Origin of the sequence: Saccharothrix sp. S26 (assembly GCF_021390395.1) — a bacterium.
Taxonomy (GTDB): Bacteria; Actinomycetota; Actinomycetes; order Mycobacteriales; family Pseudonocardiaceae; genus Actinosynnema.
Map to the genome: position 1 here is coordinate 169,920 of NZ_JAJUWT010000004.1, position 57,671 is coordinate 227,590.

Consider the following 57,671-nt stretch of genomic DNA (forward strand, 5'->3'; position numbering starts at 1 on the left):
ACGCGGTCTACCAGCGGATAGCGCGCGAGATCCGCGAATGGATCGAGTCGGGTCGACTGCAGCCCGGTGATCGGGTGCCGTCGACGCGCGAGATCACCGTGCGGTGGAACGTCGCGATGGCCACGGCGACCAAGGTGCTCGTCACCTTGCGCTCCGAGGGCTTCGTGCGCCCCGTGGCGGGGGTGGGCACGGTCGTGTCGTCGGAAGGTGGCGAAGCTGCGCGGCCGCGCGCGCAGGAGGCCGACCTGACCGGCGAGCGGCTGGTCCTCGCGGCCGTGCGCCTCGCGGACGCGGAAGGACTGGACGGCGTGTCGATGCGGCGGCTGGCGTCTCAACTGGGCGTGGCGACCATGTCGCTGTACCGACACGTGGAGAACAAGGACGAGCTGGTCCTCCGGATGATCGACCACGTGCTGAGGAAGGAGGAGTTGCCCGACCCGCCGCCTGAGACCTGGCGGGAGCGGCTGGAGGTGTGCGCGAGGTTGCAGTGGAAGTTGTTCCAGGAACACGCGTGGCTGGCGCCGGCCATGTCGATGACCAGGCCGCAACTGCTCCCCAGCGCGGTCGCGTACACCGAATGGGTCCTGAACGCGCTCGACGGGAAGGGGCTGAACCTGGAGGAGATGATGCACGCCGCGGTGACGGTGTTCGGCTTCGTGCGAGGTGTCGCGGTGAACATCGAGCCCGAGGCCGACCAGCGGCGGGACACCGGGATGACCGGGGACGAGTGGATGACCCAGCAGGCGCCGGCCCTGCTGGACATCGTCTCCACCGGGAACTTCCCGATGTTCAGCCGGGTGATCAACTCCGAGCTGGACTTGGAGCTGGACACGCTCTTCGAATTCGGTCTCGCTCGAATGCTCGACGGGATCGGGGAATGGATCAGTGGTCGCTCGACGTTGACGGAAACGAGGACTGGTATGTGAGCACTTGGGGAGGCACGCGGTGGCGCTGGACCCGGAGGATCTGTTCGAGGTCGACTCCGATGTCCCGGACCTGACCGGAGCGGTGCTGTTGCACCACTTCGACGGCTTCATGGACGCCGGTGCGGCGGGAACGGCGCTCGTCGCCCACCTGCTGGAAGTGCACGAACACCGGGTGGTCGCCCGGTTCGACATCGACGACCTGATCGACTACCGCGCCCGGCGGCCGACGATGACCTACGCGACCGACCGGTGGGAGTCCTACGACGCCCCGGAGCTGGTCGTCCACCTGATGCACGACGCGGTGGGCACGCCGTTCCTGCTGATGACCGGCCCCGAGCCGGACCGTCGGTGGGAGGCGGTGGTCGCGGCGGTGCGGTCGTTGATCGAGCGGTGGGGAGTCCGCCTCGCGGTCAGCTTCCACGGCATCCCGATGGGCGTGCCGCACACCCGGAAGCTGTCGGTGATCTCGCACGCGACCAGGCCCGAGCTGGTCGTGGAAGGCTCGCCGTTCAACCGGGTGCAGGTGCCGGGCAACCTGTCGGCGCTGCTGGAGCTGCGGCTCGGCGAAGCCGGCCACGACGCCATGGGCTTCGCGGCGTACGTCCCGCACTACCTCGCGCAGGGCACCTACCCGGCGGCCGCGTTGAGCCTGCTGCAGGCGCTGACGAAGTCGACGGGCCTGGTCATCCAGGCCGCCGCGCTGAACGAGGCGGCCCGGCGGACCGACGCCGAGATCACCCGCCAGGTGTCGGAGTCGGCGGAGGTCGCGCAGGTCGTCGAGGCGCTGGAGCGGCAGTACGACGCGTTCACCGAGGCGTCGGACAACCTGCTCATCAGCGACGACCAACCGCTGCCCAGCGCGGACGAGCTGGGCGCGGAGTTCGAGCGCTTCCTGGCCGAACAACAACGCGACCACTGACCGCTGCCACCGACCAGGTCGGCTGAACCCGTCACCGACCAGGTCGGCGACGGTCGGCGGCGTGGGCTCGTGGATGATGTTCGACGTGTCCACCACCCCGCCTCCGACGTCACTGGCCGAGGTACGCGAGCGCATCGACGCGATCGACTCGGACCTGGTGCGCCTCTTGGCGCAGCGGCAAAGCCTGGTCCGGGCCGCCGCGTCGTTCAAAGCCGACGACCAAGCCGTCCGCGCCCCGGACCGCGTCGCCCAAGTGATCGCCTCGGTCCGGGACCGAGCCGTGTCCAGCGGCCTCGACCCGGCCGTCGCGGAGGCGGTGTGGCGCGCCATGATCGCCGCGTTCATCGAGGTCGAGCTCGCCGAGCACAAGCACGCCAACCCCAAGGCCTGACGCGCTCCCAGTCCCGAACCACAGCGCACCGGCCGTCGACGGCCGGCGCCTAGGTCGTGTCCGATAAGCCGGTGACCAGGTCTTTTGGTAGTTCTTGGGCGTGGTGGGTCGTGGTGCGCTGACGGATCGGGCGTGGGCTGCGATCGAGCCGCTGTTACCGGAGTCGGAGCGTGGTCGGGGGGTGGCGGAACCCGCCCGATCGCTACGTTCCGTGGAAGACCGCGCACCAGCGGTTGAGGTTGTCGACTGCGGAGACGGCACCTGGCAGCGCATCCTCGATCGGCGAGCTGGAGTGGATCATCAGCGTCGACTCCGGTGTCGTGCGGGCCCGCCAGCACGCCGCCGGTGCCCGGAGAAGGGGGATGCGCAGCCAAGGCCAAGGCCGAGGCGCGCGTCGTTGACGGGGAACGGCTCGGGCGGTGTCTCGAGGCGGACTGAGCACCAAGATGCGCCTGGCGGTCGACGGACGCGGTCTGCCGATGTGCATCCTGATCACTTCTGGCCAGGCGGGGGACAACCCGCGACTGCTGCCTGCTGCTAACGGCAGCCGCGTCGCACGCCACGGCCCCGGCCACCCTCGCGCCATGTTCACCGGTCCCGAACGCAAGGACCACCGGCCTTCGACGAGCAGCGCTACTTGCGGCGCAGCGTGGTCGAGCGCTGCTTCGACCGGCTCGAGCAGTTCCGTGTCCTGGCCACCCGCTACGCCGAACGAGCCCATCGCCGCCGGCACCGGCCGGCGCCTGACCGACCACTGGCCCGCCGTCCAGCCGGTGATCGGTGGCCAACCCGTCGGTCGGCCTCGGGACAAGCGCTCAACGGGCCGGCTCTTCGTGGCTGGTGGGCCCGGCTTGGCCGTGGGCTGGGGGCCGTGGGCATGGGCTGACGGGTCTGCGGTGCAACGGGCGTGTGGGTTGAGGGTGCCGGGGTGGGCGAAGGTGGGCTGCCCGGGCCTGTTGGTGTTCGGGGCCACCGTTGGGTTGGCCGGGCGGAGGTGTTGGTCAGGGTGTCAGAGGTAGAGGTCGGCGAGTTGGCGGTAGGAGTCGAGCATCGCGGTGCGGTCGTAGGTGCTGGTGGTGACCAGGACTTCGTCGGCGGCGGTTCGGGTGAGGAGGTGGTCCAGGGCTTTGGTGACTTCTGACGGTGTGCCGAAGATGTGGCCTTGCAATGACTGCTCGAACAAGGTGCGTTCTCGGGGCGTCATCGGTTGGGCGAGGATGTCGTTCGGGGCGCTCAGGGGTGGGAACTCCCCGCGGGTGCGCGAGTAGGCCATGGACCAGGCTTCCGGTACGAGCAGTCGCCAGGCGTCCTCCGTGGTGTCCGCCACGGCGACGGTCGAGGAGAGCACCACGTACGGGTCCGCGGCCCAGGTCGAGGGGCGGAACTCGGCGCGGTAGGTGGTGATGGCGTCGATCATGGCGTCCTCTCCCCGGAACGCGCCGATGACCAGCGGTAGGCCGTGCGCGGCGGCGACGCGGGCTCCCGCGCCGGTGGCCAGGACGAACGGGGACACGCGCAGGCCGTCGGCCGGGTAGCCGCGCACCGCTTGGTCGCCGGTGAAGTAGCCCAGCAGCTCGGTCAACCTCGGGCTGAACTCGGCGGCGTCCTCCTTGTCGTGCCCCAACGCCTTGCGGACGGCCTCGATGAAGCCGACCGAGCGGCCCAGGCCCATGTCCATCCGGCCCGGGAACAACGACTCCAGCACGCCGAACTGCTCGGCCACGACCAACGGCTGGTGGTTGGGCAGCATCACGCCACCCGTGCCGACCCTGATCCGGGACGTCGCCGCGGCGACGGCGGCGGCCAGCACGGTCGGCGCGGAACCGGCGACGCCCGGCACGCCGTGGTGCTCGGAAACCCAGAAGCGGTGGTAGCCGAGCTGTTCCACCTGCCGCGCGAACGCGACCGTGTCACGCAGCGCCTCGGCGTGGCTGTGCCCCACCCGCACCCGCGACCGGTCCAGCACGGAAAGCCTCACACGTGGTGTCAACGGTCCCGGCCGGTCCCGCATTCCGCCGACCGGTCGCGGCCGCCGGGGAGAGGGGTCGGGCCGGTTGCGGCTGTCAGCCCCGAATCGGCTGGTCCGGCTGGTGATCGCGAGAACCGAGGGGAACCGGCCACGACCGCCCGGTGCAGGAGGGCTGGGCTGGTGGCAGCCGCTGCGGCGAAATCTGGGTGCGACTGCGAGGCGAGGGCTCGGGTCGGGGAGCGACTGCGAGGGTAAGGGCGAGCAGGCTGCTGCGGCGAGGCGGAGGCTGGGTCGCTGCTGCCGCGAGGGTTGGGTCGCTAGCTGCTGCGACATCAAGGGGCGAGCGGGCTGCTGCGGCGGTAGGAGGCGCGGGGTGCTGGTGCTGCGGTGGCAGGAGCGGGGGTGTTGGTGCAGGGGGATAGCAGGCGGGGCGCTGCTGCTGCGGCGAGGGCGGTGGGTCGGGGCTGGCCGGGTGCGGGGTTACGCGGGCTGAGGTCGGCAGGGGTGGGCCCGGTTGGGTGTGACCGGTGAGGCGATCCGGTCGCGGTTGGTTCGGCCGCGAGGGTGAGGGCTCGGCGGGCTGTTGGTGGGAAGGGGGCGAAATGGGCCGGCCACGACCGCTGGAGCGGCGGTCGTGGCCGGTGGGGGTCAGGGGTGGTTGGTCAGGTGACGGTCCACTTCTGGTTGGCGGAGCCGAAGCAGGTCCACAGTTGGAGCCTGGTGCCGTTGGCGGAGCTGTTGTTCTGGGCGTCCAGGCACTTGTTGGCCTGGATGTTGACGATGTCGTTCGCGCCGCTGACCGCCCACCGCTGCGCACCCGTGCCGTTGCAGTCCCACAACTGGACCAGCGTGCCGTCCGCCGTGCCGCCCGACGCGGCGTCCAGGCACTTGCCCAGGGCGCGGATCGTGCCGTCGCCCGGGCGGGACCACTGCTGGGCCGCGGTGCCGTTGCAGTCCCACAGTTGCACCGGCGTGCCGTTGGCGGGGTTCGCGCCGGCGACGTCCACGCACTTGCCGCCGATGCCGGTGATCCGGCCACCGGTCGGCTGGTTGCCGTCCAGCGTCGACACCCGCACGTAGTCGATCACGAACTGCTGCGGGAACGTGGTGGTGGCGTCCGGGTAGCCCGGCCACTCGCCGCCGACCGCCAGGTTCAGGATGATGAAGAACGGCTTGTTGAACACCCACTGGTTGCCGCCCACGTCAGCGGGCGTGCGGCGCTGGTAGACGTTGCCGTCCACGGACCAGGCGATGCCCGTCGGCGACCACTCGATGGCGAAGGTGTGGAAGCCGTCGGCGAAGTTCGGCCCGTTGAACGGCATGCCGATGCCGCCCGCGCCCGAGTAACCGGGACCGTGGATGGTGCCGTACACGGTGTCCAGGTCGTGGCCCAGGAACTCCATGATGTCGATCTCGCCGCTGCCCGGCCACGGGTTGCCCGAGTTGATGTCCTGCCCGAGCATCCAGAACGCGGGCCAGATGCCCTTGCCGCGCGGCATCTTCATCCGCGCCTCGACCTTGCCGTAGGTCGTGGTGAACTTGCCCGCGGTGTTGATCCGGGCCGAGGTGTACTGGCAGCGGCCGTACCAGCAGTTGTAGTTGCCCGGGTTCTCCTTGCGGGCGGTGATGACGAGGTTGCCCGCGCCGTCCATGGCGGCGTTGCTCGCCGACGTCGTGTAGTACTGGTGCTCGCGGTTGTTGCCGTTGTTGTCGCCGACCTCCGTGTTCCACTTGGAGGCGTCGGGCCGCGTGCCCGCCGGGCCGTTGAACTCCTCGGCGAACGTCACCGCCATGGTGCCCACGTCGGCGGCGGCGTCCACGGCCGGTGCGGCCTGCGCGGCCGGCACGGCGAACCCGCTCAGGGCGAGCACGACCGCGCTCACCACCACTCGTGTCCTCATCGACACTCCTCTCACTCTGGCGGCGGCAGGCCAGAACTTACTGCATCACCTTTAATCAAGTCCCGATGAAAGTAGTGAGGCTTTACTGTCGGGTCATGCCGGGACACCCACCGGCCCGACGAGGAGGTCGACACCCGATGGCCATGCTGCGCAGCTACGTGTCAGGTCGCTGGCACGTCCCGTCCGTCGAAGGAACGCCGCTGCACGACGCGGTGACCGGCGAGGAGATCGCCCGGATCTCGTCGCACGGCATCGACATGGCGGCGGCGCTGGACCACGGCAGGCGCGTCGGCGGGCCGGCGCTGCGGGAGCTGACGTTCCACCAGCGCGCGGCCCTGCTCAAGGCCCTCGCCTCGCACCTGCGGGAACACCGCGACGAGCTGTACGCCCTGTCCGCCCGCTCGGGCGCCACCAGGACCGACTCGCTGATCGACGTCGACGGCGGCATCGGCGTGCTGTTCGGCTACGCGAGCAAGGCCAAGCGGGAGCTGCCCAACGACAAGGTCCACCTCGACGGCCCCGTCGAGCCGCTGAGCAAGGGCGGCACGTTCGTCGGCCGGCACGTCGCGACCCCGTTGCGCGGGGTGGCGGTGCAGATCAACGCCTTCAACTTCCCGATGTGGGGACCGCTGGAGAAGTTCGCCCCCGCGTTCATCGCGGGCGTGCCGTCGCTGGTCAAGCCCGCCTCACAGACCGCCTACATCACCGAGAAGCTGGTCGAGCTGATGCTCGCCTCGGGCCTGTTGCCGGAGGGTTCGCTGCAACTGGTCACCGGCGGCGCGGGCGACCTGCTCGACCACCTCACCGCCCAGGACCTGGTCGGCTTCACCGGCTCCGCGTCCACCGCGCAGGTGCTGCGCACCCACCCGACCGTGGTGCGCAACAGCGTCCGCTTCAACGCCGAGGCCGACTCGCTGAACTGCTCGATCCTCGGCCCGGACGCGGTCGAGGGCACGCCCGAGTTCGACCTGTTCGTCAAGCAGCTCGTCAGCGAGATGACGGTCAAGGCGGGCCAGAAGTGCACCGCGATCCGGCGCGCCCTGGTACCCGCGTCCCTCCTGGACGCCGTCGCCGACGCCGCCACCGCGCGCCTGGCGAAGGTCGTGATCGGCAACCCGGCCAACGAGAGCGTGCGGATGGGCGCGCTGGCCGGGCTGGAGCAGCGCGAGGAGGTCCGCCGGTCGCTCAAGGCGCTGCTGGAGGTGGGCGACGTCGTCTACGGCTCGCCGGACCGCGTGGACGTGGTGGACGCCGACGCCGAGCGCGGCGCGTTCCTGTCGCCGGTGCTGCTCAAGGCCGACCCCGACCACGCCCAGCCGCACGAGGTGGAGGCGTTCGGGCCGGTGTCGACGCTCATGGCCTATCGCGACGCCGAGCACGCGGTCGAGCTGGCCGCGCGCGGCGCGGGCAGCCTGGTCGGCTCGGTCGTCACGCACGACGCCGACTTCGCCCGTGACGTCGTGCTGGGCGTGGCCCCGTGGCACGGCCGGATCCTCGTCCTGGACCGCGACGACGCCAAGGAGTCCACCGGCCACGGCTCGCCGCTGCCGATGCTGGTGCACGGCGGGCCGGGCCGCGCGGGCGGTGGCGAGGAGATGGGCGGCATCCGGGGTGTGCTGCACCACATGCAGCGGACCGCCGTGCAGGCGAGCCCGCGGGTGCTGACCGCCGTCACGGGCCAGTGGGTGCCGGGCGCGCCGCGCACCGAGGCGGACGTGCACCCGTTCCGCAAGTCGTTGCGGGAGCTGCGGATCGGCGACTCGGTCGTGGCGGGGCCGCGGGTGGTGACGTTGGCCGACATCGAGCACTTCGCCGAGTTCACCGGCGACACGTTCTACGCGCACATGGACGAGGAAGCCGCGGCGGCCAACCCGTTCTTCGGCGGCCGGGTCGCGCACGGCTACCTGGTGGTGTCGTTCGCGGCGGGCCTGTTCGTCTCGCCCGAGCCGGGGCCGGTGCTGGCCAACTACGGGCTGGAGAACCTGCGCTTCCTCACGCCCACGTTCCCCGGCGACGAGCTGACCGTGACGTTGACCGCGAAGCAGATCACACCGCGTGAGGACCAGGACTACGGCGAGGTCCGCTGGGACGCCGACGTGGTCAACCAGAAGGGCGAGTCGGTGGCCAAGTACGACGTGCTCACGCTGGTCGCCAAGCAGTAGCCGGTTCCACCAGGTGGACGCGCGCCGATCGGGTGACCCGGGCGGGAACAACCGGCGCGCTCCACCGGGTTGGCGGAGGGGAGGATCGTCAACGAGTTCGAGGAGCACCTGAGGTGTCTGAGACCTTTTCGCTGGGCGGGGACCTGACCGTCAACCGCCTGGGCTACGGCGCGATGCGGCTCACCGGTGAGGGCATCTGGGGGTACCCGGCCGACCGCGACAACGCGATCGCCGTGCTGCGGCGGGTGGTGGAGCTGGGTGTCAACTTCATCGACACCGCGGACTCCTACGGCCCGCACATCAACGAGGAGCTGATCCGGCAGGCGCTGCACCCCTACGCCGACGACCTGGTCATCGCGACCAAGGGCGGCCTGCTGCGCACCGGTCCCGACGAGTGGCCGGTCCTGGGCAAGCCCGCCTACCTGCGGCAGGCCGTGGAGACGAGCCTGCGCCGGCTCGGCGTCGAGCGCATCGACCTCTACCAGCTGCACCGCGTCGACCCGGACTACCCCCTGGAGGACCAGGTCGGCGAGCTGCACAAGCTGCAGGAGGAGGGCAAGATCCGGCACATCGGGCTGTCCGAGGTGGACGTGGACCAGGTCAAGGCCGCCCAGGCGGTCGCGCCGATCGTCAGCGTGCAGAACCTGTACAACCTGGCCAACCGCGGTCACGAGGCCGTGCTGGAGTACGCGACCGAGCAGGGCATCACGTTCATCCCGTGGTTCCCGGTGGCGACCGGCGAGCTGGCCCGCCCGGGCGGCGTGCTCGACGCGGCGGCCAAGGAGCACGGCGCCACGCCCGCGCAGTTGGCGCTGGCGTGGCTGCTGCGCAAGTCGCCGGTCGTGCTGCCCATCCCCGGCACGTCCTCCATCGCGCACCTGGAGGAGAACGTGGCGGCGGCGCGGATCGAGCTGACCGACGAGGAGTTCGAGAAGCTGTCCGCGCTGGCCTGAACTCCGGGCGGAGCCTGAACGCCGGTCCCTACGCCGGGTCGAACGCCTGCCGCCCGACCCGGCGTTCGACCCGGCGGCGCAGGTCGTCGGCCAGGTCGGCGCCGGCGGCCAGCAGGTCCGGCAGCAGGTCCGGCTCCAGCGTGAGGGCGCGGAACGCGAGCGCGATCGTCACGTCGTGGTCGGGCCGGTGCTCGATCGTGATCTCGTCACCCGCCGTGATCGAGCCGGGCTCCAGGACGCGGAAGTACGTGCCGGGAAGCCCGCGCTGGGTGAACGTCTTCACCCACGCGCGCTCCTCCATCACCCCGGCGAACGTCCGGCACGGCACGCGCGGGTTGGTCGCCTGGAGCAGCACGCCGCCGACGCGCCACCGCTCGCCGATGCGCGCGCCGCACACGTCCACGCCGACCGTGGTCAGGTTCTCGCCGAACAGGCCCGGCGGCAGGTCGCGGCCCAGCTCCGCCGACCACTCGTCCAGGTCTTCCCGCGCGTAGGCGTAAACGGCCTGGTCGTCGCCGCCGTGGTGGCGCGTGTCGGAGATGTGGTCGCCGACGAGGCCGCTGCCGCCCGTGCCACGGGGGCCGGGAGCGCGGACGTCCACGGGGCCGCGCACCGGGCGCTTGCCGATGCCGGTGTGGCCGATGTCGGCCTGGTCGAACTCGACGCGGGAGCCGACGTTGACGGAGAGCACGTGGGGCATGCCCCGACGGTAGCCGAGTCACTTTCGGGGTTCGCACTCCTTATCGGGCGCGGGTGGGGGAGGATGGCGTTGTTCACCGTCCGCGGGGGGAGTCATGCGCAGGTCCGTCGTCGCGTTGGTGCTGGCCGGGGTCGCGCTGGCGGGCTGCGCGCAGCGGTCACCCCTGCCCGAGCCGACCCTCGGCCCGGTGGTGGAGGACAGCGCCACGCTGATCACGGGTTTGGCCGCCCGCGCCGACGAGCAGCGCTCCGTGCGGTTCCAGGCCGAGACGAGCATGACCGGGCTGCGCGTGACGCTCGACGGCGGCCTGCTGCGCGCCCGCGAGGGCAGGCTGGTGTCCTTGCGGCAGGACGCGTCCACCGACGTCGTCGTGCTCGCCGACGCCGGCTACTCGCGCACCGGCGGCGGCACGTGGACCAGGCTCGACCTGGCCGATCGCGCGCCCGTGCGGGCCGACACCACGGTCGCCGGTCTGGCCGACGAGGTCGACCCCGCGTCGGTGGTGGAGTCGCTGGCGGGCAGCCTGCTGGTGGAGAAGGGCGACGAGCGGCTCGACGGCGTGCCGACGCGCCGCTACACGCTGCTGGTCGACCTGCGGGCGCAGGCCGAGCGGACGCCCGACAGCTCGCGCCGCGCCCAACTGCTGGCCGCCTACGAGTCCGGGTTCACCGCGTCCGCGACGGTGTGGGTGGGGCCGGGCGACCTGCCGGTGCGGGTGGAGCAGGTGCTGAAGACGTTGGAGGACAACGTGTTCCAGCGCACCCTGCACCGCTTCGCCGACTGGAACGCCGACATCCGGGTGACCGCGCCCACGTCTTAACCGGCGCGCTTGGCCCGCTCGATGTCCGTGGTCAGGGCCGGTCGGCCGTCGACCTCGCTGTCCGGGTTCGGCGCGATGCCGCCGGCCGCGACCCGGTCCAGGGTGGCGAGCCCGGCGGGCGTGACGCGGCCGAAGACGGTGTAGTTGGGCCGCAGCACGGAATCCGACGTGACCAGGAAGAACTGGCTGCCGTTGGTGTCGGGGCCCGCGTTGGCCATGGCGAGCGTGCCGCGCGGGTAGACGCGGCGCTGACCCGTGGGGTCGTTCGGCGCCGGAGCGAGGTCGGTCGGCAGCTCGTCGGCGTACCGGTAGCCGGGCCCGCCCTCACCCGTGCCGGACGGGTCGCCGCACTGGAGCACCTTCAACGTCGGGTACGCGGTCAGCCGGTGGCACGTCGTGTCGTCGTAGAACTTCTTGCGCACCAGGTGCAGGAAGCTCTGCACGGTGCACGGGGCCTGCGCGCGGTCCAGCACGAGCGGCACGGGGCCCTGGTTGGTCTTCAGCAGCACCTCGGGGTGGCCCCGATCGGGCGTGTGCCGGGGGTCGGGCGGCAGCGGCACGGGCCGGGCCGCCGGCTCGTCCGGCGTCACGGTGTACGCGCACGGCCCGCGGGTCGTGTCGGGTGCGCCGGGGGACGCCTGCGCCACCCCGCCGCCGAGAACCGCCATCAGCGCCACTGCCACCAGGATCCTCACCGCACCAGGTCTAACGGACCCACCGGCGTCGTGCTAGGGCCGGTCGGCGGGTCCGAGCGAGGCGGCGAACGCGCTCAGCGACTCGCGGTCAGGCTGCGCGGTCTTCGTGATCAGGCTCGCCACGTGCTTCTCCACCGTGCGCGGGGAGATGTGCAGCCGGGTCGCGATCGCCTTGTTGCCCAGCCGACCCGCCAGCAGCCGGAACACCTCGAACTCGCGCACGGTCACGCCCAGCGCCCGCAGCTCGCGCGGCACCTGGTCGGACCCGGTCCGCCGCTGCGGCACCGACGCGCCCACCTGCCGCAACAGCCCACGGCACGCGCTGGCCACGGCGGCCTGACCGGCCTGGTGGAAGTACTCCTCCGCGCCGCGCAACCACGCCACCGGCTCGCCCCACCCGTCGGCCACCGCCGCCTCGGCCACCAGCCGCAGCCCCAGGTGCCGGGCCAGCGGGTGGATCGCCGCCGCCTCGCGCGCCGCCCGCACCGCCTGTGCCGCTTCCGCGTCCCGACCCAGCCTGCCCAGCAGCACGGCCAGCGCGAACTGCGCGAACACCCGGTTCCAGCGCATCCGGGCCGCCGCCGACCGCGTCACCGCGCGGTAGCCGTCCAGGTCCAGCGCGCCCGACACCGCGTCCAGCAGCAGGAGCAGGCCGTGCCGGCCGGACAGGTGGTACACCGTCGGCGTCTCCGCCTCGTACGCGATGGCCCGCGCCAGGTCCTGCCCGGCCAGCGCGCGGTCCTCCTCCAGCAGCGCGCAGAACGCCCGCGCCAACCCGAAGCACAGCGGCCGCTCCTGCGAGCCGACCCCGCCGACCTGGTCGAACGCCTCGATCGCGGCGTCCATCTCGGCCCGCCTGCCCTGGTGCGCGGCGGCGGTCGCCTGCGCCATCAACCCGTACAGGGTCAGGTTCCGCAGCTGGAGCCGCCGGGTGTCGGCGACGACCCGAGGCAGCATCTCGGCCGCGGCCGCGTACTGACCGCGCAGCACGGCGTCCAGCCCGAGGATCGAGTCCACGTTGTACGCCACGGTGACCGCGCCGATCAGCAACGCCTCCTCGCGCGCCTCGGCCAGCTGCGCCGCGTTGCCCTCGGCCAGCCAGGCCAGCCCCGCCTGCCGGATCACCGCGTAAGCCCGCTGGATGGGCAGCCCGTGCTCCTCGGCCAACGCCCGCGCCCGGGTGAAGCACTCGGTGGCCTCGTCGAGGTCGCGGTCGCGGGCCAGCACGCCCAGCAGTTGCCACGTCTCGCAGCCCACCTCGGGCAGCGGCACCCGCTTCGCCGCGTCGGCCGCGCGCCGGGCCAGGAACTCGGCCGACTCGATGCGGTCGGGCACCTCCAGGTTCAACGTCAGGAACGCGGCCACCGCGTCGAGCCGCGCGGTGTGCTCGTCGGTCGCGTCCGCGCCCAGCAGAGCCCGTGCGGTGTCCACGTGCGCCATGCCCTCGGTCCAGCGGCCCGCGGTGTTGGCCACCTGCGCGAGCTTGGTGTGCAGCTCGGCGCGGCGGACCCGGCCCAGCCCGGCCGCGCTCAGCTCGGTCACCGCGTCGACCAGCGCGAACGCCCGCTCGAACTGGCCCGCCTCGGCCAACGCGGGCAGCAGCGAGTCGAGCACGTCGGCGCGGACCGCCACGTCGACCTCGCTGGCCAGCAACCGGTGCGCGTGGTCGAGCAGCCGCACCGCCGACCCGGCCGCGCCGTCGGCCAGCGCCCGCCGTCCAGCCTCGGCCAGCAACGCGCCCGCCTCGGCGGTCTGCCCGGCGTCCAGCCGCAGCGACGCCACCAGCGCGCACCACTCGCCGGACAGGTCCGGGTGCAACTCCTGCACGGCGTCCGCGGTCCGCCGCGCCAGCTCCGCCCGGTGCGGCGGCGGGATCTGCGCCAGCAGCGCCTCGGCGGTCAGCGGATGCCGGAACGCGTACCAGTCGGGCACCGGCTCGTCCGGCGTCACGAGCTGCGCGGCCACGCCCGCGTGCAGGTGCGACAGCAGGGCCCGGTCGTCCATGCCGGTCACGCGCCGCAGCACCGGCAGCGGGAACCGGTGCCCCAGCACGGCGGCCACCGACAGCACCTCGCGGCCCTGCGGCCCCAGCCGGTCGGTGCGGTGCGCGATCGACCGCACCAGCGCCGACGGCACGTCGATGCGCAGCTCGCCGAGCACCTGCCAGCCGGCCGGGCCGCGCACGAGCAGGCCGCCGTTCACCAGGCCGTGCACCATCTCCTCGACCACGAACGGGTTGCCCGCGCTGTCGGCCCACAGCCGGCGCACGACCTCGGCGGGCACCTCGTGGTCCTCAGCCTCCAGGCACAGCCCCACCATCCGGCGCACCTGGCGCTCGTCCAACCGGCCCAGCTCCAGCAGCACGCCCGCCTGCCGTTGCGCGGCCGAACGGATCACGTCCAGCGTGGGGCCGGGGTCGGTGCGGGTGGTCACCAGCAGCGCGGCGGGCGCCTGGTCGAGGTTGTCCACCAGGTAGTCCACGACCGCCAGCGTCTCGGCGTCCGCGTCGTGCAGGTCCTCCAGCACCACCAGGCTCGGCTGGGTCCGGCCGACCAGGGCGAGCAGCCGGAGCACGGCCTCGGCGAGCACCAGCACGGAGTGCGCGGGCCGCTGGTCCTCGGGGCCGCCCGCCTCCGGGCTCCACTCGGGCACCAGCCTGCCCAGCGCCGGCTGGTAAGGGCCCAGCTCACGCAGGTTGAGGCCGCCACCGGCGCGCAGCAGGGACATCAGGGCCTCGGCCAGCGGCCGGAACGGCACGATCGGCCCGATCGTGCTGCCGCGGCCCCGCAGCACCCGCATGCCGCGGTCGAAGGCGGCGCCGGCGGCGAAGCGCGCCAACCGGGTCTTGCCGATGCCCGGCTCGCCGACGAGGAACACGGCTCGGCCGCGATGCGCGCCCGCGTCGGCCAGCACGCGGTCGAGCACGCGGAGTTCTTCGTCGCGGCCGACCACGACCGGCGCGCGGGTGTGCATGCGCCGACCTTAGTCAAGCCTCAGCGCCGCACGCCAAACTGCCCGCACCCCCAGTGTGGGCGGGCAGTCCGGTGGCGGTGCGGGTTCGCTACAGGGGCAGGCCGGGCGCGCTCACCGTGGTCATGGTGCCCTCGCTCACGGTGACCGCGGCGTACGCGCCGACGGCCAGGGTCAGGCCGGCCAGCGCGCGGGCGCGGGCTCCGGCCTTGGCCTTGCGGGACAGCGCCATCTCGCCGGCGGGGTGGTCGCCGTCCTGGTCCGCACTCCAGGTGGTGACCTCGTCGCGGTTGGCGTCGTTCATCGGGTGTTCTCCTCGAGGGGGTGGATGTCGTGCGTGGATCCGAGCAGGAGCACCGAGGGCACCTGCTCGGGGAAACCGAGGCGGAGCAAGCCGTAGCCGATGCCGGACAGCCCGGTGAGCAGGCCGGCCGACGGCACGCCACCGGGCGTGCCGCAGCGGGCCCCGTACTGGTCCAGCGCGCCGAGGACCAGCCCCGCGCGCCGGGTCTGCATGGCCGGGGCCAGGCCGTGCCCGCGTTGCGCGAGGACGGTCAGGGCCTCGATCACGCCCAGCTCACCGTGGCACAGGCTCAGGTCCCGCAAGGGTTCGTGCACCGCCAAGGCGTTCAAGCACCGGTCGACGTGCAGGGTGTGCGCGTCGACCGGCTGGTCGGGGTGGGCGCAGTGCGCGAGCACCGCGCCGGACAGCCCGGAGCACCAACTGTGGTCGGCTTCGGTCACGTCCAGCAGGCGTTGCCGCAACGCGTGGTCCGCCCGCAGGTTCGCCCGGCCGACCACACCGTAGCGGTCGTCGCCGACGGCCCGCGCGTAGCGCAGCAACGCCCAGCCGACGCCCGCCCGGCCGCGGGCGAAGCCGTCACCGCCGGGAACGGCCGCGACGAGCCGGTCGGCGTAGGCGCGGGCCAGCGCCGTTGCGGCCGGCAGACCGCTCTCCGCGCGCACCGCGAGCATCGAGGCGAGGCCGCCCGCCCAGCCTTCGACCACGTTGGCCGGTTCCTCGCCGATCGCCTCGACACCGGCCGCCACGTCGAGCGCGACCCGCAGCCAGCCGGTGATCTCGCGGTCGTCCAGCAGGGTCGCCAGCCGGGCCAACGCGTAGCAGATGCCGCCCAGCCCGTGGAACGCTCCGCTGCCCACGGCCGCGGCCAGCTCGCCGTCCTCGGCGAACGCGGCCAGCAGGCCGGGGATCGGCTCCAGCGCGTCCCGCGCGTACTCGGTGTACCGGGCGGCGCCGGTGAGCCTGCCCAGCTGCGCCAGGAACAACGCCACCCCGGTGTAGCCGTTGGACAGCCCCGCGCCCATCGGGGCCACCGCCCAGTGCCGGTCGTCCACCAGCTCCAGGCCGACCCAGTTGACCCGGCCCGCGGCGGTCGTGGCGTGCGCCAGCACCTCGTCGGCGATGCCGCACGCGGCCACCAGCAGCCGTTGCGGGTCGGGCACGCCCGCCTCCACCGGCGCGGCCACGCCCCGGCCCGTGCGGTGCTCCACCGGGCGCGGCCTGCTCGCCAGCCCGGCGCTGATCAGCCACTGCTGGTCGTGCTTGTCCACCTCGTCCAGCGCGGCGACCTTGGCCGTGACGGCGTCCAGCGCGCTCGCCGGCAGCAGGTCCGGCAGCCGCTGCCCGGTCGAGGTCCACACGTCGCGGCTGCCCGGCCGGGTGGTGAACAGCGGCACGTCGCCGGCCCACAGGTCCCGCACCTCGTGCGGCACCAGGGCGCGCGTCACCTCGTCGTCCACCGCGCCGTCCCACAGCAGGTCGAGGACGTCCTGGCGGGCCGACGCGCCGCGCAGCGCGTCCGGGTGCGTGGACTCGTCCAGCAGCGTCGCGTACAGCTGCGTCATCCGCGGCACGAACCGCACCGGCAGGTCGGCGAAGCGGGCCAGCAGCCCGTCCGGGCCGAGCAGCTCGGCGCGGTGGTCGCACAGCGCGTCGTAGCCGATCCCGAACCCGGCCAGCAGCGCGCCCTGGTAGTCGGCGGGCTCGGCCTCGCGGCCGTCCACGACGGGCCGGTTGTGCGCCGGGGCCAGCGGCGCGGGCCTGCGCACCAGCCGCATCCGGTCGGTGCCGGCGTGCAGCCAGGCCACGCCGTCGGCCGGCAGCCGGTCGCCGCCCAGGCCGCCGACGTCCAGCGCGCCGTGCTCACCCAGCAGCACGCGCGGCAGCACGGCGGTGCGGTGCACGGACCGCGACAACGCCCGCACCGCCGGATCGGTCGGCGTGCCGACCGTGGGGTGGAACAGCGTCTCGACGTCCACCAGCACCGGCTGGTCGCCCGCCGCGATCAGGTTCTCGTAGTGCATGTCGGTGCCGTCCACCGCGTACAGCAGCGCGAGCAGCGCGCCGAGCCGCTGGTAGAACCGGCCCACCTCGGTGACGTCCGCGCACGGGCGGTGCTCGACGAACTCCAGCCACCCGTGCCCCGGCCGGGCCAGCACGCGCGGCAGCCGCAGGTCCAGCCCGGTGTGGCCGTCGAACCAGTCGACCAGGTCGGCGAACGCCCGGTGCAGCCGCACGGGCCGCGGCTTGTAGACGACCCGGCGGCCGTCGGTGAACGTCAGCACGGCCACCGAGCGGCCACGCGCGTGAGGGTCGCCCCGGCCGGTCTCCACGTGCGCGAGCGCGCCGGGGTCGCGGCCGTCGAGCAGGGTCCGGACGATCTGCGCGCGGTCCGCGGCGAACCGGTCCAGCAGCTCGCGGTGCGCGTCGACCGCGTGCAGGCACGCCTGGCCGAGCAGCCGGGCCAGCACCGGGTAGCGGGCGAACAGCGCGGGCAGGTCCACGTGCCGGACGAAGTCGGTGAACCGCTCCTGCGGCGTGTCGCCGACGAGCCGGCCGCCGACCCGGTCGAGGTTGAGCTCCAGCACGAGGGTGCGCGCCGCGATCCGGGCCAGCCGCTTGCCCAGCGCGCGGGCGAAGTCGGCGTCCAGCCGGGGGTCCAGCGCCGTGGCGGCCCGCACCAGGGGGCGCAGCGCGAACGCGAACGCCTCGTCCCAGCTGCCGCCGGCGAAGTCTGCACGGGCCGCGGTCGTGGTGGCGCGTTCCACGAACGCGGCCCATGAGGGCCGTCCACGGGGGACGACCAGCTCGTGGGGGTTCCCGCGCACACCGCTGAGCCACCACGCTGCTGGCGGCCGGTCGACGGCGGAGGGGAACACGCCGCACAACGTGTCACGGGGGCGCGGGGCCGCACATGGGGGCAGTGCCCCCAGATTTGCGGACGGGCCACGACGAGACCGCACATGTGCGGTGAACCGCTTCGCCGCAGGTCAAGGACGCGGTGAACGGAGGTTGAACGGCGTGGTGCCCGGCCCCGTGCAGGCGGGACCGGGCACCGGACGACCTTCCGGGCCGAGCCTAGAAGGTCAGGTTCCACACATCGATGTAGCCGGTGTCGCCGGAGTAGACGTCGCGCGCCGGGGGTGGTCGTGCCCGCGTTCACCGTGGACAGGACGCCGTTCTGCGGCGTGGTGATCGTGCCGGGCGTGTCGGTGGCCCGCCGCGTCTCGCCGCCCGGGGCCGCGATGTCGACCTTGGCGCCGTAGTGGGAGTAGAACGCCCGGTGGCCGTGCCCCACGCGCCGGGCACGTTCATGCCCGCGGTGGCCTCGAACAGGTCCCACTGCTTGGCGTAGTCGGTGTCGTTCGGGTCCGCCAGCGGCTGCATCATCAGGTCCGGCTCGACGTAGGCGACGTCCGGGTCGGACCTGAACTCCTCGATCGCCTCGGCGGCGGCCGCGCGGTCGGTGCCGCCGAGGTCGACCACGGTCGCGCCGGTGCCCAGGCGGCGGCGGTGTCCGAGCTCGCCGCCGCGGCGGTGGCCTGGTAGCCCACGATCAGCCGCTCGTACGGGCGGGTGTCACCGCAGGCCGGGGACGGCGCGGGTGCGGCGGTCACCGTCGCCGCCGTCACGCCGGACAGCAGCGTGACCGAGACGGCAGCCGCGCACAGCGCGGTGCGTCGCAATCCGTTCACAGGGGTGGTTCCTTCCGACTGCAGGGACTTCGCCTGCCGTCGAGGGCATCAGGGGCCGGGTTGACCGACGAGAGCATCGCCCGCCAGCTCGGCCTCGGCCGGCGGACCGTGCAGCGGCGGGTGCGGCAGTTGATGGACCGGTGCGGCGCGCAGACGAGGTTCCAGGCGGGCGTGCAGGCGATGCGCCGCGGCTGGCTGTGAGCCCGACACCTCCGCCCGCCGCTTGCTCGGCAGCACCGCCCGGCTCCTGCCGAGCGGCGGCCACTGAGCAGCGGCCACTGAGCAGCGGCCAGCGGGCGGCGGCCAGCGGGCGGCGGCCACTGAGCGGCCCGCAGTCCGCGCGGCCGCGGCGATCAGGCGCAGTTCTCGGCCTGCGGCGCGGCGGCGCGGAAGTCGTCCGGCAGGGAGACCACGGCCATCTTCTCCACTGCCTCGTTCATCACCGTGACGGCCTCGGTCATGTCCTGCATCACGGTGTTGAAGACGTCGGTGGTCATCTCCGGCGCGGAGTCGACGGTCGACTTGGCCGAGACGAACTTGTCCCGCGCCCTGGTCAGCGGCTCGCTGATGACCTCGACCGCGGTGTCGGCGGCGGGCGCCGGCGCCGGGGTCAGCTCGCCCAGGTCGTGCAGGACGACGTCGAGCACGTCGACCACGCGGCCGAGCGAGTCGCCGATGGCCTTCTTCGCTGCCGCCGGGTCCGTCTGCGTCTGGTCGAACTGCACCCCGCCCGAGGCGACCATGTACTTGGCCACGCCGCAGAAGTTGTTCATCCAGCGCACGACCTCGGCGCTCGCCCCGGCGGCGGACGACGTCGGGCCCGGTGACGGTTGCCCCGCCACGGGCACCGCGCACCCGGTCAGTCCGAACAACGCCACCGCTACCACCCACCGCTTCACAGGGGATTTGTACCTCGCCGTCACCCGATAGTGGGGTGGAACATGACAACCGGGGGAATCCTCGGCCACCATGACCGCCTCATGGCCGTCTCACTCGATGTCTCCGGCGGGATCGCGGTCATCCGGATCGGCGAGCCGTCGCCCACCGTCCTGGCCGACGTGCGCGCGGTGCTGCCGATGGCGGTCAGCGCCCGTGCCGTGGTCCTGCTGATCGACCCGCTGCTGTGCTCGATCGACATCAAACGGCTGGTCCGGGTGCCCGCGGCGCAGCGCGAGGCGGTCGCGGCGGCGTTGCGCGGGGTGCGGGACGAGGTGGTGGACCTGCCCGTGCCGGTGGTCGCGGCGATCGCCGGCTGCCCGTCCGGCGAGGTGGCCGAGCTGGCGATGGCCTGCGACCTGCGGGTGTTGTCGGCCGACGGCGGTCTCGGGTGGGTGACCGACTGCCGGGTGACCGGCGGTCAGGTGTTGGTGGCACGCCGGGTGACCGCCGACGAGGCGTTGCGCACCGGGCTCGTGGACCGCGTCGTGCCGCCGTGCTCGGTGCTGCGCGCCGCCCTCGAACTCGCAAACGAGCGCAAGTCAACGCAAGCGGAACGTAAATCCTGCCGTATAGTTGCTCCATGACGCAACGGCGGTTGGCGGAAGTGGCCGCGAAGGTCGGCGTGAGCGAGGCGACGGTGAGCCGGGTGCTCAACGGCAAACCGGGCGTGTCCGAGGCGACGCGTTCGGCCGTGCTCACCGCGCTGGACGTGCTCGGGTACGAGCGGCCGACGCAGCTGCGCGGCGAACGGGCCAGGCTGGTCGGCCTGGTGCTGCCCGAGCTGCAGAACCCGATCTTCCCGGCGTTCGCCGACGTGGTCGGCAACGCCCTGGCCCAGCGCGGCTTCACACCGGTGCTGTGCACCCGCACGGCGGGCGGCGTGACCGAGGCGGACTACCTGGAGCTGCTGTTCGAGCAGCACGTGTCCGGGGTGGTGTTCGCGGGCGGCCAGTACGCGCAGGCGGACGCCTCGCACGAGCACTACCGCCAGATGACGCGGCGCAAGCTGCCCGCGGTGCTGGTGAACGCCGCCATCGAGGACCTCGGGTTCCCGCGCGTGTCGTGCGACGACGCCGTGGCGGTCGAGCAGGCGTTCGGGCACCTGGTGGCGTTGGGGCACGCGCGGATCGGGGCGGTGCTGGGACCGTCGGACCACATGCCGTCGCGGCGCAAGCTGACCGCGTTGACGTCGTGCGCGTCGGCGGCGGGGGTGGAGCTGTTCGAGGAGCACGCGATGTTCTCGCTGGAGGGCGGTCAGGCCGCCGCCACCCGCTTGCTCAACCGCGGCGTCACCGCGATCCTGTGCGCCTCGGACCCGTTGGCGTTGGGCGCGGTGCGCGCGGTGCGCCGGCACGGCCTCAAGGTGCCGCACGACGTGTCCGTCGTGGGTTACGACGACTCGCCGCTCATGACGTGCACCGAACCGCCGTTGACGACGGTCCGCCAGCCGATCGAGGCGATGGGCCGCGCCGCCGTCGAGCTGCTGGCCAACCAGATCTCGGGCACCCCGGTCCCCGACGAGGAACTGCTCTTCGAACCGGAGCTGGTCGTCCGCTCCTCCACCGCCCCCGCCCCTCGCTGATCCCCGACCTTCCTCGCCGCCGTCCACCGACCGGGTGGGCGGCGGTTTCGTCTGCGTGCTTCCGGGGTCGAGCTTACGAGTTGATGTCGGGAAGTTGCGGATTTTCGTAGACATCTTGCGGGTCGGTGTCGGCGCGATTTAGCGTGTGCGGCACACCACACCCGAGGAGGGTCCGCCCCCATGAACTCATTCAGCCTCCGCAGAGCGGCGGGGTTGCTGCTGGCAGGCAGCCTGGGCCTCACCGCTGTCGCGTGCTCGCAAGCCGGTGACGGCGGCGCCACCGCCGGCGGCAAGGTCACGATCTCGGTCAACGGCCAGCCGCCGCAGACCCAGGCGTTCGAGCGCAAGGTCTTCGACGAGGACGTGGCCGAGTTCGAGGCCGCCAACCCGGACATCGACATCGAGCCGCACGAGGGGTTCATGGACCCCAAGACGTTCTCCGCGAAGCTCGCCGGCGGCCAGCTCGAGGACGTCTTCTACGCCTACTTCACCGACCCGGCCAACCTGATCGCCCGCAGGCAGGCGGCGGACATCACCGAGTACGTCAAGGACGTGCCGCACTACGACGCCATCCGACCCGAGCTGCGTGACGTCTTCAGCAAGGACGGCAAGGTCTACGGCGTCCCCACCGCCAACTACTCCATGGGCCTGCTCTACAACCGCGCCCTGTTCACCCAGGCCGGCCTGGACCCCGACCAGCCGCCGAAGACGTGGGACGAGGTCCGCGAGGCCGCCCGGAAGATCGCCGCGCTGGGCGACGGCAAGGTCGGCTTCGCCGAGTACAGCAAGAACAACCAGGGCGGCTGGCACTTCACCGCGTGGATGTACTCCGTCGGCGGCCGGATCGCCCGCCAGGACGGCGACAAGTGGGTCGCCGACTTCAACAACGACAAGGGCCGCGAAGTCCTCCAGCACCTCAAGGACATGCGCTGGACCGACAACGCCATGGGCGAGAAGCAGCTCCTGGTCATCGAGGACGTCCAGCAGATGATGGGCGCGGGCCAGCTCGGCATGTACCTGGCCGCGCCGGACAACGTGCCGACCCTGGTCAACCAGTTCAAGGGCGACTACGCGAACTACGGCCTGACCGGCATCCCGGACGGCGAGGGCACGCTCATCGGCGGCGAGGGCTACATGCTCAACCCGAAGGCGTCGCCGGAGAAGATCAAGGCCGGGCTGAGGTGGATCGGGTGGAAGTACCTCAACCCGGACCGGTTCGAGCGCAACCTCCAGCGCTACAAGGACCAGGGCCAACCCATCGGCCTGCCCGTGCCGCCCGTCGCCGACATCTGGACCGGTGACGTCGCCGCCAGGCAGACCGAGCTGAAGGAGCGCCTGGCCACGGTGCCGGTGGCGAACTTCAAGTCCTACGTGGACGCCACGCCGAAGGGGCTGATCGAGCCGCCGAACGCCCAGCAGGTGTACGCGATCCTCGACAACGTCATGCAGGCCGTGCTCACCAACCGCGACGCGGACGTCAGCCAGTTGCTGGCCGACGCGGAAGCCAAGGTGAACCCCGTCCTGGCCCAGGTCAAGTGATGCGCCGCCGCGTCGCGGAGAACCTGACCGCGTACGGGTTCCTGTCCGCCGCGCTCGTGTGCTTCGCGGTGTTCTCCTGGTACCCCATCGCGCGCGGGGCCGTGCTCGGCTTCCAGCAGGCCGACTTCGTCACCGACCCCGCGTGGGTCGGCTGGGAGAACTTCGAACGCCTCTTCGCCGACCCCCTGTTCGCCACGGCGTGGCGCAACACCCTGCTGTTCACCGCGCTGGCGCTGGTGTTCGGCTTCGTGGTGCCGTTCCTGCTCGCGGTCGTGCTCAACGAGCTGCGGCACCTCAAGGCGTACTTCCGGCTCGTGGTGTACCTGCCCGTGATGCTGCCGCCGGTAGTCGCCGCGTTGATCTGGAAGTGGATGTACGACCCCGGCCCGGGCCTGCTCAACACCGCGTTGCGCGGGCTCGGGCTGGAGGGCGCGGCGTGGTTGGACAGCGCCGACACCTCGATGCTGTCGCTGGTGATCGTGTCGACCTGGGCCAACCTGGGCACGGCGACGCTGATCTACCTCGCGGCGTTGCAGGGCATCCCCGGCGACCTGTACGAGGCGGCCGAGCTGGACGGCGCGAACGTGCTGCGCAGGCTCTGGCACGTCACCGTGCCGCAGACCCGGTTCGTGCTGCTGGTGCTGCTGCTGTTGCAGGTCGTGGCGACCATGCAGGTGTTCACCGAGCCGTACGTGATGACCGGCGGCGGTCCGGAGGACTCCACGGTCACCGTGCTGCTCCTGCTGTACCGGTACGCCTTCTACTACAACGACTTCGGCACCGCGAGTGCCCTGAGCCTGTTGCTGCTGCTGGTGCTCGGCGCGTTCACCGCGCTGTACCTGCGGGTGACGCGGAAGGCGGACGCGTGAGGACGCTGATCGCGCCGGGACGCCACCGGGCCGGCTACTACGTCGCGCTGGCCGTCACGACCGTCGTGCTGACGGCGGTCTTCGTGGTGCCGCTGGTGTGGGTGGCGCTGTCGGCCATGAAACCCGCGGTGGAGCTGGCCCGCGTGCCGCCGACGGTCCTGCCGCGGACGTGGACGCCCGGCACGTACGCCGAGGCGTGGGACCTCATGGACCTCGGCCGGTACTTCCTCAACACGATCGTGGTGGCCGTGGGTGTGTGGGCGGTGCAGCTCGCGGTCGACGTGCCCGCCGCGTACGCGCTGTCGCGGCTCAAGCCCGTGCTCGGCAAGGGGATCCTCGGCATGATGCTGCTGACCCTGATGATGCCCGCCGCCGTGCTGCTGGTGCCGACCTACCTCACGATCGCCGACCTGGGGCTGCTCAACAACCCGCTGGCGCTGTGGCTGCTGGGCGCGGCCAACGCGTTCACGGTGTTCCTGCTCAAGCGGTTCTTCGACCAGTTGCCCGTGGAGGTGCTGGAGGCGGCGCGGATCGACGGCGCGGGCCAGCTCACCCTGCTGTGGCGGATCGTGCTGCCGCTGTCCCGGCCGATCCTCGCGGTCGTGTCCATCTTCGCGGTGGTGGCCGCGTGGAAGGACTTCATCTGGCCGCTGCTGGTGTTCTCCGACCCGGCGCGCCAGACGCTCAGCGTCGCGTTGCAGCGCTTCGCGCCCGACACACCGGTCAACCTGCTGCTGGCCGGCCTCGTGCTGTCCAGCGTGCCGATGATCGGCCTGTTCCTGGTGTTCCAGCGGCACGTCCTGGCGGGGCTCACCGCCGGCAGCGTGAAGGGCTGACGCCATTACCGAGGGAGGATCCACATGAACTGGTGGCGCGGTGCGGCCATCTACCAGGTGTACCCGCGCAGCTTCGCCGACGGCAACGGCGACGGGATCGGGGATCTGGCGGGCCTGCGCCAGAAGCTCCCGTACCTCGCCGAGTTGGGTGTGGACGCGATCTGGCTCAGCCCCTGGTACCCCTCGCCGCTGGCCGACGGCGGCTACGACGTGGCGGACTACCGCGACATCGAGCCGGTGTTCGGCACGCTGGTGGAGGCGGAGAAGCTGATCGGCGAGGCGCACGCGGTCGGCCTGCGGGTGATCATCGACATCGTGCCCAACCACTGCTCCGACCGGCACCCCTGGTTCCAGGAGGCGTTGGCGGGCCGGGGTCGGGACCGGTTCTGGTTCCACGAGGGCGACGAGCCGCCGAACGACTGGCAGTCGCGGTTCGGCGGACCGGCGTGGTCGCAGGCGCCGGACGGCTCGTGGTACCTGCACCTGTACAGCCCGCAGCAGCCGGACCTGAACTGGACCAACCCGGAGGTCCGGGCCGAGTTCGAGTCGATCCTGCGGTTCTGGCTGGACCGGGGCGTGGACGGGTTCCGCATCGACGTCGCCGACGGCCTGGTCAAGGACTTCTCCAAGCCGGACGCCGAACTGCCGTACTCCGACCAGGACGGCGTGCACGACATCTACCGGTCGTGGCGGAAGGTGCTCGACGAGTACCCGGACGAGCGGGTGTTCGTCGGCGAGATGTGGTTGCCCGACCCGGAGCGGTTCGCCCGCTACCTGCGGGCCGACGAGCTGCACTCGGCGTTCAACTTCGACTTCCTGTGCTGCCCGTGGGAGCCCGGCGAGCTGCGGCGGGTCATCGACGCCACGCTGGCCGCGCACGCGCCCGTCGGCGCGCCGCCCACGTGGGTGCTGTCCAACCACGACGTGACGCGGCACGTGTCGCGGATGGGGCGGGAGGACACGTCGTTCGACTTCGGGCGGCGGCAGCACCTCACGCCCACGGACCTGGAGCTGGGCACGAAGCGGGCCCGTGCGGCGATCATGCTGACCACCGCGCTGCCCGGTTGCGTGTACCTCTACCAGGGGGAGGAGCTGGGGCTGGAGGAGGTCGACGACCTGCCCGACGAGCTGCGCGAGGACCCGGTGTGGGTGCGGTCGGGCCACACCGATCGCGGCCGTGACGGGTGCCGGGTGCCGCTGCCGTGGGGCGACGACGGGCCGTCGTGGCTGCCGCGGCCGGAGCACTGGCGGTCGTTGTCGGTGGCGGCGCAGACCGGCGACCCCGACTCGATGCTCGCGCACTACCGGGCCGTGCTGGCGCTGCGCCGGTCGGAGCCGTCGTTGGGCGACGGCCCCATGGCGTGGCTGGACCTGGGGCCGGACGTGGTCGCGTTCACCCGCGGCGACGACTTCGCGTGCGTGCTCAACCTGTCCGCCGCGCCGGTCGCGCTGCCCGCGCACGACGCCGTGCTGCTGGCCAGCGGTCCGCTCGTGGACGGCGCCGTGCCGCCCGACACGGCGGCCTGGATCAGGCCCGTTCGCTGACCCGACCGGGCCGGTGGGTCCGGGCCACCAGGTTGCACTCCAGCAGGCCGAGCACCTTCAAGGTCTCGGCCTGCTGGTCTTCGTCCAGGTCACCGACCGTGGCCTCCTCCAGCTCGCGCCACATGCGCTCGACCTCGTGCCGCAGCGCCTGGCTGGCGGCGGTCGGGGCGACGAGCACGGCGCGGCCGTCGTCGGGGTCGGGGGAGCGGCGCACGAAGCCCGCGCGTTCCAGGCGCTGCACCGTCCTGGTCATGGTCGGCGAGTCCGCGCCGAGCACGCCGCACAGTTCGGTGAGCCGCCGGGGGCCGCAGTCCCAGAGGTACATCATCACCATCTCCTGGCCTGGGTGCAGACCTGCCTGCCTGAGCAGTTGACTCGCCAGCAGGCGGTGGAGGCGGGCGACGCGGAAGATCGCGTGGCTGACCCGGCCGCTCTCGGCGACCTCCGGAACCGGCACTGACGTGGGATTTTGTCCTGTCGTGGCCATGGTTCGAGTGTAGCTCGCCGTCGGAGTGACGGCTGTCACGTTCGCTCGCGGGAATCATCCGAGTTCGGATTACTGTTCGAGCAGGTAAAGACAGCAACCTGGAGGAAGCATGAGCACCGCGTTCGAGCCCCTGGACCTGGCCGGCACGACGTTGCCCAACCGGATCGTGATGTCACCGATGACCCGCAGCCGGGCGTACGACACGGTGCCGACGCCCGTGATGGCCGAGTACTACGCGCAACGGGCCAGTGCCGGGTTGATCATCTCCGAGGGCATCCAGCCGTCCGTGGTCGGTCAGGGCTACCCGTTCACGCCCGGCCTGCACACCGACGAGCAGATCGAGGGCTGGCGCGTCGTCACCGACGCGGTGCACGCGGCGGGCGGGCGGATCTTCGCCCAGCTCATGCACGGCGGCCGGATCGGCCACCCGAGCCTGCTGCCCGGCGACCTGCACCCCGTGGGCGCGTCGGCGGTGCGTGCGGCGGGTGAGCTGTTCACCGGTGCCGGGATGGTGGAGTTCGTGACGCCGAGGGAGCTGAGCGGGGCCGAGGTCCAGGCCACCATCGCCGACTTCGCCACCGCGGCGCGCAACGCGGTCGAGGCCGGGTTCGACGGGATCGAGCTGCACGGGGCCAACGGCTACCTGCTGCACCAGTTCCTGGCCGACAACACCAACCTGCGCACCGACGAGTGGGGCGGCTCGGTGGGCAACCGCATCCGGTTCGTGGTGGAGGTGGTCCGGGCGACGTCCGAGGCGATCGGCGCGCACCGCGTCGGCCTGCGGATCTCCCCGGCCAACCCCTACAACGACATCGCCGAGGAGTCGACCGACGAGCTGTACCCGGCGCTGGTGGACGCGATCAACCCGTTCGGCCTGGCGTACCTGCACATCGGGGAGACGGGTGAGCGGGCGTTGACGCTGGAGCTGCGCAAGCGGTTCTCCGGCACGCTGATCCTCAACCCGTTCACGCCGGGCGGCGTCACGGGCCCGGAGCACCTGCCGCTGCTGGACGACGGCACCGCGGACGCGCTGAGCTTCGGCGCGCTGTTCCTGGCCAACCCGGACCTGCCCGCCCGCCTGGCCACCGGCGGCCCGTTCAACACGCCGGACCCGTCCACGTTCTTCGGCGGCACGGAGAAGGGCTACACCGACTACCCGGTCCTGGCCGTCGCCAACGCCTGACCGCCGACCCGAGCGTTGAACTCGGGGTACCTGGACGTAGGACTCACGCGTTCCGAACGTAGGACTCACGCGCGAGTCCTACGTTCAGGACGCGAGAGTCCTACGTTCGGAACGCGTGAGTTCAACGTTCGGGCACGAACTGGAGGCCCCCGAGCCCATGTGACTCGGGGGCCTCGGCGCGTCGCGGGGTGGGATCGGGCAGGAAGTGGGGGCGGTTCGGGCACGGAACACCCCGATCGTGTGCGTTCGGTCAGGCGAAGCGGGCGGAACTCGGGCAGCGATCACCCGGCTGTGGCGCTGGCCACACCGAAACGGTGGTGTTAGACCTGAGGCGCGGCCCGAACGGGCAGCGACGGTCCGAGCGGGCAGGGAGGCGACGTGCGGGCGGACGAGCGCAAGCGGCGGATCCTGGCCCGGGCGCGGGCGGACGGCCGGGTCGACGTGGCCGAGATCGCGGCCGAGCTGGGGGTCGCGCAGGAGACCGTGCGGCGCGACCTGCGCCTGCTCGACGAGCACGGCCTCGTCCGCCGCACGCACGGCGGCGCGTTCCCGGTCGAGAGCGCCGGCTACGAGACCGGGCTGAAGTTCCGCTCCGCGTCGAAGGTGCCGGAGAAGCGGCGGATCGCCCGCGCCGCCGCCGACCGCCTCGGCGACGCGGAGACCGTGTTCATCGACGAGGGCTACACACCCCAGCTGGTCGCCGAGGCCCTGCCCACCGGCAGGCCGTTGACGGTGATCACCGCGTCCCTGCCGACCGCCGCCGTGCTGTCGGAGGTGCCGTCCACGACCGTGCTGCTGCTCGGCGGACGGGTCCGCGGCCGCACGCTCGCGACGGTGGACCACTGGGCCACCCGGATGCTCGCGGAGATGGTGATCGACCTGGCCTACATCGGGGCCAACGGCATCTCCCGCGAGCACGGCCTCACCACGCCCGACCCGGCGGTGGGCGCGGTGAAGGCGCAGGCACTGGCCTCGGCCCGCCGCACGATCTTCGTCGGCGTGCACACGAAGTTCGGCGTGTCGAGCTTCCACCGGTTCGGCGGCATCGCCGACCTGGAGGCCGTCGTCACCGACTCCGTGCTGCCCGCCGGTGAGGCGCACCGCTACGCCCTGCTCGGACCGAAGGTCGTCCGGGCCTGATCGGCACCCACCCCCCGATTCGCACCCACCCCCGAACGAGACCCCGGCAGCACCAGGGGTCTGGTTCCGCTCGCCCCGAGGAAGGCAAGACGATGAAGCCATTGCGGTATGGCGGCCTGCTGGCCGCGGTGCTCCTGGCCACGACCGCGTGCGCCGGCGCGGGCGGCGCGGGAGGCGGCCAGAACTCGATCAACGTGCTGATGGTGAACAACCCGCAACTGCTGGACCTGCAGAAGCTCACCGCCGACAACTTCACCAAGGACACCGGCATCACGGTCAACTTCACCGTGCTGCCCGAGAACGACGTCCGCGACAAGATCAGCCAGGACTTCTCCAGCCAGGCGGGCCAGTACGACGTGGCCACGATCAGCAACTACGAGACGCCGATCTACGCTGAGAACGGCTGGCTCACCCCGCTGGACGACTTCGTCGCCAAGGACACCGCCTTCGACCAGGACGACATCCTCGAGCCGATCCGCCAGTCCCTGACCGCCGCCGACGGCAAGGTCTACGCGCAGCCGTTCTACGGCGAGTCGTCGTTCCTCATGTACCGCAAGGACGTGCTGGACGCCAAGGGCCTGACCATGCCGGAGAGGCCGACGTGGCAGCAGGTCGCCGACATCGCCGCCCGGGTCGACGGCGCGCAGCCCGGCATGAAGGGCATCTGCCTGCGCGGCCAGCCCGGCTGGGGCCAGCTCATGGCGCCGCTGACCACCGTGGTCAACACGTTCGGCGGCACGTGGTTCACCGAGGACTGGCAGGCGCAGCTCGACGCGCCGGAGTTCAAGCAGGCCACGGAGTTCTACGTCGACCTGGTCCGCGCGCACGGCGAGGCGGGCGCGCCGCAGGCCGGGTTCGCCGAGTGCCTGAACAACATGACCCAGGGCAAGGTCGCGATGTGGTACGACGCCACGGTCGCGGCGGGCCTGCTGGAGGCCGACGACTCGCCGGTCAAGGGCAAGCTCGGCTTCGCCCAGGCGCCGGTGGTCAGGACCGAGAGCTCCGCGTGGCTGTACACGTGGGCGTTCGGCATCCAGAAGGCCGGCAAGAAGGCCGAGAACGCGTGGAAGTTCGTGTCGTGGGCGTCCGGCAAGGGCTACGAGGAGCTGGTCGGCCGGACGCTGGGCTGGTCCAGGCTGCCCGACGGCAAGCGCAAGTCGACCTACCAGCGGCCCGAGTACCTGGCCGCGGGCGGCTCGTTCGCCAAGCAGGCGGAGGTCGCCATCGCGAGCGCCAGGCCCACCGACCCGGGCGTGCAGCCGCGGCCCGCGAGCGGCATCCAGTTCGTCGGCATCCCCGAGTTCACCGACCTGGGCACGCAGGTGTCGCAGAAGATCAGCGCCGCCATCGCGGGCTCCACCACGGTCGACGCCGCGTTGCGGGAGAGCCAGGCGCTGGCCGAGGTCGTGGCCGAGAAGCACCGGGGGAAGTGATGACGAACCCCACCCCCATCGGGCGGACCCGGTGACCGCCGTGCGGGAGGCCCCGACCCGGGCCGAGCCCGCGCCACCGGCACGCACGGCGCAGTTGGCGGCGGCGGCGCGCTGGGCCCGGCGCGCCCCGCTCCTGCCCGCCCTCGTCTTCACGATCGTGGTCACCCAGCTGCCGTTCGTCGCCACGCTGGTGATCTCGTTGATGCGGTGGAACGCGCTGGACCCGGCCCACCGCGGGTTCGCGGGCCTGGACAACTACGCCGCCGTGTTCACCGACCCGGACCTGCGCGGAGCGATCGGCGTCACGGCTCTGCTCACCGCGACCGTGGTGCTGGTCAGCTTGGCCCTCGGGCTGGTGCTGGCGTTGCTGCTCGACCGGCGGTTCGCCGGCCGCGGGATCGTGCGCACGATGCTCATCGCGCCGTTCCTGGTGGTGCCGGTCGCCGCGGCGCTGCTGTGGAAGCACGCGCTCTACAACCCCGAGTACGGCCTGCTCAACGGCGTGCTGACGTGGGTGTTCGGTGACGACGCGCCGCAGCCGGAGTGGATCAGCGGCATGCCGCTGCTCGCGGTCGAGGCGTCGCTGGTGTGGCAGTGGACGCCGTTCATGATGCTGATCCTGCTGGCCGGGTTGCAGAGCCGCCCGCAGGACGCGGTGGAGGCCGCGCGGGTCGACGGCGCGACGCCGTGGCAGGTGTTCCGCCACCTCACCCTGCCGCACCTGCGGCCGTACCTGGAGCTGGGCGCGCTGCTCGGCTCGATCTACGTCGTGCAGAACTTCGACGCCGTCTTCACCATCACCTCGGGCGGCCTGGGCACGGCCAACCTGCCGTACACGATCTACCAGACCTTCTACCAGGCGCACGACTACGGCCAGGCGTCCGCCGCGGGCGTGGTCGTGGTGCTCGGCTCGATCGTCATCGCCACGTTCGCGTTGCGCGTGGTGTCGTCGCTGCTGCGTGAGGACGACGGCCGAGCCGCGAATCGGACGGAGGTCCGAGCGTGAACAGACTCCTCGGGTTGGCCGCGTGGACCGCCGGCCTGCTGTTCTTCGCGCCGGTGGCGTGGATGGTGCTGACCTCGTTGCACAGCGAGCCGGACGCGGCGACCAACCCGCCGTCCCCGGCCGCGCCGATCACGTTCGACTCCTACGCCGAGTTCTTCGACTCGAACCCGTGGCCGCCGTTGATCAACTCGCTGAGCGCGTCGGTCGGCTCCACGGCGCTGGTGCTGCTGCTGGCGGTCCCGGCGGCCTACGCGCTCTCGATCAAGAAGGTCGAGAAGTGGTCGGACGTGCTGTTCTTCTTCCTGTCCACCAAGATGCTGCCGGTCGTGGCCGGGCTGCTGCCGATCTACCTGGTCGCCCAGCACACGGGGATGCTGGACAACATCACGTTCCTGGCCGTGCTCTACACGTCGATGAACCTGCCGATCGCGGTGTGGCTGATGCGGTCGTTCCTGGCCGAGGTGCCCCGGGAGATCCTGGAGGCCGCCGCGCTGGACGGCGCGGGCCTGGTCACCACGCTGCGCCGGGTCGTCGCGCCGGTCGCCCTGCCCGGCATCGCGGCGACCTCGTTGATCTGCTTCATCTTCAGCTGGAACGAGCTGTTGTTCGCCCGTGTGCTGACCGGCGTGGTCGCGGGCACCGCGCCGGTCTACCTCACCGGGTTCGTCACCAGCCAGGGCCTGTTCCTGGCCAAGGTGTGCGCCGCCGCCGTGGTGGTGTCGCTGCCGGTGCTCGTCGCCGGGTTCGCCGCCCAGGACAAGCTGGTCCAGGGCCTGTCTTTGGGAGCCGTGAAGTGAGAGCAGCCGTGATCACCGGTGTCGGCGAGGTGGAGGTGGCCGAGGTGCCCGACCCCGCGCCGGGCCCGCGCCAGGTCGTCGTGGACGTCGCGGCCTGCGGGCTGTGCGGGACGGACCTGCACATCCTCCAGGGCGAGTTCGCGCCGACGCTGCCGGTCGTGCCGGGGCACGAGTTCGCGGGCGTGGTCGTCGAGGTGGGTTCCGCGGTGACGGAGCTGGCGGTCGGCGACCGGGTCGCGGTGGACCCCTCGCTGTACTGCCACGAGTGCCGGATGTGCCGGGCGGGGCGCGGCAACCTGTGCGAGCGGTGGGCCGCGATCGGCGTCACGACCGGTGGCGGCGCGGCCGAGTACGCACTCGCGCCGGTGGCGAACTGCGTGAAGCTGCCCGACCACGTGCGCACGGAGGACGCCGCGCTGATCGAGCCGCTGTCGTGCGCGGTGCGCGGGTACGACGTGCTGCGCGCGCGGCTGGCCGACCGGGTGCTGATCTACGGCTCGGGCACGATGGGGCTGATGATGCTCCAGCTCGGCAAGCTCACCGGCGCGTCGTCCATCGAGGTGGTCGACCTCAACCCCGACCGGCTGGCGACGGCCGAGCTGCTCGGCGTCACGGCCACCGCCACGTCGCCGGACGAGCTGGACCGGCCGCAGGGGTGGGACGTCGTCATCGACGCCACCGGCAACGAGAAGGCTATCCAGGACGGGCTGGGCCGGGTCGCCAAGGGCGGCACGTTCCTGCAGTTCGGCGTCTCCGACTACGCGGCGCGGGTGACCATCGACCCCTACCGCATCTACAACCAGGAGATCACCATCACCGGGTCGATGGCGGTGCTGCACTCGTTCGAACGGGCGGCCGACCTGTTCGCCGCCGGTGTGCTCGACCCCGAGGTGTTCATCAGCGACCGCCTGCCGCTGGCGGACTACGCCTCCGCGCTGGCGCGGTTCCGGTCGGGTCAGGGCCGCAAGATCCAGGTCCGGCCCTGAACGCGGACCGGCCCCGGTCACCCTCCGTGAAGGGTGACCGGGGCCGGTGCGGTGGTCGCTAGTTCTTCGCCGCGCGCTTGCGCAGCACGATCAGCAGCGCCGCGCCGCCGCCCAGCAGGACCGCGCCGATCACCAGCGGGATCGCGATGCTCGCACCGGTGTTGGCCAGGCCGTCACCGGTGTCGGCGACCGGCACGACCGCCGGGGCGGTCGTGGTCGTGGTGGCCGGCGCGGAGGACTCCGACGACGTGGTGCTCGTGCTCGACTCGGACGTCGGGGCCGTGGTGGTCGTGGTCGTCGCGTCCACCGTGGTCGTGGTGGTCGTCGTGGTAGTGGTGGTCGGGGTCGTGGTGGTCACCTGGGTGATGCACGCATCGACGGTCTTCGTCTCCTTGAAGGAGTACTTCTTGTCGTCGTACGCGGTCACCTCGACGACGAACACGCGCTTGACGTCGCCGCTGGCGGAGTAGGAGCCCTCGAAGGAAGCTCCGAAGGCCTTGTCCTCGAGCACCTTCTCCCCGTCGAGGGTGACCTTGACGTGGTTGGCCTTCTGCTGGGTCTGCTGCGCGTAGGCCGTGAGCTTCACGCTCAGGGTGGTCTTGCCGTCGTGGCAGGCGGCGACGAGCTTCGGGGTGTGCGCGGAGGCGGGGGTAGCGGCGAAGACGGTCGCGGCGAGGGCGGCGACGGTGGCGCCGACCAGGGCACCGACTCTGGCGAACTGCATGTGAGGGCTCCTGAGGGAAGGGCTAAGGAGAACCGCGTCACCCTATCGGGGGGTTTATAACAACACGATCCGGGGTTCGGTAACTACTTTCCGTAGGTCCGTGACCTGGCGCTGGAACCGTCGCCTGAGGACGGAGAGCAGGACGACCCCCGCCGCCCGGTGGCCTGTTCACACCGGAGCTTGGTCAATTCGGGTGACACACGCGCCCGGCCGTCACGCGGGCCGGCCCGGCGGGTAACCGGCGTAGGGCGGTGCGGTGGCCGGGAGCGCGACCCGCCACCACACCGCCCGCCGCGCTCAGCCCCTCGCGTACACGCCGCCCGACGTCACCGCCGAGACGCCGAAGCCGCCCGCGAAGAGCTGGTTCACCCGGTTCGCCTCCTGGGCGTTCGGGTAGGGGTTGCGGCACGACGTGCCCGCGCTGCCGCCCGACATCAGGTACGAGCAGATGCCGTTGTAGGTGTCCGGCAGGCCGAGGCCGTGCCCGATCTCGTGCGCCACGATCCGCAGCGACGAGTGACCCGCCGCGATGTCACGCGAGTCGATGTAGATCGTGGCGCACCCGAGCCCGCAGGGATAGGCCCGGGAACCGCCGCCGGTGGTCGCGTGGATCCTGATCGTGGCACTCCCACCGCGGACCAGCCGCAGGTTCGGCACGCTGGAGTTCCAGATCTGCGCGGCCTGGTCGGCTTCCGCCGAGTAGCCGGAGGCGCTGTAGTAGACGGTCCTGGCCGGCGCCGGCGCGGGAGCGGCCGACGCCGGGCCGACCAGGGCGGTCCCCACCAGGGTGAGGGCCGTGACCAGCGCCCCGAGCACGAGGCGCAGCACTTTCTTCGTCACACGATCTCCTTCGATGCAGGGTGGGAAGGTTCTCGTGTGTTACGACATTAAGAGCGGGTGAACGGCGAGCGTCATAGGTTTTGGGCATAGGCGCCGTCGATGTCCCACCGATCGGCGTCGGCCATCAGGCCGATCATGCCCGAGACCAGGCGGAGCTGGTCGACGCCGCGGATGTCGGCCTCCACCAGCCTCGGCGAGCACACCACGACCGCCACGGCCTGCGCCCGCGACAGCGCGACGTTCAACCGGTTGCGCGACAACAGGAAGTCCAGGCCGCGCGGCAGGTCCACCGCGGCCGACGACGTCATCGTGGTGATCACCACCGGTGCCTCCTGGCCCTGGAACCGGTCCACGGTGCCGACGCGCACGTGCTCGTAGCCGTGCTTCTCCAGCTCGCGCCGCACCAGGCGCACCTGGAGGTTGTACGGCGCCACCACGAGGATGTCCGAGTCGTCCAACGCGCGCGCGTCCGGCCCGTCCGTCCACATGCGACCCATGAGCGACCGCACCACGCCCACGACCGCCGTCGCCTCCTCGATGGACGACGTGGTGTTGTGCGCGTGGGGCACCGAGTGCACGTACACGCCCGACGGCACGCCGTCGATCCCGCGCGCGGCGGCGCTGGGGTGCGCGTGCAGGAGCCCGGCGTAGGACAGGTTGGACACCGGCGCGCACACCGCCGGGTGCATCCGGCGCGTCTGGTCCAGGAAGTAGCCCAGCTCCGGGGGGATCACGTCGGCGTCGCCGATCAGGTGCCCCAACGCCGACGCCTCCGCGCCCGCCGGGTGCGTGCCCTGCACGACCTGCGGCAACTGCTGCGGGTCGCCCAGCAGCACGAGGTTGCGCGCGCACGTCGACACGGCCAGCGCGTCGGCCAGCGCGAACTGCCCGGCCTCGTCCACGATCAGCACGTCGAACGGCTGCTCGCGCAGCGCCGCGTTGGCGAACGTCCACGCCGTGCCGCCGACCAGGTGCCCGCCGCCCTGGTCGGCGCGCCACCGCACCAGCGCCGGGTTGTCGCGCGGCTGCTCCCACGCGCAGTCCTTCGCGGGCGTGCCCTTCGCCCGCTTCGCGGTCGGGATCGGCACCCCCAGCTCACGGCCCGCCGCCAGGGCCGCGCTCAGCACGTTCTCCACCGCCTTGTGGCTGGTGGACGTCACGCCGACGCTGCGGCCGCCGCGGATCAGGTGCGCGATCAGCCGCCCGGCCAGGTAGGTCTTGCCCGCGCCGGGCGGGCCCTGCACGGCCAGCGTGGAGCCGTCCAGCGCGTCCACGGCCGCGATCACGTCGGCGATCAGGTCGTCACCGCGCGGCAGGGCGCCGGTCTTCAGTCGCGGCGGCGTGCGGCGGATCAGGTCGATGCCGGGGTGCGGCGGCAGCGCGGGCAACCCGTCCACGACCGACCGCGCCAGCTCGTAGACCGCCTCGTCCTTCGGCTTGGGCTGGACCGGGCTGCCCGGCAGGACCGCGACGGGCTGCTCGCCGTGCACGTCGTCGGGCGACACGCTCTCCTGCACCACCAGGTCCTCGGCCGACTCGGCGAGCACCACCGCGTCCCGGGTCACGTTCGGCGTGCCCGGGTAGAGCAGCCGCACCTGGTCGCCCTTCGCGAACGGGTGCGGCCGGTCCGGGTCGCACCACACCCGCAGCTCGCGCTTGGCCTTGCGGACCCGGCCGGACGGCATCTCCCAGTCCTGCGCCCGCACCGACACCGGCACCGCGCACGCGCTGTCGGATTCCAGCTCGCTCAGCGGCGCGGCCACCTGCCGGAAGAAGTCCCACCACGCCGGGTTGGTCTCCCGCCGGTGGTAGCCGACGGCGGCGGCCAGCAACGCCCGCGCCCGCTCGTCGTCGGTGGCCTCCGCCGGGTTGTCCGGCAGGCCCTCCAGCAGCGGGTCGACCACGGCGGCGAGGCGTTCGGCGCGCTCGGCCCGCCGCTGGGCGGCGATCTCGTCCTCGATCTCCTCGCCGAACGACGGCTCGGGCACGTGCGGCTCGATGCCCGCCTCCGCGCGCACCTCCAGCAGGAACCGGTAGAGCCGCAGCGTGGAGACGCAGTCGTAGGTGTTGTAGTCGGCGATGCCGGTGAGCACGTCCTCGGCTCGGGCCGGGTCGACCTCGCGCAGGGACAGGAACTCCTCGTAGGCCTCGATGCTGGACACGGCCGTGGTGACCTCGCCGCCGCGTGCCTCGGGCATGTAGAGCGGCTCGAGGTACTTGATCGAGTACGACCGCTGGGACACGCGCAGGGCCTTGCGGACCACGGCGTAGAGGTCGACCAGCGCGCCGGAGCGCAGCAGGTGGTCGACGGCGTCCTCACGGGTGCCGTGCAGGGCGGCGAGCTTCTTGAGCGCGTTCACCTCGTACGGCGCGTAGTGGTAGACGTGCGCGTCCGGGTGTTGTTCCAGCGTCCGGGTGGCGTGGTCGACGAACCGCTCGAACGCGACCTTCTCCTGCGGCCGGGTGTGCGCCCAGAACGGTGTGAACCGCTCGTCCGCGTCGACCACCCCGAACAGGTACTCCAGGCCCTGGCCGTCGAGGGCGAACGGGTCGCCCTCCATGTCGAAGAACAGGTCGCCGGGGCTGGGCCGGGGCAGCGTGGCCAGGGCTTCGGGCGCGACGACCTCGTAGGCCACCTTGCCGATCGGGTCGTCCTGGGTGCGCGAGTCGTCCTGGATGACCTGGAGCGCGGCCTGGGCGCGCAGGCCGGTGAACGTGGCCGCGGACATCGTGGCGGGCCGGTCGGCGCGGGTGGCGTTGGCCAGCGCGTCGATCGTGCGCAGGCCCGCGGCGGCGAGCTTGCGGCGCTGGTCGGCGCGGATGCCGGCGACCAGGGACAGGTCGCGGTCGGCTTCCCGGCCGGTGGCGCAGTGCCGGCCGAACCGGCAGGTGGCGCAGGCGGGGCGTTCGTCGTCCCAGAGGCGTTCGGGCAGGGCGGCGGGTGCGGCGAGGCGGGCGGTCAGCCGGGTCCGCAGGTCGCGGACGAGCGGGAGGAAGTCGGCGACCTGGAACGTCTTGGTGGTGCCGTCGCCGAGCAGGAGGTGCATGGCGGGGCCGGCGTGGTGGGCCAGCGCGTCGGCGTAGGCGGTGAGCTGCACGACGGCGGCCGGGGTGGCGTGCCGGGCGAGCTTGGCGTCGTGCGGCTCGTAGCCGCGGTCGGTGGCGACGAGGAAGTCGGCGCGTCCGTGGAAGCCGTCGGCGTAGAAGACGGCCTGGTAGATCACCGGCGCGCGGTCCGCGATCGCCCGTGCCGTCTGCGCGGCGGCCAGGGTGAGGGCGTCGTGCGTCGGGGCGGGCTGCGGGATCTCGACCACGTCGTGCTCGGCGCGGAACCTCGCCAGGACGGCCTGCTCGTGGGCGTGGCCGTGCCGGGTGGCGAGGGTGTTCGGCTGCGGGTCGGGCACGGGCGCGCCGGGCAGGCCGACGGCCAGCGCCAGCGACAGCCGGCTGCGGTGGTCGCACTCCAACAGGTCCACCAGGTCCGCGGGGGAGTGCACCAGGTGGCCGTCGGCGGTGAGCATGGCGGGCAGTATCGCGGCCGACCCGGCCAACCCCTTGGACCGCGCACGGCGAGTCGCCGGACTGCGGCCCGCACCACTGTCCTGAACGTTCAACTCGGGTGTCGTGAACGTAGGACACACGCGACCTGAACGTAGGACTCTCGCGCGAGTCCTACGTTCGGAACGCGAGAGTCCTACGTTCAGGACACCCGGGATGAACGTTCGGGGAGCGGGCCGTGGGCGGCCTGCCAGCGGGCGCGGTGGGCGGCGGCCTCGGCGGCGGCGACGGCCTCGGCGGACGGTGGCAGGGGCTCGGCGCACCAGGCGCGCAGCACGGTGGCCATCTCCGCGACGAAGCGGACGCCGGTCGGGGTCAGCGCGTCGCCGGCCAGCAGGGTCTCGGCGGCGGTCAGCGCGGCCGAGCGCCAGCGCGCGTACTCCGCCTGCGCGGCCGGACCCGGCCGGGCACGCCAGAAGCCCGCCACGCCCAGGTGCGCGTACGTGCCGTGCAGCAGGCCGGCCGCCGGTCGCGGGTCTTCCCGCCACGGCGCGTAGAACAACGCCTCACCGCCCGGCTCGACCAGCGCGAACAGGTCCATCAACGCGACCAGCTTGCTGTGCTGCGCCTCGTGCGCCAGCGTCACGGCCACCGTCTCGGCGTCCGGCATCGGTGACAGGAACACGCACCCGAACGCGTCGGCCAACGTCGCGCTGCTCGTCCCCGAACGCGACGACGGCATCGGCGTCACGACCGACACGACCTCGGCGCACTCCGCGGCCAGGTCCGGGTGGTCGCGGGTCAGCAGCTCCCACGCCGCGCCGAGCGCGTCACGCCACCGCGGCACGTCGACCGACGCGGCCACCGGCAGCCCGTCCGGCACACCGCCACCGGCCCACAGGTCCACCTGCACCGACCACCCACCCAGGTCGATCTCCGGCAGCGGCTCGTACGCCAACCCGGGCCCCACGACCACACCCAACGACGGCAGCGAGAACACCTCCACCGGCGGGAACTCCAGCTCCACCGGCAGCCCCGCCCGCACCGCCGCCGCGGCCGCCGTGAACGCCAGTTCCGCCGGACGCGCCGCCGCACCCCGGCGCATCGCCACCGCCGTCCGCGTCGCCCAGGCGCCGACCGACGGGTGGTCCAGCACCCGGTCCACCTCACCCGGCGCGACCCGCGCCACCTCGCACAGCAGCCCGAACGCCGCCCGCGCCGCCGGGTCCGCCGCGATCGACCGGATCAGCAGCAACGTCCGGCTGCGCCGCGCCAGCCGCAACGTCCGCACCGCGGGCCCGCCACCGCCCCGCGCGAGCGCGGTGAAGTCCGAGGCCGACACCCGGAACGGCCCGACCGTCACGCCAGCGCCGCCAGGTCCGACGACACCCGCGACCGCACGTGCCCGATCAGCCGCGCCAGGTCCGGGCAGTACACCGACGGCCGGTCGAACCCGGCACCCTCCAGGAACCGGTGCGCCCGCAGCCCTCCGCCGCACGCCGACACCACGGGGCACCGGCGGCACCGCGCGGCCAACCCCGCCAACCCGGCTCGACCGGCGCGCACCTGCGGCAGCTCCCACGCCGCGTCGAACGCGTCACGCGCCACGTGCAGCCCCGTGGCCGAAGCCTCCGGCGAGGACGACGCCAGGATGTCCGACACCTCGATCGCGCCGTCGGTCTCCACCACCACCTGAGCCGACGGGCTCAACCCGATGCCCTCCACCCCGGAACGCCCGCCCAGCACCACCGACAGCAGCTCCTCGAACAGCCGCACGCGCGTCACCGGCCGGTCGTACCAGACGTCGAACACCGCGATCAGCCAGTCGGCGTACGGCGTCGAGGCCGGGTCCGCGACCCGTCGGGGCGGCGGCGACGACCAGTTGCCGTGCGGCAGCAGGAAATCCACCGCGGGCGGCGCGAACCCCAGCAACGACTCGTAGACGCGCAGCGGGTCTTCGCGCACGTCCACCACGCACAGCAGGCCGCCGTACACCTCGGGGAAGGAGCGCAACGACGTCAACGCCGCGCGCACCGCCGCCCAACTGCCGCCGCCGTCGGGCCGCACGCGGTGCCGGTCGTGCGCCCGCGGCGTGCCGTCCACGCTCACCCCGACCCGCACACCGAGCGCGGAGAACAGTTCGAGGAATTCGCGGTCCAGCAATGTCGCGTTCGTCTGCACGGTGAACCGCACGGTCGCGGGCACGACCGAGCGGAACCGCTCCACCAGCGACCCGATCGCGGCCCGTCCCGCCAACAGCGGCTCGCCGCCGTGCAGCACCACTTCCACGTCGGACAACCCGTGCCGCCGCACGTGCTCGGCCACCCGTGCGGCGGTGTGCGCGACGATCTCCGGCGACATCGCCCGAGGCCGGGAACGCCACCGCTGGTCGGCCAGTTCGTAGACGTAGCAGTAGTCGCACGCCAGGTTGCACCTGCTGTGCACCTTGAGCACGAACTGGCGGAACGCCAAGGCTTTTCCCACCCCCGATATTCCCGACGCGCCAAGCAATCTGCGACCCCACCTGCAATCAAACACAGCGCGCCGCCCGCTGCCTCCGCCAATCGGAGGATTCCCGACGGTGACCGTTGTCGTTCACTACGATGGGAAGCGCGCCGCCGGCGTTGCCGGCAATCGGGGCGAGGAGCGAGAAATCCGCAGCACTGCGGTGAGGGGTAGGTCGGACATGGCTGCCGAACCCGTCCTGGAGTCGGAACTCCTGGACGTCACGGGCGTGGACCTGGCCCGGTTGGCCGAACTGCCGGACACCGCGCTGCGCGCCGCGCTGCACCGGATCCTCGCGGACAACGCCGAGCTGCCCAACCGGTTCGCGGCCTTCGAGAGCTCCTTGTGACGGCTGCCGCGGCGACCGGTGGCGCGGAGGCTGCTGCCGTTCGGGTGAAACGCGGCTGAGTCGCGGGCGCGCGGCCCGCGTTCCCGGTATTCCCAAGTCCCCTCCGCCGCTCTGGAGCAGCAGATGACCACGCCGCGCACCGCCCCGGGACACACCGGGGTCACCGCCTTCCTGTCGGCGACCGGGGGGACCGGCCGCACCAGCGCGGTGGCGAACCTGGCGTGGGTGTTGGCCGCGGCCGGGCAGCGGGTCCTGGTGGTGGACTGGGGTTCGGAGGTGCCGCGGGTGCGCGAGTACCTGGAGCCGTTCCTGGTGGCACGCCTGGGCTTGCCGGACGCGTTGGGCCGCGGGCTGATCGAGGCGTACCGGGCGGACGAGGCGCGCGACGACGACCCGCCGCCGGTCGTGGAGCGGTTCGCGCCGCCCGCGGGTGACGTCACCGCGCCGGGCCACGTGGACGTGGTGTCGGCGACGCCGGCCGACGCGGCGGGCCGGCCGCGGCACGGTGACGCGGGCGCGGTGGCCGAGCTGCGCGCGCGGCTGGCCGAGTCCGACTACGACCAGGTGCTGATCGACGCGCCGACGGGCGCGGGCGACGAGTCGTTGACGGTGATCGCGACCCTGTGCGAGCTGGCCGTGGTGTGCTTCCGCCCGCGTCCCCGGGCCATCGCGGACGCGGCGGACCTGGCGGCACGGCTGCGCAAGCGCGCGCCGATCCGGATCGACGTCGTGCCGGTGGCGACGTTGTTCGACGACGCCGACGAGCAGTCGCGGGCGCAGCGCATCCGGTCGGCGATCCACGCCGCGTTCGCCGAGCTGCTGGCGGGCCAGGCGAAACGGGTGCCCCACGGCGGCGCGATCGAGATCCCCTACCGCCCGTACGACGCGTTCGACCCGCTGCTGGCGATCCTGGTGGAGGAGCCGTCCGGCGGCGGCGCGATGGAGGTCCAGTACGGCAGGCTCGCCGCGGCGGTGACCGGCGGCGCGGTCACCGAGGTGGCCCCGGTGTCACCGGTGCTGCGCGCCCGCTACCGGCGCGTGTTCGGGCTGACGTCGACCGTCGAGCCGGACCGCGTGGTCGTCGTGCACGCGCCGCGTGACCGGCCTTGGGCGGACTGGGTGCGCGGCCAGTTGGAGCGGGCGGGCGCGCGGGTGCGCCGCCTGGCGCAGGCGCGGGAGTGGTTCGAGGCCGACGTGCCGCCGGGCGTGGTGATCCTCTGGTCGCCGCACCTGGGCCCGGTGGAGCTGCCGGCCGTGCCGCTGACCGTGCTGCGGCTGCGGCTGGCCGAGGACGGCCCGTCGGACGGCGGGCTGTCGGTGCACGAGCACTCGCCGGAGGCCTTGAGCGCCCGGCTGCTGAGCCACTTCGGCCTGATCGACCGGCCGGGCACGGTGCACGAGCCGGTGGTGCGGGTGCCCGGCAGCGAACCGGCGGTGTTCGGGCTGCCGCCGCGCCACCGCGGTTTCGTCGGCCGCGACGAGGACTTGGAGGCGTTGCGGGACCGGTTCGCGGCGGCGGGTGACGGGCACGTGGTGGTGACCGTCAGCGGCGTGCCCGGCGTGGGCAAGAGCGAGCTGGCGCTGGAGTACGCCTACCGCTTCTCGGCGGACTACGCGGCGGTGTGGTGGTTGTCCGCGCACGACCGGCAGTCGGTGCTGACCGGCCTGGCGGAGCTGGCGTCACGGCTGCGGCAGCCCGGCTCGACCGACTACGGCACGCTGTCCGCGCTGGAACGGCTGTCGAACGACCCGGCGTACGCCCGGTTCCTGCTGGTCTACGACAACGCCGACGACCCGGACGCGATCGCCGACCTGCTGCCGACCGGCGCCACCGGCCACGTGCTGATCACCTCCGCGCCGGCGGGCGGGCCGGCGGTGGAGCTGGTGCCGATGAGCGCCGAGGACGGCGCGGGTCTGCTGCTGGACCGCGTGCCGGGGTTGACCGCGGACGACGCGCGGCGCGTCGCGGACGCCGTCGGGCACCTGCCGTTGGCGCTGGACCTGGTGTCGTGCTGGCTCGGCGAGACGGCGCGGACGGAGGTGGGCGCGGGCTCGCGGGACGCCGACGCGGCCACCTGGGCCACCCGCACCCTGTTCGAACGCCTCGACCGGTCCGACGCCGACGGGGTGGCGCGGGTCGTCGACGTCGCGGTGGAGGCGTTGCGGGTCAGCGCCACGGGCCGGTTGGCGGTGCTGGTGGCCGAGCTGTGCGCGTTCCTGTCGCCGGAGGGCGCGGACCTGGGGCTGGTGCGCTCGCCCGCGTTCCTCGGCCGGGTCGTCGTGGCGGGCGGCGTGGACGCGGAGCCGCTGGAGCTCGACGCCGCCGAGATCGACCGGGTGCTGTGGTACGGCGCGCGGCACGGGCTGTTCCGCGTCGACTGGGGCGACCAGTACTCCCTGCGGCTGCACCGCGTGGTGCAGCGCGCGCTGCGCGACCGGATGAGCCCGGAGACGCGGGAGGAGCGGCAGTCCGCCGTGCTCGCCGCGCTGGCCGCGGTGGCGCCGACGGAGGTGGAGGACAACTCGCCGACCCGGCACGCCCGGTTCGCCGAGCTGCAGAAGCACGTCCTCCCGTCCGGCGCGCTGGGCAGCGACGACCCGAAGGTGCGCCGCTGGCTGGTCAACCAGGTGCGGTTCCTGTTCACCGACGGCGGCGCGGGCGTGCGGCGGGCCGCGCTGGGGCCGGGGCGCGCCCTGCTGGACGCGTGGACCCGGCGGTTCGGCCCGGCCGACCCGCTGCGCAACCGGCTGGCCACCGAGCTGGCCAACGTGCACCGCGTGCTCGGCGAGCCGACCGAGGCGTTGCGGCTGGACGACCTCGCGCTGGCCCAGCAGCGGCGGGCCCTGGACCTCACCCACCCGCGCCCGCTGATCACCGCCCGGGGCCGCGGCGGCGACCTGCGCGGCCTCGGCCTGTTCGCCGAGGCGCTGGCCGAGGACCAGGCCACCTGGGAGGGCCTGCGCTCGGTGCTCGGCGAGGACCACCCCGACACCCGCCGCGCCGCGAACAACCTGGCGTCCTCGATGTTCCTGTCCGGTGACGCGGCGGGCGCGCTCGCGCTGGAGGAGGACAACTACCGCAGGCGCCGGCGGCTGTTCGGCACGGGCGACGTGCGCACCTGGGCCACGCTCGCCCAGATCGGGCTGTACCAGCGGGAACTGGGCCGTTACCCGGAGGCGTTGGACTCGCTGCTGCACGCGTCGCAGCAGTTGCAGGCGCTGCGGCCCGGGCTCAACCAGCTCCAGGTCGGCGTGCAGTGGCACCGGGCCATCGCGTTGCGCCTGGTGGGCCGGGTCAAGGAGGCCAAGGAGCGCACCGGCAAGGCGTTGCGGGACTACCGCGAGCTCCTCGGCCCGCACCACCCGTACACGCTGGGCTGCGCGCTGGGCTTCGCCGCCGACCACCGCCGGGTCGGCGTCGACCCCGAGCTGGCCGTGGAGCTCGCGCGGACCGCGTCGACCGGCTTCCAGCAGCACGTCGGACTCCGCGACGATCACCCGTTCGTGGCGTTGTGCAGGCTGGGCCTCGGCTTGGCGCTGCGCGCGGCGGGGGACCACGCGGGCGCGGTGAGCCACGTGGAGGCGGCGACGGCGGCGTTGCGCGCCCGGCTGGGCGACACGCACCCGTGGACGCTGGCGTCGGCCGTCGACGAGGCACGGGTGCTCGCCGCGGCGGGCGAGCCGGACCGGGCCGCCGAGCTGATCGCCGACACCCACACCGACTGCCTGGAGTTCCTGGGGCACGATCACCCGCACACCGCCGCGGCGGCGCACAACCTGCGGCTCGCGGCGCACCCGACCGACCAGGACTGGCGGGAGTGCGATGTCGACATCCCGCACACCTGAGCGCGCAGGAAGGACCGGCGTGGAGCTGCACGAGGAGCAGGCCGAGCACGTCGGCCCCGAGTTCGAGCCGGCCAGGCAGGCGTGCCGCGAGGCGGTCGTGGACAGCCCGGCCCTGCACTACCTCGCGCACTACAGCAGCGGCGTGTTCGACTTCGGCGTGGACGTCCTCGGCGACCCCGGACCCGCGCCCGACGCGCTGCCCGGCGGCACCCGCCGCGAGGAGCTCAAGCGGCTGGGCAGGCACCTGACGTTCCAGGTCGCCTCGCTGGACCGGGCCTTGCAGGAGGTGCGCACGGGCCGGCTGATCCGCACCGTGCTGCACACCGAGGAGGGCGCGTTGTTCTGCGACTCCGTCGTGCCGACCGAGCACGTCGTCGGCCTGGTGCTCGACCACGCGGGCGCGGGGCCGCTGTTCGGCCACCCCGCCGTGGAGGAGGCGGACCGCGCGGTGGCCGGGCTCGCCACCCGGCTGCGCGCCCAGCTCAGCCTCGGCTCGCTCAACCCCGGCGGGTGGCAGAGCGCGGCGGGCGTCGAGCCGCTGCCGGTGGAGCGGGACGTGGCGGCGCACGTGACGGTGGGGGAGGGCCCGCTGACCGCGTGCCTGGCGGCGGTGCGCGCGCAGGACCTGCACCTGGTGGCGCACGTCGTCGGCGGCGAGGTGCGGGCCATGGTCGACTGCCTGGGCGACCCGTCGCTGGCGCCGTTCTTCCGGCAGGTCGCGGTGGACGCGCGCCGCCGGTTCTACCACGGGTTCGTGCAGGAGCTCGGCGCGGTGGCGACCAGGCTGAACCGGGCGGTGAACCCCGTCGTGGGCGGGCTGATGGCCCGGCTCGTGCTGGACGTCGAGATGGGCGCGATCTACTACTACCGGTTGCGCGCGGGGGAGTACCTCGCCGGCGTGACGCTCGACCAGTCGCGGGTCCGCGCGGCGGACGACCGGATGTCCGCGCTGGTCGACGAACTCACTCCGATCGGTCCTTGAACGCTCATCCACCCCTGCCTACCGTGGAGCGGTGACGCCCGTGATCCGCTCGGCCGCCCTCCTGTCGGCCCTCGGCGCGGGGTGGCTCGCGGCGTGGTGGTCCGGCTGGCACGACGTCGACCGGTCGCCGGCCTACGGGTTCTTCATCACCGCCCTGCTCGGGTTCGGGCTGTACGCGAGCACGAGCGGGATCGTGATCGCGGAGTTCCGCCGGCAGCTGGGCACGGTGCTGCTCGCGGTCACGCTCGGGGTGCTGGCGAAGGTCGCGCTGATCTTCGGCGTGATGCTCCTGGCGTTCGGCGAACCGGGCCACTTGGTGCTCGCGGTGGCGGTCGCGCAGATCGACCCGCTGTCGGTGGCCGCGATGCGGGCCAAGTCGCGGATGTCGGACTCGGCGAAGGCGCTGCTGGCGGCGTGGGCGTCGTTCGACGACCCGATCACCGTGCTGCTGACCGTGTACATCACGGCGTTCGCGGTGCGGGGCGGCGCGGCCGGCGGTGTGGGGTCGTTCGCGGTGAACCTGGTGCTCAACCTGGCGTTGGCCGGGGTGGCGTTCCTGCTGTGGGCGCTGGTGCGCGGGCGGGTGCGGCGGGCCGAGGCCGGTGGCCGCGCGGTCCGGTACGCGGTGCGCGCGGTGATGGTGGTGGCCGTGCTCGCCCTCGGGTTCGTCGCGGTGCAGCAGTCGTTGTTGCTGGCCTTGGCGTTGCTGGGGTTGTTCTTCCGGCCGAACCTGGGTCGGTGGGTCGACGGGTTGGCGCAGGCGGGCATGGCGTTGGCGCTCGTCGCGGTCGGGCTGGTGCTGGCGGCGGAGTTCAGCTGGGCGCTGGCCGGGGTCGGCGCGGTGCTCGGGGTGGCGGCGTTCGGCGCGCAGGCGGTGGTGGCGTTCGCGCTGACCGCGCCGAAGCGGTGGCGCGGCGACCGGGTGCGGCTGGCGCTGGGGCAGCAGAACGGGCTGACCGCGATCATCCTGGCGTTGCTGCTGGAGCCGGCGTTCCCGGGGGCCATCGCGGTGGTCGCGCCCGCCGTCGTCGTGGTGAACCTGCTGCACGCGCTCGCCAACGGCGGCTACGACCGCCTGTCGCGGGTGATCCCGCCACCGGTGCCGGGCAGCGATTTCGGTCTGTCGGCCATCCCCGCGCCGGGGCCGGAACCGAAGCACGTGCCGCGGGTGCCGCTCCAGCCGGTGCCGCGGGTGGCGTCGACCTACCGGTCCAAGCCCACGCCCTGACCGCCCGCGCTCACGCGGGGGACGACCGGAACACGGCACGGCGCACGCGCGGGCTCAGGTTGCGCAACGCCTCGTGCACGCGGGTGCGGCGCGAGCCCTGGCCCACCTCGGCCACCAGGCCGCCCGACCGCGCCGACCACGGCGGCATCTGCACCAGCGGGTCCAGCAGGAACAGCGGCAGGAACTCCACGATCCCGTCGTAGATGCCGCACAGCTCCTCCAGCCGCTCCTCCGCGTCGGCCTCGCCCGCCGTGGCGTACCACTGCGCCACCGCGGCCCGGAAGGCCCGCACGGCCTTCTGCATGATCACCGCCTGCGACGCGGCCCGGGTGAACTCCGGCGTCCGCAGCCGCCGGTGCACCGCCTCCTGCGTGGCGGTCGGCGCGTGGTCGAACGCCTCCTCGAACATCACGTCGACCTGCGTCAGGTCCTCCAACACGTCCACCGCGTCCCGGAACAGCCGCTCCACCTCGCCGGGCAGCCTGCCCGGCGTCGCCTCCGCCACCCGGCCGGGCGTGCCGGCCAACGCCCCGAGCTGCCGCTGGATCGCGCCGAGCTGCCGGTCCGCCGACGCCCGCACGCCGTCCATGTGCTCGGCCAGGTGCTCGATGAACCCGTAGATGCTCGACTGCTGCTTGGCCAGCTGGTCCATCCGCCACCGCAGCGCCGACAACGGGTCGGTGTCCTGGCCCGGCCGCCGGCCCGTGGCGCTGATCAGCGCCTTGAAGTCCTCGGCGAACGTCCGGTCGACGTACACCAGCGGCTCGCGGCCCAGCAGCTCGCGCAACTGGATCGCCACGCCGTCCGTCACCACGCCGTTGACCAGCAGGACCAGCTCGGCGTCCGGCTCGGCCTCGCGCACCGCCGAGATCCGCCGCACCACCGCGCCCACGTCGGCGTTGTCCAGCAGCGACCCGGTGATCAGCACGGCGCAGCCGCCCGCCTGCTCCGGGAACGTGACCCAGAAGTCCACCAACGACTCCTCGGCCACGCCGAGCAGGTGCCGGTGCAGGTAGTCCTGGCCGCCCGCGTCGAGCACCCGGCGCACTACGCCGTCGATGTCGTCCGAGCTCAACGACCCGAACAGGTCGCGCGCCGCCTGCCGCACCATGTCCTCGGTGACGACGAACTCGTGGCCGGGCGCGCGGGACAGGTCGTCGGCCATCCGGAACACCCGGTGGCACAGCCGGATCACGTTGCGCGCGTTGCCCCGGGCGAGGTCGCGCAGGTACCGGGTGGTGTCGACGGTGAACGGCGCGAGCTGCCGCTCGCCGAACACCTGCTCCTGCGCCAGCTCGACGAACTCGCGCACCTCGCCCTGGCTGAGCCCGGACATCACCACCGTGTACGGGATGCGCTGCCGCACCGCGGGCGGCAGCACGGCCTTGAAGTCGGGCAGCCCGCACAGCACCAGGCACGCCCCGGCCTTGGCGAACACCTGCAACAACGTCTGGAACGCGGCCATCGTGCGGGCCTGCGGCCTCGAGTCGGCGGAGAAGATCTTGTCGAGCTCGTCGATCGCCAGCACGAACCGCCGCTGCCTGCCGCCGAACAGCAGGGCGAACACGCCCATCGCCTCCAGCGCGGCCACCTCGGTGTCGATGGGCGTGGCGATGCCGCGTTCGACCAGCACCTGGTCGGGTGTGCCGCCGAGCAGCCACGACCACACCGCGTGCTCGAACCCGGGCCGCAGCAGCAGCGTGAGCGCGGTGCCGAAGTCCTTGTTGTTGGTCACCTCGCGCAGCGTGTCCTGGACCTTGCGCAGCAACGCGCTCTCCATCAGGCCCAGCCGTTCCACGACCTCCTGCGGCTCCAGCTGCCTGCTGCCGAGCCACTCCAGCATGTCGCTGGTCAGGCCGCTGCTCTGCAACGAGTCCGCGACGATGTCCGCGTAGTACTCGCTGACCTGCGCCCGCACGCCCTCGCGACCGAGCTTCTGCATGAACCGCCGGTACAGCTCGATGAAGCTCTCGGCGGTAGCGTCGAGGTACAGCGCATGCGTCGGGTCGGCCAGCGCCTGCCGGGCGTGCCGGACCAGCCGCACGGCCAGGTGCGTCTTGCCCGTGCCGTAGTCGCCGAGCACGGCCACCACGGTGCCGGTGCGGTCGCGGCCGCCGCGCGCGGGCGGCGCGTCGAGGTAGGACGTGAGGTGCGCGAGCGCCTGCCGCGCCGCGTCGGTGGTGATCGCCACGTCGACCGCGTCGGGATCGGCGTCGAAGTCCGTGATCCGGGCGACCGCCATCGGCGAGAAGGGGTTCTTCCGCGTGGGCGGGAGGTCGCTGCTACCGCTCATGGCGCATTCACCGGTCCATTCCGGGACTTGGTGTTCAAGAACGCCCTGATGTCCTCGACGGTCACCAGATCGGCCTCGGAGTAGCCTAGTCCCGTTACCCGTTTGTGCTCGTAAGTGCCGTGCAGGAACCGCTGCAACATCGCGACCGACTGGCAGTGCTTGGCCACCAGTTCGATCGCGTCGTCACTCAGCCGCGGATAGGTCCCGGCGGCCGCGTGCCGAGCCAGCCGGTCCTCGGCGAACCGCTGCGCGTCACCGGGGTCGAGCGGGCCGACGTGCAGGGTGATCGGCGGTACCCACGTTTCCAGTTGGCGCACGACGTCGGCCACCTCGTCCGTGCCCAGGTAGGCGGACTCGGTCAGGAACAGCACCTTGGCGCTGTTGAGCGTGCGCGCGTAGCGGATCACCTCGTCGACCAGCTCGTTCGGGCTGGGCAGCAGCACGATCAGCGCGACCTCCTCGCGCAGCGCCCGGCCCAGGCGCGGGAACACGCGGCGCGGCACGTCCCGCACGGCGTCCAGCCGCTCCTCGCTCTCCGGGCGCAGCGCCCCCGCGTCCACGAGCAGGTCGAACATGCGGTCGCACACCTCGGCGGTGCGCTGGTCGATGGACAGCTCCTGGTCGGTCGGCAGGCAGCCGGTCAGGTCGAGCACGACCCCGCGCAGGTCGCGCCGCCGCAGCTCGCCGACGACCCAGTCGGCGCACCGGTTGACCAGCGCGGTCTTGCCGCAGCCGGACTCGCCGGTGACCAGCGCGAGCCGGCCGTACTCCAGCATCACGGCCAGGTCGCCCATGGACTGCCGGAAGTGCTCGAACGCGGCCTCGGCGCCGTCCACGGGCACGTAGTAGTCGCGGTGCGCCGGCCGGTGCCAGGGGCGCAACGGCCGCATCGGCGTGCTTTCCCAGCCCGGCAGCGGGAACGGGTTGACGCGCGGCCGCGCGGCGGCTCGACCGGCCCGCCCGCCGTCCATGCCCACCCCCGTCGCCTCGCGGCGGCCTCGCGAAAGCTTCAGCCTACCGACGGAGAGTCGCACGCGGGCACCGTCGCGTTAACCGGTGCACCCCGATCGGCGCACCGGCGTTACTGCGGTCGGGAAAGGGTGGAACAGGCGCGTGACCTGCTCACCACGGCGCGGGCGCGTAGTCCTTCAGGAAGCACCCGTACAGGTCTTCGCCCAGTTCACCGCGCACGATCGGGTCGTACACCCTGGCCGCGCCGTCGACCAGGTCCAGCGGCGCGTGGAAACCCTCCGCGGCCAGCCGCAGCTTGGTCGGGTGCGGCCGTTCGTCGGTGATCCAGCCGGTGTCGACGGCGGTCATCAGGATGCCGTCGGTGGTCAGCATCTCCTCGGCGCTGGTGCGGGTGAGCATGTTCAACGCGGCCTTGGCCATGTTGGTGTGCGGGTGGCCGGGGCCCTTGTAGGCGCGGCTGAACTGCCCTTCCATCGCCGAGACGTTCACCACGTACTTGCGGCGCGCGGGCGAGGCGGCCATCGCCGGGCGCAGCCGTGAGATCAGGATGAACGGCGCGGTGCTGTTGCACAGCTGCACTTCCAGCAGCTCCACCGGGTCGACCTCCTCGACCCGCTGCACCCAGCTGTTGACCGGGGCCTCGTCGGGCACCAGGCCGCCCGCGTCGATCTCCTTGGAGCCGGCGGTCAGCGCCAGCGCCGTGACCGCGGGGATGGTGTCGGCCAACGTGCCCGCCAACGCCACCGGGTGCGCGGACACCGTGTGCCCGAACGTGACCAGCTCCGGCAGCGGCCCGGAGGGCAGGGGAGCGGACTCGGCGGCGACCAGCGGCGCGTACGCGCCCGCCGAGCGGCGCACGGTCTGCGCGGCGTTGTTGATGAGGATGTCCAACGGGCCCGCGGCGGCCACCGAGTCGGCGAGCTGCACGACCTGGGCCGGGTCGCGCAGGTCGATGCCGACCACGCGCAGCCGGTGCAGCCAGTCGGCGCTGTCGGGCATGGACGCGAACCGGCGGGCCGCGTCACGCGGGAACCGGGTGGTGATCGTGGTGTGCGCGCCGTCGCGCAGCAGCCGCAGCGCGATGTACATGCCGATCTTGGCCCGGCCGCCGGTGAGCAGGGCGCGCTTGCCGGTCAGGTCCGCGCTCTGGTCGCGCTTGGCGCGGTTGAGCGCCGCGCAGTCCGGGCACAGCTGGTGGTAGAACGCGTCGACCTCGACGTACCGCTTCTTGCACGTGTAGCAGGACCGGGCGCGCAGCAGCGTGCCCGCCTTCGCGCCGGGCTCGGGCTCGCGCAGCAGCAGGCCGCGGGTCTCGTCGTCGATGCGGGACGGCGAGCCGGTCGCGGTCGCCTCGATGACGGCGCGGTCGGCGGCGGTGACCGAGGCGCGGCGCTCGGCCTTGCGGCGCTTGCGGAGGTTCTTCCAGATGCCGGCGGTGGCCCGGCGGACGGCTACCGCGTCGGGGTGCTCGGTGTCCAGTTCGTCCACTTGGGCGAGCACCCTTAGGGCGATTTCCAGCTCGGCGGGGTCAATCGACACGCCCAGCACTCTACCTGCGGCGAAATCCGCCCCCGGACGGGTGAAATTCACGTGAGGCACCGCTAGGGTGCCCGGCATGCCTACTGCGGGTACCGGCCCACGGGTGCGGCGACTGGCCCACCCCGACGCCGACGTCCGGGCGCGTGCCCTCGGCCTGCCCCGCGGCCGGCCGGTCCTGGCGGTGTTCGGCTCGGCGGGCCCGATGGACACCGAGCTCGCCGCCTCGGTGCTCCCGGTGCTGCGTGCGGTGCTCGCGGCGGCGGCGAGGGCGGACGCGGTCGTGATCACCGCGGGGGCCGACGTCGGCGTCACGCACCTGCTCGGCCTGGCCGCCGAGTCGCTGGACGGCCGGTGGCCGCGGCTGGTCGGCGTGGCCCCGTCGGGCCGGGTGGCGGCGGAGGACGCCGAGCCCGCCGCCGGTGAGGCACGGCTCAACGTGAACCACGACACGGCGGTGCTCGTGCCGGGCTCGAAGTGGGGCGAGGAGCTGCCCGCCCTGTTCCGCGCGGTGGACGCGGTGGCCGGGCCGAAGCGCCCGGCGCTCGCGCTGCTGATCGGCGGCGGCGACCTGGCGCGGTCCGCCCTGGTCGACCACCTGGGCCGCGACCGGCCGCTGCTGGTGCTGGCCGGCACGGGCGGCCTGGCGGACGAGATCGCGACCGGCAAGCCGAACCCCACCGCTCCCGTCGCCTCCGACCCGCCCACTCAAGCGCCCGCGTCCACCACCATCCCCACCGCCACTCCGGCCGCCGACCCGACCATGTCGACCCCGGCCGCCAGGGGCGCGACCGTCGCCGACGAGCCCGCCCCCGCCTCGTCCACCGCGCGGACCACCGCCCCCGAGCGCGCCGACGACCTCGCGGTGCTGGTCCGCAGCGGCCAGGTCGCCGTGGTGCACCTGGCCGAGGGCGCGGACAAGGTGGCGGCGGTCCTGCGGCGGGTGTTGGGCAACCGGCCCGGGGCCGACCTGCACGCCGACGTGCCACCGCCCGCCGTGTGGCCGCGGCTGCGGTTCCGGGCACCCGAGCCGCAGCCCGTGATCGACCCCGGCTACGTGCTGGACTACCCCTTGCTCGCCGACGCGATCCACGAGGCCAACCAGGTCGTCGCCCCCGCGTTGCACGAGTGCGAGGTCACCGCCCTCAGGGCACGGGAACGCGCCCGGCTGCTCGTGGTGCTCGCCATCGCCGCCGGCTTCGCCGCCACGGTGTCCGCCGCGTTGCAGGTCTGGCTGCGGGACGAGCCGTGGCCAGGCGTGCTGCTCGCCGTCGCCGGCGCGGCCGCGGCCGTGCTGGCGGTCGTGGCGCGCGGCGGCGAGGACCCGGACGCCAAGGTCCGCGCCGAGCGGTTGCGCGCCCTGTACTTCGACCACCTGGCCGCGCCACCCGCCGCCGACGAAGCGGAGCGCGACGAGCGCGCCCGCGAGCTGGCGACCACCGTGGCACGGCTCCGGCACGACTCGGTGAGCCGCTGATGACCTCCCCGCTGGACGACCACCGCGAGCAGTTCCTCCGCGCCTACCTGCGCCACCGGCTCGGCGAACGGCTCGCCGGGTTCGAGCGGGCACGGGCCCGCTACACCGCGGCCCGCCGCTGGACCACCGGCCTGACCGTGCTGCTGTTCACCGCCGCGGCGGCGTTGGGCGCGGTGGCCGTGGCCGACGACCGGCAGCGCGCGCTGTGGGCGTTCCTGGCGGCGGTCGCGGCGGCGCTGGCCACGGCGATCAGCGGCTACGAGGCCGCGTTCTCGTTCCACGCGCTGTCCCGCCGGTCCGCCCACGGCGTGGCGCTGCTGCACCTGCTCCAGGCGCACGGCGCGCCGGAGGGCGAGGACGGCGTGAACGCCTTCCGCACCGAGGTGGAGAGCGTGCTCCGGCACGCGGACCGCTGACCGGTGGCGACCGTCGACGACGTGCGCCGCATCGCCCGGTCGTTGCCGCGCACCGAGGAGGCCGTGGTCCGGGACCGGGTGAAGTTCCGCATCGGCCGGATCGTGTACCTGGCGCTCTCGCGCGACGAGCGGACGTTGGGTTTCGCGTTCCCGAAGGAGGAGCGGGACGCCCTGGTGGTCGCCGAACCGGCCAAGTTCCACCTGCCCGCGCCCTCCGACCTGCGCTACCACTGGGTCGAGTGCACCCTGGCCCGCGTCGACGAGGACGAGCTGACCGAACTCGTGGTGGACGCGTGGCGGATGTGCGTGCCCAAACGGGTGGCCGCCGCGCACCTCGGTCCATAGGTTCCGGCGGTGGTCCGTTCGGCGGCAACGCTTCCGCGTGCCGGCGAGCCGACGTCAGCTGGCCGCCGCGGCCAGCTTCGCCGTGCGCGGCCCGTGACCCCAGATCCGCTCCTGGTAGGCCCGCAACAGCGCGGCGTGGATCTCGTCGACGTACTCCGCCGCCGCGCAATCCCGCCGCCACACCACCGTCACCCGCCGGTGCACGGGATTGCCCACGATCGGTTTCAACAGCACGCCCGGCAAGTCGTGCCCGGTGGGGAAGAAACACGCCACCGTGTGCCCGGAGCGCACCAGTTCCGCGGCCGCCGCGGGGTCCAACCCGAAATGCGCGCAACGCGGCGTGAATCCGGCCGCCTCGCACGCCAGGTGAAGGTTCAACCTTCCGCCGCCGTAGCTCTCGTCCGAGACCGCCCATTCCTCGTCGGCCAGTTCGGACAGCCGAATCTCGTTGCGCCCCGACAACCGGTGCCCGGCCGCGATTCCGACCAACATCGGTTCCGTCACCACGGTCCGGCAGTCGGCCTGTTCGGGAATCCGCAGAGGGCTCTGCGGGTACTCCGTCACCAACGCCAGGTCCAACTTCCCGGCGCGCACCAACTCGAGCACGCCGTCGCTGGTGCGCTCGACGTGCGTGGTGCGCGGGTGCGTCGGCAGCAGCGACCGCACCACCGCGACCAGCAACGGCGTCAGCGCACCGGCCACGCCGCCGAGCCGGATGCCCGTGACGTCGCTCTCCGCGGCCAGCTTGCGCGCGGTGACCAGCAGGTCGTCGAACCGTTCCACCAGGTCACGGGATCGCAGCACGACGTGGCGGCCCAACTCGGTCAGCTCGACGCCGTCGGTGCGCCGCAGGAACAGCGGACCACCGAACCCCCGCTCGATGCGCCGCAGCTGCGCGGTCAACCCGGCTTGCGCGATCTTGAGCAGTGAGGCGGCCCGGCTGATGCTGCCCGCTTCCGCCACGGTCAGCACGACGTGGAGGTGCCTGAGCTCCATGTTCACTGCGGCAGCCTAGGGCAATAAGACAAATCGAACACCGACCGTGCGTGTAGTGAAGACCACGACTGTGCGTCGAGCGGAACCTCCACCCGTTGCTCCAACAGGTGCATAACTGAGGAGTTATCGCCACCTCACACCTCCCGCCGCGCTCACCGGTTCGACCACCCTGCTGGATGGCCGGCACCGAATAGCGAGGAGGTGTGAGCGACATGACGAAAGCGATGCGCCTGCGGCGCCTTTCCCGTCCGCGCGACGACAGGTACCTCTTCGTCCCGCTCGACCACAGCGTCTCGGACGGCCCGGTGGTGCCGCGCGACCGGTGGCACGAGCTCATCGACTCGGTCGTCGTCGGCGGTGCCGACGCCATCATCGTCCACAAAGGACGCGTGCGCACGATCGACCCGGACGTGCTCGGCGGCTGCGCGCTGGTCGTGCACCTCAGCGCGGGCACCGCGCACGCCGCCGACACCAACGCCAAGGTGCTCGTCGGCGAGGTCGACGAGGCGCTGCGACTGGGCGCCGACGCGGTGAGCGTGCACGTCAACGTCGGCTCGGACACCGAGGAGCGCCAGCTCGCCGACCTCGGCGCGGTCGCCAAGGCGTGCGACGCGTGGAACGTGCCGCTGATCGCCATGGCCTACCCGCGCGGCCCCCGCATCACCGACCCGAACGACGCGGCGCTGCTCGCGCACGTGGTCAACATCGCGGTCGACCTGGGCGCGGACATCGTCAAGACCAACCTCGCGCGACCCGCGCAGCGGATGGCCGAGGTCATCGCCCACTGCCCGATCCCGGTGCTGGTCGCGGGCGGCCCCGCCACCGGCGGCAGCGTGGTCGACCACGCCCGCACCGCGATGGCGGTCGGCTGCGCGGGCCTCGCCGTCGGCCGCCGCGTGTTCACCGCGCCCGCACCCATGTCGCTGGTCGCCGAACTGGCCTCGATCGTGCACGACGACACCGAAGCGGACCTGGTCCGCGCGATGACGGGCGTCGTGGCCTCCTCATGACCCCGCCGCCCGCGGCCGCCGCCGGTCACCCGACCCGCGGCGGGGCCTTCGCACGCCGACCGGGCTCTCACCCCTTGGAGAACCGTTGAAGTTCGCCTGGATCGACCTCCGACCCGTCCCCGAAGCGCACCGCGAAGCCGTCGTGGACGCCGCCGTGCACGCCCGCCTCGCCGGCGTCGTCGCCGACGACCCCGCGCTGCTGGACACCCTGCCGCCGACGATCACCCGGGTGCTCGTCGCCGACGCGGCGGTCGACAGCCCGCACCTGGTCACCGTGGCCGTGGACGACCAGGACGCGCTGGACCGGCTCACCACCGACGCGGCGTTCGTGCAGGTCCGCGACGACCGCACGCTCAAGCTCGCGTGCGCGGCGGCGGTGCGGCTCGGGCACACCGTGGTCGCGTTCACCGACCCGACCAAGATCCCGCTGGAGATCGTCATCGCCGCCGCCGACGGCGCGCCCGGCAAGCTCGTCACCGTCGTGGCCGACCTCGAAGAGGCCGCGATCGTGCTCGACGTGCTCGAACACGGCTCGGACGGCGTGCTGATGGCCCCGCGCGACGCCAACGACGTGTTCAAGCTGGCCCGGCTGCTGGAGGCGACCACGCCGCCGCTCACCCTGACCACGCTCACCGTCGAGGGCATCACCCACAACGGCCTCGGCGACCGCGTCTGCGTCGACACCGCCTCCCACTTCCAGGAGGACGAGGGCATCCTCGTCGGCTCGTTCTCCTCCGGCTTCATCCTGTGCTGCAGCGAGACCCACCCGCTGCCCTACATGCCGACCCGGCCGTTCCGGGTCAACGCCGGCGCCCTGCACTCCTACGTGCTCGGCCCGGACAACCGCACCAACTACCTGTCCGAACTGCGTTCGGGCAGCACGGTGCTCGCCGTCAACTCCGAGGGCCGCACCCGCAAGCTCACCGTCGGCCGGGCCAAGCTCGAATCGCGCCCGATCCTGACCATCACCGCGCACTCGCCCGAGGGCGTCGAGGTGAGCCTGACCGTGCAGGACGACTGGCACGTGCGGGTGCTCGGCCCCGGCGGGAAGGTCCGCAACGTCACCGAGCTGCAACGCGGTGACGAGCTGCTCGGCTACATCGCGACCGAGCAGCGGCACGTGGGCATCCCCATCGGCGAGTTCTGCAAGGAGACCTGAGCCAAGATGCGCGAGTTCGTCACCGACCTGTTGCGCCGCCACGGCGACGACGTGCCGGTGTTCAGCCACGAGCACACCGTGACCCGCGGCGCGTTGCGCGCCTCGGTCGCCGCCGAAGCGGGCCTGTTCGCCGCCTCCGGGGTGGGGGAGGGCAGCACCGTCGCGCTGCACGTGCCCCCGAGCTTCACCCAGCTGGAGGTGGTGCTCGCGCTGTGGAGCCTCGGCGCCAGGGTGATCTCGGTCGACCACCGCCTCACCCCCACCGAGGTCGACGAGCTGCGCGCGCTGACCCGCCCGCAGTTCTTCGTGCGCGCCTCCGGTCGACCGGTCGGCATCTTCCGCGAGCGCTACGAGCTGGTGACCGAACGCCGCTCCGACGGCGGACCCGCCACGACCCGGCACCGCCTGGTCCAGTTCACCTCCGGCTCCACCGGCCGGCCCAAGGTCGTCGGCCGCAGCACCGAGTCGATCATCCGCGAGGTGCTGCGGTTCGGCGCGGCCGAGGGCATGCCGCGCTACGGCGAGCGGATGCTGGTGCTCAACTCCACCGCGCAGAGCTTCGGCCTGATGGGCGGGCTGCTGCACGCCCTGGCCTCGGGCGTGCACCTGGTGTTCGCCGGGAAGCTGTCGGCCGAGGACGTCCTGCGGACCGCCGCGCGGCACGAGGTCGACTTCATCACCGGCACGCCGTTCCACTTCGACCTGCTGGCCTCCGCCGCCGACCGGCCGTCGTTGCGCACCGTGCGCGGCG

At 72.8% G+C, this 57,671-nt stretch carries 48 protein-coding genes (2 of these 48 cut by a window edge); 29 read left to right on the forward strand and 19 right to left on the reverse strand.

Annotated elements, in window-relative coordinates; all coding sequences use genetic code 11:
• The 3 genes from LZG04_RS07920 to LZG04_RS07930 form a co-directional block, all read left to right on the forward strand.
• Positions 1-926, forward strand: partial view of a TetR/AcrR family transcriptional regulator C-terminal domain-containing protein gene (locus LZG04_RS07920; RefSeq protein WP_233814757.1) — the 3' portion only. Its footprint begins 7 nt before the window's first position; only the last 926 of its 933 coding nucleotides appear in the window; its start codon lies off the left edge, out of view; its stop codon occupies positions 924-926.
• 19 nt (positions 927-945) lie between these two features.
• Positions 946-1,845 (forward strand): proteasome assembly chaperone family protein, encoded by a 900-nt coding sequence (locus tag LZG04_RS07925; RefSeq protein WP_233815164.1) that lies wholly within the window; start codon positions 946-948, stop codon positions 1,843-1,845.
• Between the two features lie 61 nt (positions 1,846-1,906).
• Entirely contained in the window at positions 1,907-2,236 is a 330-nt protein-coding gene (locus LZG04_RS07930; protein WP_233814759.1) for a chorismate mutase, read from the forward strand.
• A gap of 1,009 nt (positions 2,237-3,245) precedes the next feature.
• On the opposite strand, the gene LZG04_RS07935 is transcribed toward LZG04_RS07930, so the two are convergent.
• The gene (locus LZG04_RS07935) at positions 3,246-4,247 is read right to left on the reverse strand and encodes an LLM class flavin-dependent oxidoreductase (RefSeq protein ID WP_233814760.1); all 1,002 of its coding nucleotides are present in this window, start codon (positions 4,245-4,247) and stop codon (positions 3,246-3,248) included.
• Between the two features lie 620 nt (positions 4,248-4,867).
• Positions 4,868-6,106: a glycoside hydrolase family 16 protein gene (locus tag LZG04_RS07940; RefSeq protein ID WP_233814762.1), complete on the reverse strand. Its 1,239-nt coding sequence runs from the start codon at positions 6,104-6,106 to the stop codon at positions 4,868-4,870.
• A 137-nt stretch (positions 6,107-6,243) separates the two neighbouring features.
• Between LZG04_RS07940 and paaZ the strand changes: the two genes are divergently transcribed.
• Positions 6,244-8,268 (forward strand): phenylacetic acid degradation bifunctional protein PaaZ, encoded by a 2,025-nt coding sequence (paaZ, locus tag LZG04_RS07945; RefSeq protein WP_233814765.1) that lies wholly within the window; start codon positions 6,244-6,246, stop codon positions 8,266-8,268.
• 113 nt (positions 8,269-8,381) lie between these two features.
• The gene (locus LZG04_RS07950; RefSeq protein ID WP_233814767.1) at positions 8,382-9,221 is read left to right on the forward strand and encodes an aldo/keto reductase; all 840 of its coding nucleotides are present in this window, start codon (positions 8,382-8,384) and stop codon (positions 9,219-9,221) included.
• A 28-nt stretch (positions 9,222-9,249) separates the two neighbouring features.
• Here LZG04_RS07950 and LZG04_RS07955 read toward each other — a convergent pair whose 3' ends face one another.
• Positions 9,250-9,921, reverse strand: a complete 672-nt coding sequence (locus LZG04_RS07955) for an MOSC domain-containing protein (protein WP_233814769.1) — start codon at positions 9,919-9,921, stop codon at positions 9,250-9,252.
• A gap of 94 nt (positions 9,922-10,015) precedes the next feature.
• Here LZG04_RS07955 and LZG04_RS07960 point away from each other — a divergent pair, with 94 nt between their 5' ends.
• A complete protein-coding gene (locus tag LZG04_RS07960) occupies positions 10,016-10,741 on the forward strand; it encodes a hypothetical protein (protein ID WP_233814771.1) in 726 nt (241 codons plus the stop codon).
• On the opposite strand, the gene LZG04_RS07965 is transcribed toward LZG04_RS07960, so the two are convergent.
• From LZG04_RS07965 to LZG04_RS07985, 5 genes are all read right to left on the reverse strand, one after another.
• Positions 10,738-11,409, reverse strand: a complete 672-nt coding sequence (locus tag LZG04_RS07965) for a peptidylprolyl isomerase (protein ID WP_233815166.1) — start codon at positions 11,407-11,409, stop codon at positions 10,738-10,740. The genes LZG04_RS07960 and LZG04_RS07965 overlap by 4 nt on opposite strands.
• Before the next feature lie 60 nt (positions 11,410-11,469).
• Positions 11,470-14,409 (reverse strand): helix-turn-helix transcriptional regulator, encoded by a 2,940-nt coding sequence (locus LZG04_RS07970; RefSeq protein WP_233814774.1) that lies wholly within the window; start codon positions 14,407-14,409, stop codon positions 11,470-11,472.
• 88 nt (positions 14,410-14,497) lie between these two features.
• Complete coding sequence (locus tag LZG04_RS07975) at positions 14,498-14,710, reverse strand: hypothetical protein (RefSeq protein ID WP_233814776.1); 213 nt, start codon at positions 14,708-14,710, stop codon at positions 14,498-14,500.
• Positions 14,707-17,586, reverse strand: a complete 2,880-nt coding sequence (locus tag LZG04_RS07980) for a type 2 lanthipeptide synthetase LanM family protein (protein ID WP_233814778.1) — start codon at positions 17,584-17,586, stop codon at positions 14,707-14,709. The genes LZG04_RS07975 and LZG04_RS07980 overlap by 4 nt, the downstream gene beginning before the upstream one ends.
• 510 nt (positions 17,587-18,096) lie before the next feature.
• Complete coding sequence (locus LZG04_RS07985; protein WP_233814780.1) at positions 18,097-18,402, reverse strand: hypothetical protein; 306 nt, start codon at positions 18,400-18,402, stop codon at positions 18,097-18,099.
• Positions 18,403-18,462: 60 nt separating this feature from the next.
• Between LZG04_RS07985 and LZG04_RS07990 the strand changes: the two genes are divergently transcribed.
• Complete coding sequence (locus tag LZG04_RS07990; RefSeq protein ID WP_374202795.1) at positions 18,463-18,603, forward strand: hypothetical protein; 141 nt, start codon at positions 18,463-18,465, stop codon at positions 18,601-18,603.
• A gap of 152 nt (positions 18,604-18,755) precedes the next feature.
• Here the strand turns inward: LZG04_RS07990 and LZG04_RS07995 are convergent, their stop codons facing one another.
• Entirely contained in the window at positions 18,756-19,280 is a 525-nt protein-coding gene (locus tag LZG04_RS07995) for a hypothetical protein (protein WP_233814782.1), read from the reverse strand.
• Between the two features lie 102 nt (positions 19,281-19,382).
• On the opposite strand from LZG04_RS07995, the gene LZG04_RS08000 reads away from it, so the two are divergent.
• The 6 genes from LZG04_RS08000 (at position 19,383) to LZG04_RS08025 (ending at position 25,712) form a co-directional block, all read left to right on the forward strand.
• Positions 19,383-19,925, forward strand: a complete 543-nt coding sequence (locus LZG04_RS08000; protein ID WP_233814784.1) for an enoyl-CoA hydratase/isomerase family protein — start codon at positions 19,383-19,385, stop codon at positions 19,923-19,925.
• Complete coding sequence (locus LZG04_RS08005; RefSeq protein ID WP_233814786.1) at positions 19,922-20,923, forward strand: LacI family DNA-binding transcriptional regulator; 1,002 nt, start codon at positions 19,922-19,924, stop codon at positions 20,921-20,923. The genes LZG04_RS08000 and LZG04_RS08005 overlap by 4 nt, the downstream gene beginning before the upstream one ends.
• Before the next feature lie 180 nt (positions 20,924-21,103).
• Positions 21,104-22,462, forward strand: coding sequence for an ABC transporter substrate-binding protein (locus tag LZG04_RS08010; protein WP_233814788.1), 1,359 nt, complete (start codon positions 21,104-21,106; stop codon positions 22,460-22,462).
• Positions 22,462-23,331 carry a carbohydrate ABC transporter permease gene (locus LZG04_RS08015; protein ID WP_233814791.1) on the forward strand — a complete coding sequence of 290 codons (870 nt, stop codon included), beginning with the start codon at positions 22,462-22,464 and terminating at the stop codon, positions 23,329-23,331. The genes LZG04_RS08010 and LZG04_RS08015 overlap by 1 nt, the downstream gene beginning before the upstream one ends.
• Entirely contained in the window at positions 23,328-24,167 is an 840-nt protein-coding gene (locus LZG04_RS08020) for a carbohydrate ABC transporter permease (RefSeq protein ID WP_233814793.1), read from the forward strand. Before LZG04_RS08015 ends, LZG04_RS08020 begins: the two co-directional genes overlap by 4 nt.
• Before the next feature lie 24 nt (positions 24,168-24,191).
• Positions 24,192-25,712, forward strand: a complete 1,521-nt coding sequence (locus LZG04_RS08025) for a glycoside hydrolase family 13 protein (protein ID WP_233814795.1) — start codon at positions 24,192-24,194, stop codon at positions 25,710-25,712.
• Here the strand turns inward: LZG04_RS08025 and LZG04_RS08030 are convergent.
• Positions 25,696-26,169 carry a MarR family winged helix-turn-helix transcriptional regulator gene (locus LZG04_RS08030; RefSeq protein ID WP_233814797.1) on the reverse strand — a complete coding sequence of 158 codons (474 nt, stop codon included), beginning with the start codon at positions 26,167-26,169 and terminating at the stop codon, positions 25,696-25,698. The genes LZG04_RS08025 and LZG04_RS08030 overlap by 17 nt on opposite strands.
• A 139-nt stretch (positions 26,170-26,308) precedes the next feature.
• Here LZG04_RS08030 and LZG04_RS08035 point away from each other — a divergent pair, with 139 nt between their 5' ends.
• From LZG04_RS08035 to LZG04_RS08060, 6 genes are all read left to right on the forward strand, one after another.
• Positions 26,309-27,382, forward strand: a complete 1,074-nt coding sequence (locus LZG04_RS08035) for an alkene reductase (RefSeq protein ID WP_233814799.1) — start codon at positions 26,309-26,311, stop codon at positions 27,380-27,382.
• Between the two features lie 378 nt (positions 27,383-27,760).
• The gene (locus LZG04_RS08040; RefSeq protein WP_233814801.1) at positions 27,761-28,522 is read left to right on the forward strand and encodes a DeoR/GlpR family DNA-binding transcription regulator; all 762 of its coding nucleotides are present in this window, start codon (positions 27,761-27,763) and stop codon (positions 28,520-28,522) included.
• A 92-nt stretch (positions 28,523-28,614) separates the two neighbouring features.
• Positions 28,615-29,955 carry a sugar ABC transporter substrate-binding protein gene (locus LZG04_RS08045; RefSeq protein WP_233814803.1) on the forward strand — a complete coding sequence of 447 codons (1,341 nt, stop codon included), beginning with the start codon at positions 28,615-28,617 and terminating at the stop codon, positions 29,953-29,955.
• A gap of 31 nt (positions 29,956-29,986) precedes the next feature.
• Positions 29,987-30,961: a carbohydrate ABC transporter permease gene (locus LZG04_RS08050; RefSeq protein WP_233814805.1), complete on the forward strand. Its 975-nt coding sequence runs from the start codon at positions 29,987-29,989 to the stop codon at positions 30,959-30,961.
• Positions 30,958-31,758 carry a carbohydrate ABC transporter permease gene (locus LZG04_RS08055; protein ID WP_233814808.1) on the forward strand — a complete coding sequence of 267 codons (801 nt, stop codon included), beginning with the start codon at positions 30,958-30,960 and terminating at the stop codon, positions 31,756-31,758. Before LZG04_RS08050 ends, LZG04_RS08055 begins: the two co-directional genes overlap by 4 nt.
• Entirely contained in the window at positions 31,755-32,744 is a 990-nt protein-coding gene (locus LZG04_RS08060) for a zinc-dependent alcohol dehydrogenase family protein (protein WP_233814810.1), read from the forward strand. The genes LZG04_RS08055 and LZG04_RS08060 overlap by 4 nt, the downstream gene beginning before the upstream one ends.
• Positions 32,745-32,802: 58 nt before the next feature.
• Here the strand turns inward: LZG04_RS08060 and LZG04_RS08065 are convergent, their stop codons facing one another.
• The 5 genes from LZG04_RS08065 to LZG04_RS08085 form a co-directional block, all read right to left on the reverse strand.
• Positions 32,803-33,468, reverse strand: coding sequence for a hypothetical protein (locus tag LZG04_RS08065; RefSeq protein WP_233814812.1), 666 nt, complete (start codon positions 33,466-33,468; stop codon positions 32,803-32,805).
• A gap of 297 nt (positions 33,469-33,765) precedes the next feature.
• A complete protein-coding gene (locus tag LZG04_RS08070) occupies positions 33,766-34,308 on the reverse strand; it encodes a snapalysin family zinc-dependent metalloprotease (RefSeq protein WP_233814814.1) in 543 nt (180 codons plus the stop codon).
• A 71-nt stretch (positions 34,309-34,379) separates the two neighbouring features.
• Positions 34,380-37,829 carry a TM0106 family RecB-like putative nuclease gene (locus LZG04_RS08075; RefSeq protein ID WP_233814816.1) on the reverse strand — a complete coding sequence of 1,150 codons (3,450 nt, stop codon included), beginning with the start codon at positions 37,827-37,829 and terminating at the stop codon, positions 34,380-34,382.
• Positions 37,830-38,008: 179 nt separating this feature from the next.
• Positions 38,009-39,169: an HEXXH motif-containing putative peptide modification protein gene (locus tag LZG04_RS08080; RefSeq protein ID WP_233814818.1), complete on the reverse strand. Its 1,161-nt coding sequence runs from the start codon at positions 39,167-39,169 to the stop codon at positions 38,009-38,011.
• The gene (locus tag LZG04_RS08085) at positions 39,166-40,290 is read right to left on the reverse strand and encodes an FxsB family cyclophane-forming radical SAM/SPASM peptide maturase (RefSeq protein ID WP_233814820.1); all 1,125 of its coding nucleotides are present in this window, start codon (positions 40,288-40,290) and stop codon (positions 39,166-39,168) included. Before LZG04_RS08085 ends, LZG04_RS08080 begins: the two co-directional genes overlap by 4 nt.
• Positions 40,291-40,492: 202 nt before the next feature.
• On the opposite strand from LZG04_RS08085, the gene fxsA reads away from it, so the two are divergent.
• The 4 genes from fxsA to LZG04_RS08110 all read left to right on the forward strand — a co-directional run bounded on the left by fxsA (position 40,493) and on the right by LZG04_RS08110 (position 46,716).
• On the forward strand, positions 40,493-40,660 hold the full coding sequence (gene fxsA / locus LZG04_RS08090) for an FxSxx-COOH cyclophane-containing RiPP peptide (RefSeq protein WP_233814822.1): 168 nt from the start codon (positions 40,493-40,495) through the stop codon (positions 40,658-40,660).
• A 123-nt stretch (positions 40,661-40,783) separates the two neighbouring features.
• On the forward strand, positions 40,784-44,506 hold the full coding sequence (gene fxsT / locus LZG04_RS08100; RefSeq protein ID WP_267935546.1) for an FxSxx-COOH system tetratricopeptide repeat protein: 3,723 nt from the start codon (positions 40,784-40,786) through the stop codon (positions 44,504-44,506).
• Between the two features lie 19 nt (positions 44,507-44,525).
• The gene (locus LZG04_RS08105; RefSeq protein WP_233814824.1) at positions 44,526-45,488 is read left to right on the forward strand and encodes a hypothetical protein; all 963 of its coding nucleotides are present in this window, start codon (positions 44,526-44,528) and stop codon (positions 45,486-45,488) included.
• Between the two features lie 31 nt (positions 45,489-45,519).
• Positions 45,520-46,716: a hypothetical protein gene (locus LZG04_RS08110; RefSeq protein ID WP_233814826.1), complete on the forward strand. Its 1,197-nt coding sequence runs from the start codon at positions 45,520-45,522 to the stop codon at positions 46,714-46,716.
• 10 nt (positions 46,717-46,726) lie between these two features.
• Here LZG04_RS08110 and LZG04_RS08115 read toward each other — a convergent pair whose 3' ends face one another.
• The 3 genes from LZG04_RS08115 to LZG04_RS08125 all read right to left on the reverse strand — a co-directional run bounded on the left by LZG04_RS08115 (position 46,727) and on the right by LZG04_RS08125 (position 51,520).
• Positions 46,727-49,009, reverse strand: coding sequence for a hypothetical protein (locus LZG04_RS08115; RefSeq protein WP_233814828.1), 2,283 nt, complete (start codon positions 49,007-49,009; stop codon positions 46,727-46,729).
• Complete coding sequence (locus LZG04_RS08120) at positions 49,006-49,980, reverse strand: hypothetical protein (RefSeq protein ID WP_233814831.1); 975 nt, start codon at positions 49,978-49,980, stop codon at positions 49,006-49,008. The genes LZG04_RS08115 and LZG04_RS08120 overlap by 4 nt, the downstream gene beginning before the upstream one ends.
• 151 nt (positions 49,981-50,131) lie before the next feature.
• Positions 50,132-51,520, reverse strand: a complete 1,389-nt coding sequence (locus tag LZG04_RS08125) for an SDR family oxidoreductase (protein ID WP_233814833.1) — start codon at positions 51,518-51,520, stop codon at positions 50,132-50,134.
• 76 nt (positions 51,521-51,596) lie between these two features.
• Between LZG04_RS08125 and LZG04_RS08130 the strand changes: the two genes are divergently transcribed.
• From LZG04_RS08130 to LZG04_RS08140, 3 genes are read left to right on the forward strand one after another with little or no spacing between them, the layout of a single operon-like run.
• A complete protein-coding gene (locus tag LZG04_RS08130) occupies positions 51,597-52,994 on the forward strand; it encodes a hypothetical protein (protein WP_233814835.1) in 1,398 nt (465 codons plus the stop codon).
• Positions 52,994-53,410, forward strand: coding sequence for a hypothetical protein (locus LZG04_RS08135; RefSeq protein WP_233814837.1), 417 nt, complete (start codon positions 52,994-52,996; stop codon positions 53,408-53,410). Before LZG04_RS08130 ends, LZG04_RS08135 begins: the two co-directional genes overlap by 1 nt.
• A 3-nt stretch (positions 53,411-53,413) precedes the next feature.
• Positions 53,414-53,755 carry an MmcQ/YjbR family DNA-binding protein gene (locus LZG04_RS08140; RefSeq protein WP_233814839.1) on the forward strand — a complete coding sequence of 114 codons (342 nt, stop codon included), beginning with the start codon at positions 53,414-53,416 and terminating at the stop codon, positions 53,753-53,755.
• Between the two features lie 54 nt (positions 53,756-53,809).
• Here the strand turns inward: LZG04_RS08140 and LZG04_RS08145 are convergent, their stop codons facing one another.
• The gene (locus tag LZG04_RS08145; RefSeq protein ID WP_233815171.1) at positions 53,810-54,751 is read right to left on the reverse strand and encodes a LysR family transcriptional regulator; all 942 of its coding nucleotides are present in this window, start codon (positions 54,749-54,751) and stop codon (positions 53,810-53,812) included.
• A 212-nt stretch (positions 54,752-54,963) separates the two neighbouring features.
• Between LZG04_RS08145 and LZG04_RS08150 the strand changes: the two genes are divergently transcribed.
• The 3 genes from LZG04_RS08150 to LZG04_RS08160 all read left to right on the forward strand — a co-directional run.
• Positions 54,964-55,761, forward strand: coding sequence for a 2-amino-3,7-dideoxy-D-threo-hept-6-ulosonate synthase (locus tag LZG04_RS08150; protein WP_233814841.1), 798 nt, complete (start codon positions 54,964-54,966; stop codon positions 55,759-55,761).
• 85 nt (positions 55,762-55,846) lie between these two features.
• Positions 55,847-56,920, forward strand: a complete 1,074-nt coding sequence (locus LZG04_RS08155) for a 3-dehydroquinate synthase II (protein ID WP_233814843.1) — start codon at positions 55,847-55,849, stop codon at positions 56,918-56,920.
• Positions 56,921-56,926: 6 nt separating this feature from the next.
• Positions 56,927-57,671: the 5' portion of a class I adenylate-forming enzyme family protein gene (locus tag LZG04_RS08160; protein ID WP_233814845.1), read on the forward strand. Its footprint extends 608 nt past the window's final position; only the first 745 of its 1,353 coding nucleotides appear in the window; it begins with the start codon at positions 56,927-56,929; the stop codon falls past the right edge of the window.

Excerpts from the sequence above, each read along its gene's own strand:
- LZG04_RS08035 (WP_233814799.1), top strand. The coding sequence starts at position 26,309 with ATGAGCACCGCGTTCGAGCCCCTGGACCTGGCCGGCACGACGTTGCCC.
- LZG04_RS08005 (WP_233814786.1), top strand. The coding sequence starts at position 19,922 with ATGACGCAACGGCGGTTGGCGGAAGTGGCCGCGAAGGTCGGCGTGAGC.
- LZG04_RS08150 (WP_233814841.1), top strand. The coding sequence starts at position 54,964 with ATGACGAAAGCGATGCGCCTGCGGCGCCTTTCCCGTCCGCGCGACGAC.
- LZG04_RS07960 (WP_233814771.1), top strand. The coding sequence starts at position 10,016 with ATGCGCAGGTCCGTCGTCGCGTTGGTGCTGGCCGGGGTCGCGCTGGCG.
- LZG04_RS08120 (WP_233814831.1), bottom strand. The coding sequence starts at position 49,980 with ATGGACGGCGGGCGGGCCGGTCGAGCCGCCGCGCGGCCGCGCGTCAAC.
- LZG04_RS08135 (WP_233814837.1), top strand. The coding sequence starts at position 52,994 with ATGACCTCCCCGCTGGACGACCACCGCGAGCAGTTCCTCCGCGCCTAC.
- LZG04_RS08130 (WP_233814835.1), top strand. The coding sequence starts at position 51,597 with ATGCCTACTGCGGGTACCGGCCCACGGGTGCGGCGACTGGCCCACCCC.
- LZG04_RS08025 (WP_233814795.1), top strand. The coding sequence starts at position 24,192 with ATGAACTGGTGGCGCGGTGCGGCCATCTACCAGGTGTACCCGCGCAGC.
- LZG04_RS08000 (WP_233814784.1), top strand. The coding sequence starts at position 19,383 with ATGGCCGTCTCACTCGATGTCTCCGGCGGGATCGCGGTCATCCGGATC.
- paaZ (WP_233814765.1), top strand. The coding sequence starts at position 6,244 with ATGGCCATGCTGCGCAGCTACGTGTCAGGTCGCTGGCACGTCCCGTCC.
- LZG04_RS07955 (WP_233814769.1), bottom strand. The coding sequence starts at position 9,921 with ATGCCCCACGTGCTCTCCGTCAACGTCGGCTCCCGCGTCGAGTTCGAC.
- LZG04_RS07970 (WP_233814774.1), bottom strand. The coding sequence starts at position 14,409 with ATGCACACCCGCGCGCCGGTCGTGGTCGGCCGCGACGAAGAACTCCGC.
- LZG04_RS08045 (WP_233814803.1), top strand. The coding sequence starts at position 28,615 with ATGAAGCCATTGCGGTATGGCGGCCTGCTGGCCGCGGTGCTCCTGGCC.
- LZG04_RS08015 (WP_233814791.1), top strand. The coding sequence starts at position 22,462 with ATGCGCCGCCGCGTCGCGGAGAACCTGACCGCGTACGGGTTCCTGTCC.
- LZG04_RS08010 (WP_233814788.1), top strand. The coding sequence starts at position 21,104 with ATGAACTCATTCAGCCTCCGCAGAGCGGCGGGGTTGCTGCTGGCAGGC.
- LZG04_RS08115 (WP_233814828.1), bottom strand. The coding sequence starts at position 49,009 with ATGAGCGGTAGCAGCGACCTCCCGCCCACGCGGAAGAACCCCTTCTCG.
- fxsA (WP_233814822.1), top strand. The coding sequence starts at position 40,493 with ATGGCTGCCGAACCCGTCCTGGAGTCGGAACTCCTGGACGTCACGGGC.
- LZG04_RS07940 (WP_233814762.1), bottom strand. The coding sequence starts at position 6,106 with ATGAGGACACGAGTGGTGGTGAGCGCGGTCGTGCTCGCCCTGAGCGGG.
- LZG04_RS08075 (WP_233814816.1), bottom strand. The coding sequence starts at position 37,829 with ATGCTCACCGCCGACGGCCACCTGGTGCACTCCCCCGCGGACCTGGTG.
- LZG04_RS08065 (WP_233814812.1), bottom strand. The coding sequence starts at position 33,468 with ATGCAGTTCGCCAGAGTCGGTGCCCTGGTCGGCGCCACCGTCGCCGCC.
- LZG04_RS07965 (WP_233815166.1), bottom strand. The coding sequence starts at position 11,409 with ATGGCGGTTCTCGGCGGCGGGGTGGCGCAGGCGTCCCCCGGCGCACCC.
- LZG04_RS07935 (WP_233814760.1), bottom strand. The coding sequence starts at position 4,247 with ATGCGGGACCGGCCGGGACCGTTGACACCACGTGTGAGGCTTTCCGTG.
- LZG04_RS07975 (WP_233814776.1), bottom strand. The coding sequence starts at position 14,710 with ATGAACGACGCCAACCGCGACGAGGTCACCACCTGGAGTGCGGACCAG.
- fxsT (WP_267935546.1), top strand. The coding sequence starts at position 40,784 with ATGACCACGCCGCGCACCGCCCCGGGACACACCGGGGTCACCGCCTTC.
- LZG04_RS08145 (WP_233815171.1), bottom strand. The coding sequence starts at position 54,751 with ATGGAGCTCAGGCACCTCCACGTCGTGCTGACCGTGGCGGAAGCGGGC.